We start from the raw sequence: 46,034 nt of genomic DNA, 5'->3' as shown, positions 1-46,034 counted from the left end.
CCCGCTCGTCCGTGAACTGGCCGCGGCCGGCGCCCCCGTGCGGGTGCCGGCCGCGGTGACGTGCAGGGTGCTGGGGATCTCCCGGCAGGCCTACTACCAGTGGTGCGCTGCCCCGGTCTGTCAGCGGGACTTCGACGACGCGCATCTGATCAACGCCGCGCTCGAGATCCATGCCGACGATCCGGCCGATGGGTACCGGTTCATCGCTGACGAACTCGCCCGCCGCGGGTTCACTGCCTCGGAGAACCGGGTGTGGCGGATCTGCTCGATGCAGAAGATCTTCTCGCTGCACGCCAGGAAGAAAGGCCGTTCCCGCCAGGCGGGGCCGCCGGTGCACGACGACCTCGTGCGCCGGGACTTCACCGCCGCCGCGCCGAATACCAAGTGGCTGACCGATATCACCGAGCATCCCACCGGTGAGGGCAAGCTGTACTTGTGTGCGGTCAAGGACTGCTACTCCAACAAGATCGTCGGATACTCCATCGCCTCGCACATGCGGGCCTCACTCGCCGTCAGCGCGCTGCGCAACGCGATCGCGCTGCGCGACCCGCACGACGTCGTGGTCCACTCCGACCGCGGAGCCCAGTTCCGATCGGCGGCCTACCAGCGCCTGCTGCGCGGTCATGGGCTGACCGGGTCGATGGGTCGGGTCGGTGCGTGTGGTGACAATGCTGCGATGGAGTCGTTCTTTTCGTTGCTGCAGAAGAACGTTCTCGATACCCGCCGGTGGCGCACGCGGGAGGAGCTCCGGTTGGCGATCGTGTCCTGGATCGAGACGAAGTATCACCGCAAACGCCGCCAACGCGCCCTGGGCAAGCTCACCCCGGTCGAGTTTGAGACCATCTACACGGCCACGTCAGCGGCCTGAGAAACAGTCAGCTCCGGTGTCAACCGAAGTCTGGGCAGACCCTACTGCCATGGCAGCCTCTTGCGAATCACGCCGTCCAGCACCGCGGCCGCGACGAAGATCCACAGCAGCTTGACCTCCCAGCCACCGGCGTGCTCGAACGTGCCGTCCACCAGCACGAACACGACCACCCCCACAACGCAGGCGGCCGTCAGGACACGCAGCCACAGGCCCGCGGCGCCCAGCCGGGCACGCAACGACCACGCGCCGGCGAGCACGATCACACCGAGCAGGACCGGCAGAACATAGGTTCGAGGATCGGCTCGTAGCCCACCGAACTCGGTCGTCCAGAACCGGAAGAGCCCTTCTCCCCATATGTCTCGGTGCACCCGGTTAGCTGCGCGAGCGCCGAAGGGAGCCCGCCTGCGAGCGTGATCATGCCGAAATACAGCACCGGTGCCGCACCGAGCACGAGGACGTCGACGACCGTACGGCGCCACCACCGGGTGTTCATGGGCCGCTGCGCCGGGTGAAAGAACAGGATTAGCAGCGCGACCGGCACGGAAAACATGAAGCTCTGTTTGACGATGACCGCGAATCCCAGGCAGAACAGACCGAGCCGGCGGCGCCACCGGGACCCCGACCGCAGGCCGGTGTCGAGAAGCCACCAGCCGACCGCGATCAAGAAGACACCGTCCACGGTGTGCCACGCCATCGTCGGATACGCGTTGAGGCTGATCAGCGCTGCGGCGAAGACCAGGCACAGCCGGAGCGGGCCCCAGCCCAGCGGAGACGTCCCGGTCAGCAACGCCACCAGAGCGAAAGTGGCGATGGTGAGCTGCACCATCATCACCCAGCTGGAACCGATCATCAGCGGCGCCGGTACCAAGTAGTCGACCAGGTGCAGGTACGCCGAACCGAACGGCCTCGGGCCCAGAACGTCGATCTGCGGGAGCTCGCCATGCAGGCTCCGCCAACTCTGCGCCAGGATCAAACCCTGATCACTAGGGTTGAACCCGAACCGGCCGATCCTGGCGACGACGGCGGCGCTCAGCAGGCAGATCCCACTGACCAGCACGATCGCGCGTGGCCACCGCTTCCGCGCGACCGGACGGGACCCGCCGTGCCGCTCACTTCGACAACATCGGTCACCAATGAGACCTCCATGATCGAGATCGACCGACAGCGCTGTTCTCATACTCGACCGGTCGCTGCATGCCACAGACGTGTGGCGGTGTCGCCCGCCATCTAAGTCGACACCCCAATTCCACCACTAGTCTGCCGCGTTCCTCTTTCGAGTGAAATGATGGAACACCAACCCAACCGGCCGCAGCGCGTGATCTGGCGGCGTGTCGTGGGCATGAAGAGGGCCACCGCGTGATCGACTTCAAGGTGTGTTGGAACTCAAAGAAGACACGGTGGCCGCGTAATGGACAGTAGCCGATGATCGCCTGGCCCTACTGGCGGCAGGCAGCGACTGCCGCACTTCTATCGCCGGGACGCCGACGTGGCGCGCGACGACCTCCGCTCTCATGTGCTGGACAACCTCGGTGACCCGGGCGCGACCGTGGCGGCCGATGAGGCGGGTTTCCGAAGAAGGGAAGCAAATCCGCCGTTGCGCAGCGGCAGTAGTGCGGTCACTGCCGGGCGGATCGAGAACTGCCGGCTCGGAGTGTTCTTGACCCGTGTCTCGGTCAACGGGCTGGCATTGATTGACCGCGAACTCTACCTCCCGGCGTCGTGGACCGGCGATCGGGAACGCCGCGCGGAAGCCGGTTACGACTTCGAGTGGTTCACCGCCAATGAGGCCTACGACGACAACTCCAGCCTGCGCGACTGGGGCGAACTGACCGGACTCAACTAGCAAACCCTCCGAGCCGGCTTACTACATCTGCCACAGCGCCTATCCCATGCCTGTCACCGAACTCGTCCGCGTCGCCGGTATCCCGGTGGGCGATTGAATGCTCGCCGCCGCGTTCCTCGCCTTCGCCACCCACGCCATTGCGGAGCAGCTAGTACCCTTATCCTGCAACGAAATCAGAAGACTCTGGTCTACCTTCACCGACCCCGCCCACCCTGAAGCACACTAACAGCGACAACGCACCAAACATCGGCATCCCCGACATGCACACATGGCGGACCAGTGTGGCGCAAGCCGATCCGGCACGGAACGACTGCGCCACCGAGCCGTCCTGTGACGGAGCCGTCCACGGGTTGGGCGGTGCACGGGCCCGCTCTCAAGGTCTCGGCCTCGACAATCATCAACTGCGCGTCGAACTCGAAGCAGCCGGCGACCTGTTCGAGCGGATCGATCAGTACGCTCCAGCCCTGGCAATCGTCGAGGTCCCGCTGACAGACTTCGACGAATTCCCTGTCATCCGCGAACTCCGACGTTCGCGTGGCTTCCTGCCGGGGCCCCGTGCACGCCCCGTCTTAACGCGAGTTGGCTCGATCTGGCATCGCGGCATGGCTACCTAAGGGGGCACTCAAATTGATCGAACCTGCTCGTCACCAGCCACCGGCAGTCGACTTGCAAAATTGCTAAACTGCTTAGATGCTTGAGGTAGGTCGTGCCCCGGTCGCCGCAAAGGAGAGTTCGTGTGAGTCTCGATCGGCCGTCGTCGGAGACTGATCCCCAGCGGGTGGCCGTGGTGTCCGACGGAAGTGCGTTACCGCTGGGTGCCGATGTGAGTGCCGTGCTGGGCACGGACGCGACGTTGATCGGCGGCCTGGTCGGCGCGGCGGCGGTTCCCAGGGTGATCCTCGCCGATACTCCCGAGGGTCTCGCGGCCGGGGTGCGCGCGTTGCCTGCCGACGTCGGTGCGGTGTTGCTGGCCCATGTCGATGCACGCCGGGCTCACCGTGTCACGCATGAGCTGCAGGTCCAGGAAGTCCGTCCCACGGTGTCGGAGCACGACGTCAACGCCGTGGTGCTTGCTGCGGTTGCGCTGAAGTCGATGGCTTTCGACGGTCGGCGGCCGCGGCACTGCCGGGTGGTGCTGGCCGGTGCGGCGGAGTTGCCGATGCTGCCGGCGATCCTGACGGCCGGCGGCGTCGGTGACCTCTCCACGTGGAATCCGTCGGACTCCGCGGTTATTCCGCCGCACACCGTGCTGGACGGCGCGGACCTGGTGATCGACCTGGTCGGTGAGCCGTCACCGGCCCTGGGTTACCGCAGCGCCGGGCTTTCCGCGATCACCCGTGAGGACGCGCACGTCGCGCCGTTCGTCAGCGCCGGTCTGCTGCGCGCGGCCACGCTCTCCGCGGGACTGAACTTCGACGCCGAGGTGTTCGCCGCGTGCGCGCGGGAGCTGGCACCGTCCCTGCCGCGCGATCGGCCGATCGCGCGAGGGCAGGGTTTGAGGTTGACCGAGTTGGTCTCCGACATCGCGACAGGGGTGCACCGCAACCGACGCCGTCGTTGACGGGTCGTGCGCTCCGGCGCTTCACCCGGCAAGGTGCGTCGTCAAGTTCGTCACCATTGCCGCCCAGCAGTCGGGGCGGGCGGCTTTCACCGGGAATGTGCTGGCCGGAGGACGTCCACGGCAGCCTGGGCGACGCGGCTGACGAGGTCGGGATCGGACAGTTCCGGGAGCGCGCGGTCGACCGGCACCATGGTGGCCAGCGCCTGAGCACACGCGCGGTGCACCTCGACATGGCGGGCCGGATCGCCGGCCCATCCCGGGGTCGGCACATCCCACAGCGCCCGCAGCAGCCCAGGCAACGCCAGCAGGTGCGCGACGGGGTCGCGGGGTCTCCCGACCGTCTTCGGCACTGCGTCGCCGAAGGCTGGGTGGATCGCGTCCGCGGCGCCTGCCAGATCGATCACGATGCTGGTGTTGCGGGCGATGCCGGATAGCGGGTATCCGAGTGCGTCGGCCCTCGTCAAGGAGGCGATATCGCCGACGCCGGCCGCCATCAGCAGCAGGGGAAGCAGGGGGACGGTGTCCGCACCGGCCACGACCACCCGGGCGTCGAACGGCGCGATTTCGGCCCGGCGCAACGCCGCCAGTACCTGTGTGGCGAGGGCGATGCCGTGGGTGTCTTCTTCGGTGACGACCGGGATCCTCTCGCTGCGCCCCAGGTCGCTTTGGACGGTGCGGGCGCGCACGGGATCGGTCCGGGCCAGGAACACCGCCGTCGCGCCGGTCGGCAATGCCCGTACGGCCGCGGCGAGTTCCCCGGCGTCGCGAGCGGTGACCGCGACCGGGAACGGGTTCAGGAACGTGTGCGCTTGCAGCAACCGGACATCGACGCCGAGCGCGTCGAACACGTCACCCGGATCGTTGCCCTCGGTTGCGGAAAGGCCGCTCCCGTCGCTGACGATGGCCAGCCCGGCCGCGCCTGCCGATCGTCTCACGGCGAGTTCTCGAGGGCGGCGCGATCCTCGTCCAAGGCCGCACCGACCGCAGGCTGCACGAGCGCCGCGGTATCAACGTCGTGACGCGCGGCCAGCTCGAGCAGTTCCGCCAACCGGACCCGGTGGAGGTACGCCTCGTACGGATGCCCCGCCGCCGTGGCCGCGATGGTGGCGTCCTGCGCCTCCCCGATCCCCCGACGCAACTCGCTCGCGAACTCACTCATCAGCCCCGGCCTCCCGCCCAGCCCGTTCGAGACCTATAGAACCTACCATGTTCACAGTTAAGGAATTACGCAACTCCTGCACTCGGGTCGTGGGCCCCACTCCAGGACACGGATCCGCGCGTGGCGCTCGAGCGGGCGGGGCTGTCGACTCGCCCTCGCCAGCCGGACCCGGCCCGAGTCAGGCGCGACAACGGTGATGTCCGCGCCCGGGTGGGCGTGCTCGGCGAGCAGCGGCCGGGCCCGCAGATGGTCGGCCGGGCCGTCGAAGAACCTTCGGATCTGCGCGGTGCGCAGGTGGAACCGCGAGCGGGGCAGGACGGAGGACCGCAGTTCACACGGCCCCGCCGGCAGTGGTCGTCAGGACGTGTTCTGCCGGGTGCGGAACAACTGGGTGACCGAGTCGGTCACCCGATGGGTCAGCGCCCGGGCCTTCCCGTGCGACACCGGCCAACCGGCGCCGGCAGCGGCTAGCGCCAGCGCTGCAGTGTGGTAGGTCTCGACGTCAAACCACGCACCGGCCGAGGTGCGCAGGGCGGCCCGCAGCAACCCGGCAGCGGCGCACGGCGCCGTGTACGCGTCGCCGCGGGTGATCACGATCATCCCGAGGTCGTGCTCGGCCGCGGCCCAGCCGGGAAGGCCACCGACCAGGTCGAGCACCGCGTGCGCGCCGGACACCACGTTCCGCAGGGGGAGCCTCCCGGCATCGGCCGGATTCCAGAGGGTGAGGTCCGCGAAGCCCGCGGCGACCAGCAGCGGGGCCAGGATCGGCAGCTCCCGGGCACCGGCGAGGACGACGCGACCGCACTGGAGGCCCCCTGACCGCCGGCCGTGTCCGGTCACCGCGCCCAGCAGCGCCGCGGTGAGGGCGATCGCGGTCGCGTCCTGGTCGGTCACCACCGGCCGCGCGCCCCCGGCGCGCAACTCCTTCTGGGCCGCGCGGGTCCGGCCAGGGTCGGCGTGGGTCAGCAGGACCGCCCCGGCATCCGGGGGCAACGCACGAACACCGGCGACGAGCTGGGCCGCGTCCGTGGCGTCGAGGGTCACTGGGCGTACCGGGACCTGCGCGAGCCCGCCGAGGTGTCTCGCGAATTCCTGCACGATCAGGTCGACGGCCACGCCGCTGCCGCGCAGGGCGCTGCCGTCGGAGACCACCGCGGCCCACCCGGACTCCTCACCGGTGCCCGGCTCGTGCTTGCCACTCGTCATCGGGTCAGTCCTGATACGGCCGGTTCACCAGCACGGCGGGGTCGACCCAGCCGGTCGTGTCCACGTCGTGGCGGTCGATGCGCAACTCGACTCCCCGGTCCAGTCCCGCGTCCCGCGCGGCCGTCAGAGCATCCAGGGCGCTGGCGCAGGCGAATCCACCCCTTCCATTTGACCGATCCATGTTCTCGATAGTTAATGAAGTTTGCAAGTCATGGTCGTTGCCGGCGTAGGAGAAGTTGAAGCTCTTGTTGATCAGGCGGGAACCACGTCCGCCACCGCGCTGCAACACCGTAGGCGTCGGCGTGCCGGGGCGAGGCCACCTGCCGGGCACCGTAGCGGCCGGCGTCGTACACCCGCCCGAACGCCGAGCCGATCTCCACCTCGCAACCGTTGCCCGACCCGGCGGCCACATGCCGGACCGCCCGGCCTGGGGGATCTTGGGCCACGAACTCAGCACACCGTGCTTCCTGACGTGTGATCGCGAACGTGCGGCGACTCACCCGCCCCGCAAGCCGCGCGTCCGCGGAGCGAGTTCTGCGGACGCCGCCGGCATGCGCAGGTCGTCGAGCAGTTCGACCTGGCCGGTGAGCACGCTGGTCAGGATCTGCCGGGCGACCCGCAGCAGCTCGGCCACGTGCGGGCTGGTCAGTGAGTAGTAGACGGTCGAGCCTTCCTTGCGGGTCACCACCAGGCCGGCGCGGCGGAGCACGGCCAGTTGCTGGGACAGGTTCGCCGGTTCGATCCCCACCTCCCCCAGCATCTCCGCCACCGCGTGCTCCCGCTCGCTCAGCAGCTCCAGCGCCCGGATCCGGACAGGATGCCCCAGCGTCTTGAAAAACTCGGCCTTCGCCTGGTACAGGAGCCTGCTCACAGACGCTCCTCACTCACACTTTCACCGACGATAGGCAGCATCATCAACAGTTGCTAAGATTAGCAACTCTGAAACCTGCTGGCGCAGCGAGTGAACCACAGCGAGGTCGCGATGCCCGGATCACGCGTCGCCGACGTCATGACGAGGACAGTCATCACGGTCGTGGTCGACACCCCGTTCAAGGATCTCGTCGCCACCATGATCGGCCACAGTCTCGACGCCGTCCCGGTGATCGACTCGTACGGCCGCCTTCTCGGTGTCGTCGCGGACGTCGACCTCCTCCCGAAGCTGGAGTTCCACTGCGGCGCCGAACTGCCCCCACTGCTGGGCGGCCTGCGCGCGCGTGCCCGGTGGCGCAAGGCCGCCGCGCTGACTGCGGCCGACGTCATGACCACGCCCACCATCGGCGTCCGCGACGACGCGCCCGTCGAGGACGCGGTGCGCGGGCTGGCCAACGGACAACTCCGCCGGCTCTGCGTCGTCGACGCTGCCGACCGGCTCGTGGGTGTGGTGACCCACCTCGACCTGCTCGGGGTGTTCCTGCGCAGTGACGTCGCCATCGAGGACGACATCGAGCGGCAGGTGATCGGCTCCCCGTGCTCACCGGACACGGTGACGGTGCGGGTCGCCGACGGCGTCGTCACCCTCGATGGGCGGCTGCGGCTGCGCATCATGGTCGAACGGACCGTCCGGCTCACCAGCGCCGTTCCCGGCATCGTGGCCGTACGCAACCACCTCCGCTTCGACGTCGACGACCTGATGATCACCGGCTTCTGACTGCCGGCGCGATCAGCGGACCGGCGAACATCGCGCCCTCTCCGCACGACACCGAGTCCCGCACAGGATGTCGGCCAGGCACAACTCGCCCGTCAGGGCCGAGCACGAGGTGCAGGCGGACATCGATTCGGCTTCCTACGGACCAGCGCACGGAGTCCGGGGACTGACCGGACGAGCAGCACGATCGATCGCTGGGCCACGACGGTCGGCTCGACTCAACCTCAGTCAGCATCCACTTTGCGTGGCCGCCCGCCACCGGCACCCTGACCCGGTCGCGCCGCAGCCCACCGCTCGATTTCCGCCCTCCGACCGAGAGCCCAACCCGGCGTCCGCCCGACAACGACATCCGGCTCCGGAAACGGATGCGACCCAGCATACCGAGAACGCCAGTTCGCCACCGCACGATGCCCGACACCGAACCACGACGCAATCTCCACCATATCGGCATAACGGAAAACCGTGCCCGGCGGCGCGACCGGACCGTCCGAGAACTCCACCCCGCGAAACTAGCAGGAACAACCAAGTACAGCCGGACACGCGACGGGCTTGGCGCGTCGGCCGGATCGAGACCCCTGGCTGTCAACGACCGCAGTGGCGGCAATTTGCCCCCTGCCTGCCTTGATCTTGCACGTGGCGCCTGCGACAGCGCCGCTGCTGCACACGAGGGACAATCCGTTGCGGACGGCGTCGACCGCCGAGAGATCCCGCTGGCCCCGCGGGTCGGATGATTCAGCCGGGGAGTTCTTCGATACTCCGAGGTTCGACGCGTGGCACGGCGTTCATGGCGTGCCTGAAACTGGTGGATGCCTCGTATGCCTGGCGCCGGACACGCATGATCGAGCCGAGCGGACGGTGTGCGGCCAAGGCGTGCCATGGGTTGAAGGACAGCACGTCGTCGGCGTACACGCGGCGTGCCGCACTACCGGCGTCCTGCGGCGGGAAGCTGAGCTTCGCGATCGGCAGGTGCGGCGACTCGGACTCGGGCCACAGCACGGACGCGTCCTCGACGGGCATGGTGGAGATGTCCGTGCACAGCTGCGCCCTGAGCTCGTACTCCGCGGCGTTGTCGCGGAAGAAGTCGACGACGAGCTCTCGCAGCACCCCGTCCCCGTCGCGGTCGATCGGAACGCCGGTCAGCGTGCGGACTGGCTCGGACAGCGGCGCGGCACTGATCTTGGCGAGGTAGTCGCCGTAACGCAGGGCGGCCATCGAGTGGAACGTCTCGCCGAGGATGTGGGTGTTCGGCATGCCGAGTCCAGCTACCGGTGCGGGCTTCGGCAACTGGACCGCGTCAAGCACGTGCCCGGCGGTGCGGGCGACGACACCCGCCACCTTCAGCGCCGCATCCGGTACCTTTGCTTGTTTCTTGGCCAGGCGCATGGCCGCCAAGTACGCCTCGACGTGCCCGAACGGGATGGTCGGCTTGTTGACGAGCAGGAAGTCCTGGTTGCCGGTGTCGTCGTCTGGCAAGGCCCGCGGGCCGGGTACACCGAGAACCTTCACGGCGAACCCTCGCAGGCCGGCGATCTGGTCGCTGCGGATCTCGCCTGCCGCGGTGGACAGCCGCACCATGACGGGGTAGCTGGCCGGCTGGCCGAACAGCCCTTGCCTCAGTACGCCGGGCAGGTCCGGATAGACCGTCAGGTCGCCGCGCAGGACGCCGTGGCTCTTGGCGTGAGCGTCCCGCGTCGCATGCTGGTGCTTGTCGTAGGCCACCGCGTTCAGGGCGTGCAGTTCATCGACGATCTTCGCGACGATCTCGTCCTCGTCCGCGCGACGATGCTCGACTCCCGGGGCATACCTGACGTACGTCTCACGGATTCCCTCCATGGACGCGGCATACGATTGCGAATTCTCGGCACTATGCACCACCGCAGTGCTCCACATTCTCTCCCGGGGTCATCTTGCGCGAGCTGACAACGACCCGGCCGGCCTGCCCGGCGCTGCCGTCGTCAGGGTAGTCAACACCGACCTTGAGCTGGTACGACCTGATTATCTTCCTGGTGAAGCGCGAGACTTCGGTGACAATGACGTCCGATTCGAACGGCTGCATCACCTGCGCGCGGGATATCCAGCCCACATAGCCGGGCTTCACGTTGACCTCGACGTCACTCCCTGTGGAGTACGACTCGTCCCAGGTGTGACTGTAGGATGCCTTCACACTCGCCGTCACAGATGCGAAGATGATGCCAGCGGATTGGGAAAGGGTGAGCGAACCACCGATTGACACCGATGATTTCACCGCGTCATCCCAGCGCATCCGCTTAGATCCAGGCTGATCGACCGAGCAGTTCCAGAGACTACCGGAAACCTGCTTGTAGTCGGTCAGATACGCCTCACCCTTGACCGGATTGCCGTAAGAACATTTCATATTGGGGTAACTGCAACCGTTACCCAGAAGGAAGCCGACCGGAAGCGTACGACTTCCATCCGTGCTCGCGATCAACCGGTCCGCCGGGTCGGCGTCGTTTGCCAGAGCCGGCGAGGCGGTCGCCGTGATCAGCGCCAGCGACGCCAGGGAGAGTACCGCAAAACGCCACGTATGGCGCGTCCTCGAATTCATGGTTCTGTCGTCTCTTTCCAGCCTCGATGGCATGCTTCCAGAATTCCGGATCGAAGGACCCGAAAGAATTCCGACACCTATTCAGCCAATTTACCTGGCTTCACCAGAGCTACCGCACCAGCGGGATCCGCGGGACAGGAATTCAGCTCCGCCTGATTCATTTGACGGGTATAGATGGACGTGTTCCCGGTCACATCCGGGACAGGGGAGCCGATGCTGACCCTGAATTCGTACTTGCCAGTAACCTTGTCGTTCTGCCACTGGTCCTGGTCGATGACGGTGACCGTGCTTTCGAAGCGCTGCATTGGCACCGAACGCGCGATCCACGCAACCTGATGAGCACCGGCCTTGACCGAAGTGGATTCAGACGTGGACCGCGACTCACCCCACGCGGACCCGAAGCTTGCGGCGATTTTGGCACTTACCTTATAGAACACAGCGTTCGCTTCGACCCCAACGCCAACCTCCGTACCGAGGAAATTTGTCTGCCCAACTGTCTCGGACCAGTACACCGACGTACCGGCGGGCTCGTCACCGCAGTTGTAGAGCATGTCGCCGACAGTGCGCTGAGGCCCGCTGTACTGCTCACCCTTGGCAGGCTGGCCTGTCGTGCAGCTGATCTTGTGACCGTACTCGTCACGACCCGATTCGCACTCGGACATCAGTTCCCCCACCGTCCTCCCGTGCTCAGGGTCGAGCTGGTTGTACACCATCTGGTCGGAGCCGTCATTGCCCTGTGCGTGGGCCGGCGATGCGGCCGTTGCGACCAGCCCCAGCGAGGCGAGGGAAAGCGCTGCCGCCGAGCGGCAACCACGGAACATCTTCGGCTTCCGAACCCGCATATTCATGACACTGCCGTCTCTTCCCGGCCTCGACGGCATCCGCATCGAGGGATCTTGATCGAGCGTTGTGCTTCCCGAGGCTGACCAGGCGGCCACCTGGCATAGATCGTGGCCAATGACACACCGCCTGCGGGGTCCCCTGTTCGGAGGAACAAGAGGATGAGATCGGGTCAGTCGAACTGACTCACAGATTCACCTGGTCCAGCGGTTCGATCCGGCATTGGGGTGACGAGAACCTGTCCGGCAGCACGCTGGCGACCTCGACGTGGACCTGATTTCGCGCCGAGCAGCTGCGTGCGCGAGAAGTGTCGCCAAGGGACAGTCGTGTGAGGGAGCTGATGCCGGTCGCCTACTCCTTGCGTACCAACCCGGTGAGTGCGGCGACGGCGAGCGTGGCAAAACCCCAGCCGAGGATTCGCCCGGCCCAGAACATGGCGAGGTAGCCCGCGGCGTCCGGTCGCCAGTTCGCGTCCTGTCCGACGCTGATCAGTGGGATCGTCACGTCGAAGGCGTACATCCACTGGTTGAAGCACGGGTAGTCGGAGGTGCACTGGGCCGCCACCGCGGTGGCCTTGATGTCCTTCGGCACGATCGCGCCCTGGTGTGCCGCGGCGCCGAACGCGGTGGCGCAGACGAGGAACACGGCCGCGAGCAGAACTGCCGCTCGCCATGGCTGGTAGCCGAAGCCGAGAACGAATCCGAACAGCCGGTGCCACATCCGCCGGCCCAAGTTCATCGCGTGGCCGCCATCGCGGCGTCGCGCCCGGCCACGTTCGCGCTGCTTGGCGATCGCGATCCGGCGGGCGGCGTCTTCTTGCCCCTGAGCCCGGTAAACCCGGGCAAGTTGCTCGTACGGCTGTGGGGTGAAGGCGCGGCCGGTAGGCAGCCAGGACAGCCGGTCCTTGACCGTCATGCGTACGTCGATGTGGTCGTATCGCAGCCCGGTCAGGGTGACCGGGCCGGAAGCCACCCACGCTTGGGGTTCGTCGGCGAGATCGCCGATCTGGGCGTGGGAGAAGTCGGCGCCAGGCCTGCGACCTCCCAGTGGTGTCGGTTGCCAATGCACCGTACTGGCGATTCTGGCCCGGCTGAGGTCGACCGAGCCATCGATGCGAGCGTCAGTGAGGACCGCTTCGGCTGCTTTCATACCGCGAGCGTTCACTGCGGGCATGCTGTCCGGCACGCCGGTGACCTTCGCGCCGCCGAGGTGCAGCCAGCCACCTGCCTCGGCGTAGGGAATATGGACACGCCCCTTGAACGTCGTGTCGCTGAGGCCGATCAGGCTGCCTGCCACCAGGCGTTCGGCCTCGAGCGCGGAGATCGTGCCGGGTCGCTCGGTGGGATCGGCCCAGCCCTCGACGATCGAGCCTTGAAGTTCGACGCTGCCCCCGACGGACGCTTCGGACAGCCGCAGTCCGGCGCGGAACAGGTTGTAGGTGAGCCACAGCGAGTGCCGTACCGACAGACCGACCGCCTCCAGGTGCCCGACGCTGCAGACGAACATGCCCAACCCCGGAACCGCGGTCCGGGACAGGTCGACGCCGCCGAACCGGCACTCTTCGAAATGGACGGTGCGGGCGACGGTCACGTCGGCCAGCTGCAGGTCGCCGAGCACGTTCACCCCCATGATGTCCACCCTCGGTCCGGGTAGTTCGCCGTATCCCCCGGCGAGCAGCCCGGCGAGTACGTCGGCCCGCACCCGGCGATCTGCCTGCTGCTGATCATCGGCTGATTCCCACCACGCACCCGAATACCCCAAGTGCCCGTCGACCTGCACCACTTTGCCCTCGCCATGTCCGAGGTCGAACCGTTCACCGCGCAGGGCCGCATTCACCAGGGCACGCTCGACCGGCTCCAGCGTCTCCAACGGCACCACCATGGCCACCTCCACCGAGCCCATCGGCCGAACCGCCAAGATTCGAGACCGCTGATCGAGTGATGGCAGTCCCCCGAACGGGTCACCCTGTGCGACAGCCTGTTCAGCAACATCCAGTCACCTGTGCACGACCGCAATGCACGAACGGACATTGTTTCACACCTGCACGGAACGATCAGGGGCAGTGATCTTTCACCGACCCCGGCCCGCATATGATCACACGTATGACATCTCGCTCTCGACCTGGCATTCCAGGGCATCCCGCTTTCGCCTCGGTTTCGGACTACAACCGCGCCTATCCGGACGCGCCGATGCCCGAGAGCGCCACCGCCCGCTACGTGCTACGCAGCTACACCGCCGCTGGGGCGGGGCTCGTCGACGACCTGAACGCCACCGAAATACCCCACACCCTGGACTTCCTACCCGGTGGCGCCCCGGTACGCAGCGACGCCGACCGGACCGGCACGGTCATCGCGACCTGCTGGGGCAACCCGCCGTACCTCGTCCTCGCCGAGAATGTTTCACTGTGGGAAGCGTGGGCGGCCATCACCGAACGATGGCCCTCCACACTTTCGTCCGCGGTCGACGCATTGCGGCCGTTGTCCGACAGATCTTCCTCCGGCACCGCGTAGCTCGCACCCGCCCGACGATCGCGACACAACCTCGTTTCGGAGTGCACCACCATCTCTGAGGAGACGAGGCCGGCAAGGTGCTTCAAGCCTTGGGCAAAGCCATGGCTTAACTCAACACATTTCGGCGAATACGAGGGTCGCTGCCGCATCTCATTTGCCGTCAGAGTTGCCACCCCAGGAATCACCTTGATCACGTCGTCAAATACGGCGACGAGGAGCTGACCCGGCCACGGCCAGCGCGCTTGCGATGTCAGCCCAATGTCCGTCCAGGCCTCCCGCCCGCAGCGCGTCCCGGAACTGTTCGGCAACCCCGCCGAAGCCAGGCTCGCGTAGCCCGATCTCTCGGACAAGATCGTCAGCCGACTCCACACCATCACTCTGACACAGGACGACGAACAGGTCGAAGAACCGCTCGGCGTCACCACTCTGCAGCCCGGGAGGAACCGCGCAGATCGCAGCGATTGCGTACTTGTCCACGCACTCATGCCTCTCACTAGACCAAACTTGACGCGACGAACCGCAGTGACGCCAGGCACTATCATGATGCGACGAGAACAGCCAAAGAAGAACGGCGCCGAAGCAGTCGCCAACCCCGAGGTCTGCAAGGTGGTACCTGCATGGAGGCAGCGCCGCAGTCCGTCATCTCGACCGTCTGGCCCGCCGGTTTTCGCAGCCCATGGCGTAGCGTACCGCGGCGATCGGGCATTTGCTGCTTCGGTCATCGGCACCGGGGCCGTCCTGTGAGACAGCGAGACAATCGTGCAGGTCGCTGGCCCAGCTGCCACCTCGCCGACCCCAGGCCCCATGCGGGTTCACCTGATAACAGACGCATTCACCCACCGGTCAAGATCTCTCTGACTCGGGAACCGATACGGAGATAATTCCCGCGCGCCAGTCTTTCACAGCCGGGCACACCTCGACCAGACGATCGCGAGCTTTGCGATCGAGACGCCTGCGCCACTCCCGTGCGCGCCGTTCCGGCGGCATATTCATCAAGTCGTCGCCGTACTTCTCGATGTACCGGATCAGATCGATCCGTACGTGGGCAAGTTCCTTGGACCATCCGCTCGCCGTCAGCTGATCGAGTTCCAGCAAGTGAGCCGCGACCTCGTTCGTCGTATTCGCCGAACGCGCGACATGCAGAAAATCATTGAGTTCAACCAATTCGCGGGTCACCCAGCTGCGCATGTGTGCCGAGTGGCGAAGCAGTGTCACCTGATCATCGACCTCCAGCCCCCGCCAGTGCTCGTGACGCGCGCCGTTGTCCAGCTTCCGGAACTTCTCCGACAACCGGCGCTCGATCGTGTCCTGGTCACCGCCGGCGCGCCGCAGCTCCGCTGACGACTCCGCTACCCAGGCACGCTCATGTTCAGGGAGCGCCGACAGATAGCGCAGGAATTCCAGGTCGCCAGTCATGCCACGCAGCCGCCGGCGATGGCGGACAGCCTCTTCCACACAACGCCGACGTGCGGCGACGTCGGATTCGGCGCCGTCACCTCCTGAACCGGCCCCGCGCAGTCGACCTGGGATCTCGGTATCGCGTTCGGCGCAGAGCACCAGGTGGACATCGCAGTCCGTCAACCGCCCGAGCAATCCCTCGCAATGGTGACCAGCCGACGAACACGGTTCGGTTCCTCGTTCGCACATCCAAAGCTGGTTCGGCAACGCACCCGAACGCCCGAGCACGTGGGATTGCGCGATCGGTTCGCCGTCGAACGGCAGCCAGTGGCGGTGATCGTGCCGACACGGTCCGAGACGCAGATTGGGCACCGCCTGTCCCGCCGCCAGGACGTGCGGTGGCGGCGGGTGATCGGCGGCAAACGGGGACGCCGCCGATCTCCGGCCAGGCACCAAAGCAGACACTGTCAGCGACATACCGCGAGGCACGGACGTCCATGGCCGCCGAGCAATGTCCGTTTCGGCGAGGATGTACAGCTTCACAGTACGACCTCTCTCGGCGGCGAACGCGGTCATCGCCCGTAAAGTAATCCTCAGGGTCCAGCCCGGGCCAGAGCCGGCGGGGCAAGAACTCAGGCACTGACCACCGGCCGCTCAGGCAGCCGAGTACCTCCTGGGCCATTCGGGCAACAAACGGTTCCCCTCTGGTCCGTCAAACGATGCCTGCAGCGAAGGTCGTATTCGTCACCGCGCTCCACTTAGCGCCAATAGGTTCCAGCGGAGACGAACCCAGCGAGCAACGCGCAGCCACCCGGCGCCGTCGCTTGTTCTCCGCAGGGCTTCGAGCATGTCTTCGATATTGTCGGCGAAGACCACTTTTCAGACACTGAACTGCGCCAAACCAGCCATGCCGAGCTGCAGTTCACAACAGTTTATTTCTACCGTCATCCAGCACCTGTCCGCCAGTGTCGGGATTCGCAAGGTGCGCCTAAGGGTCAACAACGAGCGTATTTACAATGGGTGACGGACAAGCAGAACATAACGGGCCGCGGACAGCAGCCGATGGGGTTTCTCGTTAGCGCTGGGCGTGAAACGAGTTACCACACAACGAGACGTGGGGCCGCTGGCCGGACTGTATTTGCGAAGATCAAATCCAAATCCGACCGCCGACGTGATCACCCATCGTGCCACGCTCGCCGTGACATGCGAATTGACCCTGTTCGTCGCTTGTGTCTTCGCGGTGAACCCCGCGCCCGGAACCCGCCACGTACTGCACTGGTTCCGCGGCGCCACACCCGCACCGACTGGCCACCACATCAGCGCCGCCACCGCCTGCCGCTACCTGCACGAAGCTGCTCGGCGAACCTCAGGCCAGGCACCCAACTTGTGAACTCGGCTTATCGGCGAGCTGACGGGAAAATTCGGTTGTGAACGCCGGCCAGTTCGCCGGACATCGGGTCTGGCCTCCCATATCGGCCGGAGATCCCGGACCTTCCTGGGCAACCCGGCCAGTTGGCCGCCCTGCTGTGCCGAGCGGTTCGAAGCCGCCACTGGCCACCCGTGCTACTTGGTGATGCTGCCCGGCAGGCTCGACAGCAACACCTACCGCGTGACGTCCTGTCTCTGCAACTCGAGCAGTCAGCGTTGCCAGCGCGACATTCGGCGTGGCGTACGAAATCCGGTAGACGCTCTCGACGATGTGGGCTGCCGACGCGGCCCACGGTAAGGTAAACGCGATCCGCAGCGCGGCCCCGGCCAGGAATGATATCCCCCACACCACGGTCAGCATGCGTTGGCCGCGACGGAACCCCTCGTACTGCGACAGGTCGTTCCACCTGGCAACGCGCTCCACAGAGCCGTCGGTGGCGAAGTTGCGTCCGAAGTAGAACATCAGCGGCCGGGTACCAGGAGTGACCCCAGCAAGACCAGCCCGAAGAGACCCGTCAGAGCGGAGCCCTAGAGCAGCAGCATCTTCGGCGTGTCGAACACAAGCGAGACGACCGTGCACGCCGCGAGCGTGATGAGCGTGATGAGGCTGAGCTCGTCAATGTGCTTGGTTCGCGAGTAACAGATGCCGATCTCCGCAACCGGCCACACCCCGCTGAGCAGCAGTGCGGACACTTCGCCCACCTCGTCTGCCAACACCGCGTAAGTCACGATCGGCAGCACGATGTTGAAAGTGGTGGTGAGGAACCAGTTCAGTCCAGCAGATGACTTCCCGGCCACGCCTACTCCGTAATGCTCCATGTCGCGCCGGACAAAAATAGCCCATTAAAGGGTAGTGGAGACCAGGACTACCGAAATGGATCGACTGCGCACGACGAAGGGCAGCAGAACCTGTCCGCACGGGCAGTCACCAACGCTCTGCCGGGAGACCCGGCGGAGCCTGCAGGCCAGCCGAGCCGGCTCCCTCTTGGTCGGACTGAGAGGAGCTACCCCGCATGAGTGCTGGGTAGCCGATCAAGACAGCAAGACCCGGAGATCCTGCCCGTGCGCCCACGCCACCCGATGAACAGTTCCGACGTGCGGCCGCCGAGGAGCAGACCAACCCGGCACCGAGTCCGTCGAGGCAACCCAAACCGTCCTTTCCGGCTGCGCCGCCACCAATCCCGCCGCGGGCCCGGTCCGGATACAGCGCGCCAACCAGCCGGCGCGTCGACCTCCTCGCCATCTGCGCATAACCCAGTCACGCCGAGGAGCCGCACCGGTTCACATGCCTGAATACCTGCGACAATTTCACCCTTATGGCCGACTACGCAGGCCTCTTGACATGACTGTTATCCACCTGATGACTCCTACTCCAATGAGGCGAACTGCAATCCTTTTGCTTGTCCCAGAGGATGAGAATCCTGATAAGGTTTCGCACCGGCAACGATCACCTCATCTCTGAAAGGGTTTCTCGTTGAAGTTTCAACACAGTAGGTCCTCATTTCGTTCCAGTCGCCTGAAACGCATGGGCGTGCTCAGCTCTGCAACGGCAGTACTCTTGGCGCTGCTCACACCCGGCATCGCCCATGCCGAGACTCTCGATCAGCGACAAGAAGACACTTCGCGAGGGACAGTTGTCGTCAACCAGACGGCCACTAACGCGCAAACCTTCACGTCAGCGATCTCCGGCACACTCAATCGAGTCGACCTCTACCTCCAAAATAACTCATCAACCCACGATGTAATCATGGAGCTCCACAATGTGACCACTGATGGTGCACCCGCCGACTTGTTGTCGACCTACACAGTGCCGATCGGGAACATCCCCGCTTTCCCCGGCGGATGGGTCCCCATCACCGTGAATCAGCCTGTCACGGCCATGGCTCAGTACGCCATCGTTCTCCGCGGACAGGACGCCGGATACGTGCAGTGGGACGGCGCGGATAACAACCCGTACCTCGGCGGCAACAACTGGTATCGCTCACCCACATGGACAAAGGACTTCTTTCTCGACTTGGGATTCAAGACCTACGCCACCGGAGTAGGTGCGCAGACAGACGTGTCCGTTAGCCTCAGCGCCACGACCAACGGGATCCTCTTTCCCACGGTGACCTTCACGGCCACCATGTCCAACACTGGACCTGACCTCGCGGCAAGGACCGTACTTTACCTGCGGCTGCCCGACGACGGGAGCGTCACCCAGGTCAAACTGAGCAATCCGGAATCGTGCACGTCCACCTCCGGATACATCCTCTGCGACGTCGGCGACATTGCTTCCCTCCAGAACAAGTCGGTGAGCTTCCAAGCCAAGATAACCAGCCCCGGAACGCATACCGTTAACGCGACCATCTACAGCCCGAACATCGAAGCGAACCCTGTGAACAACAAGAGCAGCGCCACCTGCTCCGCTGACACCACAACGGCCTTCGTGACCTGCTGATCCGCAGAACGGGGACAGCGGTTTCCGAGGAAGCCGGGGAGACGATCCTGCCCGATCCGCTCCCCGGCTTTCCCGCAAAGACGGTCGGACGCAGCCGACGTTCCTCACTCAGATGCAGATTACGATCTTTCCGCGTGTGCGTCCGCGCTCGGCCCGCGCATGGGCGTCGGCAATTCGCTCCAGGGGGAAGATCTCCTCGATGTGAGGGATGTAGCGGCCGTGCCGACCGAGATCCGCCGCCGCGACGAGGAGGCTCGAGTCGTTCTCCGCGTTGACCACGTGCGTGCCCAGTCGCTGCCCGTTGGCGTGGTCGGCGACGGTCGCGACACGCGCCGGGTCGCCCGTGATCACGACGAGGTCGCCCAGGGAGCCGGAAGCAGCGGTGTCCAGCGCGACGTCGACACCGTTCGGAACGAGAGTGGCGAGACGTTGCTCGAGGCCAGGGCCGTAAGTGGTGGGAATGGCGCCGAGCGACGAGAGGAACTCGTGATTGCGCTCACTCGCTGTCCCGACGACGGTGGCACCTTGAGCCACCGCGATCTCGACTGCCGCGCTGCCCACGCCCCCAGCGGCACCCTCGACCAGAAGGGTGCGGCCCGAGAGGGACCCGAGCGCGTTCAGCCCCCGCATCGCGGTCACGGACGCGAGGCCGGCGCCCGCAGCTTGCTCATCTTTCCACGTGGCGGGGGTGTGGGCCCAGGCCGAGAGGACAACCAGCTCTGCGGTCGCGCCGGTGACACCACACAGCCCGAACACGCGATCGCCGATATTCGCCCCCTGCACGCCGTCACCGATTTCGTCGACCACGCCGGCGGCATCACGCCCGGGAATCGCAGGCAGCGCCACGGGAAGCAGCCGCTGCAGGGCACCGGAGCGCAGTTTCCAGTCGATGGGGTTGACGCTGGTCGCAGCGACGCGGACCCGGATTTCACCGGGGCCGGGGTGCGGCTCGGAGGCCTCCTCGACCACCAGTTTCTCTGTTCCGCCGTATTCGTGAAAGCGGGCTGCACGCATAATGTTCCACCTTACCTTTTCCGATCGAAATAACGGGTGCTCAGCTGGGTCTCGGGTCGCGCATCGTGACGAGGGCCAGACCCACGGCCGCCAACCCCACACCTTGGATCAGCCACAGCGTTTGCGGCGACACCGCATCACCCAACGCGCCGAACGCCAGGAACGCCAGCGGAAAGCCGGCGCAGATGCTTGCTTGCAGGATGGCGAAAAAACGACCCTTGCGTCCGTCCGGTACGACGCGCTGGAACAACGCGACGAACTTGACGTTCGCCACCCCAAGGCACAGCCCGGCCAGCACCAACGCAGTCAGGCACACCACTTCCACGGGGACCAGCCCCGGCAGGCAGAGGCATCCGCCGAAGCCCGCGATGCAGGCCGCCGCGAACCTGGTGGTGCGTCCGGGAACCTTGATGTAGGCCGCGCAGACCGCACCGAGCAGCAGGCCGAGCCACAGGCCGGACTCCATCAGCGCCAACGTCTCCGCGCTGCCGTGCAGCACGACCTGGGTGTAGAGCGGCAGCACCAGCAGCGTCGGCGCGGAGAAGCAGTTGGCCACCGCGAAGCAGGCCAACAGCGGCCAAACCCCGGGTAGCGCGCGAAGGAACTGCCGTAGCCCCTCCGGCCGGTTTTCCGCGTCCGCCGACTTCTTCGGCGCGGGCGACGACCGGAATTTCGCCGCCGCCAGACAGAGCGCGGAGATCGCGTAGCTCGCCGCGTTGATCGCGACTGCGCCCGGAAAACCGACGGTGGCCAGCAGCAACGCGCCGAATGCGGCGCCGGCGAAGTTCGCCACCGACTGGGTCGACGATTCGAATCCGATCGCCCGCTCCACATCGGGCTCGGCGACCAGTTCCGGGGTCGCCTTGGTCAGGCATGGGTCGAAGAACGCCTGGCACGTCGCGACCACCAGGCCGACGACGTACACCGGCCAGACCGGGACGTGCCCGATCCAGGCGAGCCCGGCGACCACCGCGACGGCGAAACCGGCCACGATCTCGGCCCGCAGCATGACTGTCCGGCTGGGCACGGTGTCCAGCACCCGGCCGATCACTCGCACCAGCAGCAGCGCGGGCACCGCGACGAGCACCAGGAAGGCGCCGGCGGCGATGCCGCGCAGGTCGGGGGAAACCTCGCCCAGCAGCCACCAGAGCAGGCCGATCTGGTAGATCCGGGAGCCGCCCTGGCTGAGCACCTGACCGATCCAGACCAGTGCGAAATCCCGGTTGCGCAGCAGGAGCGGTCTCTGTGCCGGGGTGAGCGTGGCGGTCATGCGGCACGCTCACCCCGCAGCCGGACCAGTTTGCCAGTCCTCGGGTTGCACAGCTCGGCGTGCTCGGTCCATTGCACCGTGATCGGGTGCACGACCCCATCCTCCACCGCGTCGGCGATCCGCGGCTGAGCGTCCAGGATCCGCTCGACCACGAGTTCGGCGAACAGCTCGGGGGCTTCGACGACGCCGGCCAGCCGCAGCACCAGCTGATCCTTGCCGTCGTGACGGCACAGCATCACCTGAAGCCCCTCGATCTCGGCGGCCACGTCCACGGTGGACACGATGCCGCGCAGGTCGTGCAGGTAGAGGCTGACCGGACCGAACCGGGCGGCCTCCACGGACCGCCCGCGCAGGCGCAGCGTGCGGCTGTCGAAATCCTCCCATTCGGCGACGTCACCGACCGGGTAGCGAAGGATCGGCATCAACCGGCGCACCAGGTCGGTTACCACCACACGTCCGGGCACACCGGGCTCCTCGATCGGCACATAGGTGACCGGATCCAGGATCTCCACCAGCTTGCTGTCGGTGAACACCCGATGCAACCGGATGTCGGTGCCCTCGACCGGAGCGGCCAGGATGCCCGCGTCCACGCTCGCGTAACCGAGGGAACGCACCTCGGCTTCCGGAAACGCGCCGTTCAGCAGGATGTGCTGGTCGACGTGGCAAGCCTCGCCGCTGACCAGGATCACCCGGATGCCCCGAATCGGCCCGTGGGTGTCCAGCACGTACCGGGCCAACCGGCACAGCGTGGTCGGCGGTCCGGCCACCACAGTCGCCGCGCAGTCGAGAATGGTGCGGACAGCCGACTCGGGAGCGGCGTTGCCCACGATGGGCAGTTGCACCGTGGGAAGGTCGGCAACCTGCAAGGTGTTCAACGTGAAGATGAAGCTGGAGTACAGCTCGCCACCGTAGAACAGGTTGGCCACACGATCGCCGGCGCACAGGCCGGCGGCGACCAGTCCCCTGCCGAACGTGGCACACATCGTCCGCCATTCGGCGTCGCTGTAGCAGGAGATGCGTGGCGTGCTGGTGGTACCTCCGGTCTTGATCACGATGCCGTCGATCTGAGGACCGGTGAGCAACTGGTTGCCGACCACCCGGTCGGAGTTCCAGAACGCGGTGTGATCCAACATCGGCAGCTGCTCGACGCTGGTGATCCGCGCGGGAAGGCCCGCGTAGTGCCAGGCGTAGTAGGGCGAGTAGGTGCGCGCGAACGCAACGAGTTCGGACAGGCTCATCCGGCGTCCTTTCCGGTGCGCAGATCGACGACGGCGCGGAGTTTGCCGCTGCCTTCGGTGCGGGTGAACTCGCTGGCCGGCACGGCGTGCACGGCGAACTTCAGCAGCCGCTCGGCGCGGACCGCGCTGCGCAGTTCCGGGTACTCGGCGAGAAACGCCTTCTCCAGCGTCTCGGTCGACAGCGCCCGGTCCTTCTCGACGAGCACGGCGACCGTGTCGCCGCCCCGGTCAGCGTCCAGCACGACCTGAAGTTCGCCGGCGTAGTCCGCGCACTCCTCCGCGATAGTGACCAGCCGGCGGCAATTCAGGAAGTAGGTGCCGGCACGGAACACATCGCCGAACCGTCCCAGCAGTTCGAAGCGGGTGGTGCGTCGACCACACGGACAGTCGCCGGGAACCCAGCGGCCGAGGTCGCCGATCTCGTAGCGGTCCAGCCGTTGCCCGCGCCTTGTGTGCGACGTGAACACCAGCCGCCCCGTCTCGCCGCGCTCGACCGCCCGATCCTCGTCCATGGCCAGGATCTCGAGCGTCTGCGTTCCGGTGAACAGGTGATGGACCCGGTCCTCGGCGTGCCGGCATTGATAGCCGAGCGGCCCCGCGTCCACGCTGCCGTACACGGCCGACCGGATCACCTGTACGCCGAACTCTTCGGCAAGCCGGCGGCGCTGCCGCCGCGGGAAGTGCTCGCCGCTGAAGAAGATCTTGCGCACGCCCTGGTAGCCGCGCAGCACCTCCGCGCCCTCGGTGAAGATCCGCAGGAGGTAGTTCGGCATGCCGACCAGGGTGTCCACGCCGAGATCGACGATCTGCCGGGCGACCCCGGCGTGATCGTCCGGCGCGGCCATCGGATACTGCACCGCGCCCAACGTCTCCAGAGTGGAAAAGATACTGGTGAAGCCACCGTAGAGCTGGCCGGCGAACAACAGGTTCATCGCGCAGTCGGTGCGTGGGTCGAAACCGGCGGCCAGCAAGCCCTCGGCGCCGGCGCGCGTGTGCTCGTGGTAGTCCGCCCAGCTGAACATGGACAGCTTCGGTTCGCCGGAACTGCCACCGCTGCGGAAGAACACCTCGGCGCGGGACGAACCCTGTTGCAGTGCTTCGAAATCCGCCTTGCCGGTCACCCGGACCGCGGGCACGGCAAGCGGCTCGGCGCCGAGCAGATCGTCAAGACAGGCGTGGGTGGCGAAACGCTCGTCCAGCTGCACGTCCACGCGGCGGGCGTAGCGCGGCAATGCGTAGACACCGTCGTGGGGTTCCCCCGCGTAGCTGTCCAGCATCGCGCCGGGCACGGTCACCCGGTGCACCCCGGCGGTCAGCAGCAACCGGCTCAGTTCCGCGACTTCGGACTGGTCGGCGCCGAGTCCCACGGTCTGCAGGTACTGCCGCATCGGCCGCAGTGCGGTGATGATCTCGGTGCGCGGCAACGGCTTCACCCACACTGTCCGGTGAAGCGGCGAGGCGCACAGCCCGCCCCGGACGTCCGCGAGCACTCGCCAGCCGCCATCCAGCGCGGAATACACGCGGGTCAGGCCGAGGTACTCCTCGAGCTGGGCGACGAGCACGGTGCTGGTGATCTCGGCCCATTCCGCCTGGTTCGGCTCGCCGATCGGCGTGGCCGCCACCTTCTCGGCAAGGACCTCGCCGAACCGTTTGGCCAGGTCCGCCACGGCCTGCGGGTCGTCGGTGTCCAGATAGATCACCTGCGGGCTCGAACACGCCAGCTGGTCGAGCTGGCAGACGTCATGGGCCACCTTCGCCAGCACCTCGGGTCCGGTGCTCGTCAGGTAGGCGAAGGACAGCTTCGGCCCCCAGTCCACCAGCCGCGCTCCGGGGCGCAGCACCGCACGCACACTCTCGAGCGCCTCTTCGCCGCCCCAAGCCGCGACGGCGTCGGCATGTGCGCACATCGCGGCAAGCCAATCGCTCTGGGCGGCCGAGAAATTGAGGACGATCAACCGTCTGGTCAGCGCACCGGTCTGGTCCATCGCGGCGAGCAAAGCGAGCAGTTCCTGGGTGAACCCGCCATCGCCACTGCTCGCCTTGACAATGTTGACGTTGCCGGTGAGCAGGCCCTCCAAGGCGCTGAGCGCTCCGGCGGCAGGCGCGTTGCCCGGTGAGACGTGTGCCACCAGGCCGAGTGGAGCCCATGCCTCGAAGATCGCCTCGCGGAAGTCGAACCGGGCGAGCCGCTCGGGCAGCACGTTGCCGAGCTCGCGCACCAGCTTGCGCTCCAACGTTTCCCGGCGGAAGGCGCCGGCCAGTTCGCCGAGCACCTGCGCGGCCGTCTCCTGATCGAGCCCGGCGGCGCGCAACCGCGCGATCAGCCGTGGGCGAACGGGATGGTCTGCCTGGGCCAGCGCGGCACTGAGCCGTTCTCCGGCGGCCAGCACGGCCAGCGTGTTCATCGGCTCGGCGAGCACGCGCTGTACTCGCTGTTCGATGTCGCCCAGGCGGCCCAGCGCCGCCGCGTCGTCGATCAGTTCGCCCTGCCAGTAGTGCCGCATCGTCACGACCGTCCTTCGAGGAGTTCGGCGGCTGCGATGGCGCAGCTGCGGTTTCGGGTGGTCCCGGCCCTGCCGTGGACCACGAACCAGGGCGTGGGCAGGCCGCAGCCACACTCCTGCGGCGCGTGCAGTGAGGCGAGGTCGCCCATCAGCACGCTCTGCGCGGGAGCCGAAGTGATGTAGGGAGAGACGAACTGCAGGTAGCCGACCTCGCCCAGCGGCAGCGGCTCCAGGTTCCGCACCGACCGGATCAGCACCCGCGACCAGGTGGGCACGTGCAGGTGGTGCCGCGGGCACTCCATGTAGAGCACCGAGTGCTCGACCGCACCGTAGCCGTCCCTGATCCGTTCGTCCGGAATACCGAGCTGCTCGACGATCCGTGCATACAGCTCCTCCTTGCCGATCTGCTTGTCCGCGTTCCCCTTCCAGCCGCCGCCGAACGAGATCAGCGACCGCTCGTTCAGCTGCACCGGACCGATGCCGAGGTCACGCATGCGGTCCAGCGTGAAGGACAGGAACGCGGGGAACCCGAGGATGCGCACCGGCGCACCCTCCTCGGCGAACCGCAGCAACGCGCGCACGCACCCGAACACGTCGAACTCGTGTCCCGATCCGGTGTTGGGCAGGCCGTACTCGACCGAGCGCGCCGGGGCGAAGTCGCACAGATAGTCGTCGGTGAAGGACGTGCCCAGGTTCATGCCGGGGCGTGGTTGATAGCTGTAGAGCAGGTAGTTGACGGGCTCGGTGTCGATCCACCCGTAGTGCTGGAAGATCCGGGCCACCATGCGCTGCCCGTTGCGCAGCGTCCACTCGTCGAAGAACATCTGCGACTTCTGTCCGGTGGTACCCGAAGAAGTCGCGTGCAGAGCGATCTGTTCCTCGGTGACCGAGAGCACCTTGTGTTTCTTGAAGAAGTTGGCGTGCACGAGCGGCTGGTGCGCCAGGTCCGCGATGGACGCGAGTCGTCGGCGGTCCCAGAGCTGCGAGAAGAACGGGGATCGAGCCGCGTGCCAGGTGTTGGACTCGTTCATCGCGAGCACGAACAGCTCGTCGGCCTCCTCGTCCGCGCGATACGGGTCGGCGAGGTCCGCCAGCTGCTGCAACGCCGCCAGCTCGGCCGGATCGGGCACCGTGACCGGTTCAAGGTATTTGCTCACAGGGGAATCACCTGGGTGTCGAGTTGACGCCGTTCCTGCGGATCGCGGAAAAGGCAGAGCCAGTGGAGCGGATTGCCGAGCCGGCCGGGTAACCGGCTCGGGACGGTACGTGATCCAGCTCGCTGTCCGCAGCCGGGGGATCACCGTGACCGTGGCCGGGACGAGATGGCCGGGTAGCCGCTCCCGCAGGAACGAGAGGAGTTCCTCGGGCGCCGGAGCCTCCTCCGCCCCCGTGACGACGTACGCGACCAGGCTCTCCAACCCCAGCACGATGACGGCGTCCACGGCCGGATGGGTGGCGAGTACCGCTCGGATTTCACCGAGATCGACGTGAGATTCCCGGCTCGCGGTCGGCCCGTCCCCGCGGCCGCGAAGCTCCAGCACACTGTCGGCCCGGCGCCGGGCGATGTCTCCGGTGCGAAAGAACCGGCGGGACTTGCCGCCGATGGTGAGGACACCGAACCGGCGGTCGCTCTCCTCGGGGTCGTTCAGATAGCCGGGCGAGCCCCCTCCCCCGGCCACCCACAGCTCGCCTTCCTCGCCCGCGGGCGCCAGGCTGCCGTCTTCACGGCGAACGACGCACACAGTGTCGGGCAGCGGCCGGCCGATGGGCACCGCGCCGGAACCCGAAGGCGCCTCGGTGACGTCATGAGCCGCCGTGACTACGCCTCCCTCGGTGGAGCCGTAGAGGTTGACCAGGTGCTGCGGCCGCCCCCGGCTGAGCACCCGCCGCACCGCGTCCGCCCGCAACGGCTCGCCACCGACCAGCAAGTAGCGCAACCCGGCGAACATTTCCGGCCGTTCCGTGGACAACTCGTGGAACACGCGGGTCGGCAGGAACAAGACCGTGATCCGTTGCCAACGCAGCATCGCTCGGAGGGCCGGACCAGAGCACAGCACGTCCGAGGTGACCGGAACCAGGCAAGCACCGCTGAGCAGCGCCGGCCAGATCTCCAGCACCGAGGTTCCGCTGGACAGCGATGCCGCGTGAAGCACCCGATCGGTCGAGCGGATGTCGAGAAAGCCGTTGCCGAGGAACCCGCTGCCGAGGGACAACTGGATCAGCGTGCGGTGCGGCAGCGCCACTGCCTTCGGGCGACCGTCGCTGCCCGGCGTGAACATCACGGACGCCGGCCCGGCGGGTCGCGACGGCGCGGGACAACCGTCACCAGCCTCCTCACCGGCCGCCGGCAGATCCACGAAATCCACTGCCCCACCACCGACGGTGGTCACGCCGGGCAACCGTACGACCGCTCGTGCTCCGCTGTCCGCGATCAAGGTTGCCTGTTGTTCCAGGGACAACGCCGGATCCAGCGGCACATACCCGAGACCGGCCCGGATTGCGCCGAGCATCGCGACGCAGGCGTCCGGCCCGTGCCGTCCCGCGACGCCGACCAACGCACCCGCGGGAAGTCCGAGCCGACGCAGACCACGACCGACCTGCTCGGCCAGCGCGCCGAGCTCCTCGTAGCGGTAGCTCCGGTCCGATCCGTCGATGGCCTGCCGCCCCGCATGCCGGCGGACCGACGCCGCGAACAACGTGTCCAGGCCGAGCGCGTATCGGTCCTCCGGCATGGCCCGCCCATCGCGGTCCTCCGGTTGCGCAACCACCATTCCTCCGCTCAGTACCCGTTCATGCGACGACCCGCCGCCGGAATTTCGTCCGGCGGCGGGTCCGTGGTGTGCTTCACTCAGAACTGGAAAACCGTGCCGGTGTTCGCGGAAAGCCAGCACGAATTCAGGAAGCTGTGCCGGTAGCTGACGGCGTTGCCACGCCAGATGCCCTGCGCCTCCACCCGGACGGGGTGGAACTCGCCGTTCTGCTCCTTGCACTTGTCAGCGCCGTCCTTGGCGCTGAGGCGATCGAAGTCCGCCTCGACCTTGGCCAGCTCCGCGCACGCCTGGACGGCGTTCGGGTGCGTACCGCCCTCCGGGTCGCACGTCAGCGTCTGGCTGATGGCGGTGCCGTGCTCGTAGGTCTTGGTCAGCGTGAGCGACGCGCCGACCGTGCCCACGGGTTCCGCCTGCGCGGCGACCGGCGCACCGACGGCGATACCGGCCGCCGCCACCGAGGCGAGCATGACTGTGATCTTTCGCATTACGCTCCGTTCACTTCACGAGACAAGCCGGACACTTCCGGCCGGAATCGATCCTGTCGACCGATCGTGTGTCACCCCATCGTCTGATCGGACGATCCGGGGGAGGTTGCACGGCTCCGGCCGACTGTCGGATAGTTCCCGCCATGTTTCGTGGGCCCGGGCTCGACCACCGCACTTACGGGCATGTCGAGTGCAGGTGGCGACGAGGTACGAATGCCCTCGAGCCTGTGCCCGGCGTGCAGTCGGCCGGGGCGCTGGGCGGCTAGCCTTGCCGGGTCGGATCTTGGGTTGCCTCGGGAGAGTTCATGGCCACCGTCGAGGATGGGATACGGACCTGGATCAGCAGGCCGCTGCTGAATCTGCGGCAGCGGCGGCGCGCCGAGCGGGACACGCCCTGGGAAGCGCACTTCGAAGAATTCGTTGGTGAGCTGGGCGTCCATGACGCAGCTCAGCACCCAGTCACCCGGTCCATGAGAGCCCGGCTCGACGCGCTGCCGAATGTCGACGCCCGCGACGACCTCATCGAGAGCGACGAGTTCGAACGGATCGCATACGATCTCAGGGGCCGCGAGGCCGGCGGCAGCTTCGACACGCCGCCCGCGGACCCTGACTGGTACGCCTTCTGCGTCGAAACCTTGCCCGGCTGGAACGGCGAAGAAGACTCCTGGCCCAGCTTCTCCCAGGGGTTCTTGAACCAGGCGCGGCCAAGAGCGTTCGCAGCGGCGACGGCGTTCATCCAACGCGTCTCGGCCATGTCGCCTGCCGGCCGTCGCAGGTACGTCTTCGCCTACCTGAACGCCATACCCGCGCCGGACTTCCTCACCTACAACCACGTGCCCGACGTACCAGTCGTCCCCAGGTACGACATAGACGGCTGGTACGACTTCTGCGTCTCGAATCTGCCCCGCTGGAACGGCGACAACGCATCCTGGCCCGAGTTCACCCGCTCGTTCTTGACCGAGGCCCTGACCAGGGGATTCAACGTCGCCGCTGCGGCCTTCCTCAACGACGCCTCGACGAAACCGGCCGACGGACGCCGCACCTACTTCGCCCAGTGCATCGAAGCCATCCAGACGACGAGAGACTTCACGGCCCGATCCCTGTCCGGTGCGTTCCCCGGGCCTGAGCCCGACGAACGTCACAAGGACGAGTGAAAATAGCCACACTCAGACCCGCCGCCGGAATTTCCAGCGACGGGTCCTCGGCGTGTTCTCTCGTCAGAACTGGAAAATCGAGCCGGTCGTCGCGGAAAGCCAGCACGAATTCGGGAAACTGGCCCGATAGTCGACCGGCTCGTGGCCCCAGATGCCATGCGCTGTCACTTCGACGGGCAGGTACTCGTTGTACGGCCCCTTGCACTGGTCGGCGCCCTCTTTGGAGCCGAGGCTGTCGAAATCCGCCTCGACCCTGGCCAGTTCCTCGCACGCCCGGGCGGCATTCGGGTGCGTACCGCCGGTCGGGCTGCAGGTCAGGGTCTCACTGACGGTCCTACCCGGGACTGGGCCGTATTCGTAGGTCTTGGTCAGCATGAGCGACGCACCGACCGTACCCGCCGGTGCCGCCTGCGCGGCAGCCGGCACCACGAGCGAAATACCGGCGGTCGCCGCCAGCGCCAGCATGACTGTGATTTTTCGCATTTCGCTCCATTGCTTGCTTTACCGGATCAGCCGGACACCCCGGCCGGAATCAAGCATTCCGGCCGGCGGTTTTGGCTGCATCGCCCGATCGGACGACCCACGGGACGTCGCGCAGTCCCTGTGGACGATCAGAAAGTTCCCGGTCGGTTTCACGGTTCTTCCGCATCACGGCAAAGCACGCCGGAGATTACCGGGATTGCGCCCCCTTCCCCAAGCTCGGCCGCACCCGGGGAGTGGTCCCGAGCTTGCCGTATCAGGCGGCGGCGCGGACCGTCTTGAGCTTGACGGAAGCAATGCTCGACGGTGTTGCGGTCCTCGTAGCACTCGGCGATCGGCTCTGCGGCCTTCCTCGCCTGGCATAACCGCGATGATCTCGCGTCAGCGCAGGCAAGCCTCGATCGCCTTTGGCGGACCAAGCCCTTGTTCACCATCACCTGGGCCGGCAGGACGCGGGACCGGCTCAGGTCACGACGCCGAATCACCATGCTGCCCCGGACCGGCCAGCCGGGCAATCGGCATTCGCTCCCCGCTCCCTGCGTCAGCCACGGCGACCCCGTCGGCATGCCACCAGGCGCAGGCCGCATTAGCACCTCGTTGAGCACGACCCGTGATCAACCCGCCGCCTACGAGCTCGCCGCTCAGCGCGTGATCGTGGTCAGCACTGGCCGGTCGTCGCCTCGACCGGCAGCGGTGGTGTCGCCACTATCGGACAACTCGTGTCGTCAGGAAAGGGCCTCGCCGTTGCTGCTCGAGCCGAACGACGAGGCCCAGCCCATCGAAGCCGGTGGCTCGGGGTGTCGAGTACGCCGTACACGATGACGTTGCCGAGGTAGCTGTGCTTCGCCGCATGATTCCCGGCGACACTCCCCGGCCCATCAAGGAGAGTCGGGCGCGCCGCCGTTACCGTCGCCTGAACACGGCGTGTCGCCACCCACCGACCGGAGTCCGACGAGCCGGTCGCTCACGAGATTTGCCCTGTCGGCTGCCTTTTCACCCTCGAGTCGTTCCTTTCGGGCCCTGAATTTCGCCAAGACCTCCACCGGCATCCGACCGATGGCTACCACACTGATGCCGTTTTGGAGCGCCCAGTCCCGCGCCTCCCCGACCTCCCCGTTGCGCCGCCGCGGCGCAGCTCCGGTGCCTCGCGACTTCGACTTGCCGATCCGCCGTCCAGCTGAGACGTAGCGGGCCAGTTCGCGTCGCAACTCCGCCGCCCGCTTGTCGGACAGGTCGATGGTGTATTCAATGCCGTCCAGGCCGAACCGAACCGGCGTCGCCCCCGGTGTTCCGTCGATATCGCACAACACTTCAACGGCCACACGCCGTGCCATGGAATCAATCCTTCTCTGGTAGCCGATTCCTCGTCGCGTCGGCCAGTCCGACAACGGGGTCCCTCTCCGCGCTGGCGACAGCACAGGCAAGTTCACCCATAGCCTCCAGTTTACGATACAACTCTGCGACAATTGACTCGATTTCACTCAACCGCGGAATGTAACCCCTTTCTCGACATTTTACGACCTGGCAGATTTCCGTCGCGACCGTGCGGCGGACAGCTCGACCTCGACGAGCGAGACGCAAAGTTGGCGACCTCCCACCGGACACTCGCGACGCCGACCACGAGGAGACACATCCACCGATTGCTCAATAAGCGTTCGCGCACAGCTGACACAGGGATCGCGATTCGCCGCTTACCGCCAGAAGTACAGCCACCGAATGAGCAGTCAACCCGCCTTGAAGCAAGCTGGGCCATTCGCCCAGCACCTTGCGCTGGCCACTGATCTCCGTGTTTTCTCCGCGCGATCATTGTCGGAACACTCTCCAGAGTTCGATGCCGCGACCCGTGGCGGCTGCGCCACCGCTTTGCTTTGCAGCTTCAAGGAGCCGTAGCATGACAAGGACGCCCAACCACGGCAATACGCGCCCGACGGGCACCGCAGGCAAGCCGGACACCCGCCTGGGTGATGACCAGCAGCGAGCAGGTAGCTCGCAGATGCGCGGTTCGACCAGGTCAACGGCTTCCCGCGGGCGGCATCGGGCCTGCACCGCGTCATGACCATCCCGAACAACACCCGAAACCCGGGCACGAAAGTCTGCCTGCCGACGAGCCATCGTCTGCTCGCCGGCACGGCGCAGTCTGCCCGCAGGTGACCGCCAAGCGCGCCCGCCTGACTGTTCAAGGACTGTTCCAAGGTCTTGGAACAGTCCCCTAAGTAGTGCGACTCCTGCGACTGCGCCCTTCCAGCCTCGGGACTGGCGACGGCACGCCTGCGATGATGGTTCTCTTCGGCGCGTCGTTTGAGCTGGTCAGCGGCCTTCGGGTGACGATTTCGGTGTTGATCACCGTGGTCGCTGCCGGAGGCGTGGATGCGCACTCTGGAGGAAGACGTGGAGGCGTAGGCGCTCCGTGCTCAAGACTGGTCGGCCTCGGCGATCGCGCGACATCTCGGGTGCGACCGCAAGACGATCCACCGCTGTCCGGCCGGCGACGTGGTTCCGGGCAGGCCTCGGCCGGCGGGGCCGGATCCGTTCGAACCGTACCTCGGCTACTTCCGCGCCCGGATGGCCGACGACCCGCACTTGTGGGCGGCGACGCTGCCGGACGAGGTCGCCGAGCACATTGACGTCCGGTCTGTCGGCGCTGACCGGATGTCCTTGGCACCATTCCCAGGGGGTGACCTGCACCGGCGACCCAGGTTCTCTGGTCATCAGCGGCCACGCCGGTCAGTTCGAGTTGCCAGATCGTTTCGCCGGATTCGGTGATGCTGGGATCGGAGCGGACGGTGAAGGCGGTGCGGTCGAGTGTTCCGGGCGACTGTGAAGTGTTCCTCGGCAGGTCGGACACTGGGAAATGCTCGCGGGTCGTTCGGGTTGTAGCAGACGAAAGCGTTTGATGGGTAGGCCCACGCCGCAAGGCAGGCCCCGTGGAAGTAGTGCGGGCAGCGCCCTGCCGGCTGCGCGACCTCGTCGACAGTGAAGGCTTCCCGGCAGATGGTGCACGTGTCGACCTCGGCTTGACCGGCAGTCTTGATGGCGCCGCTGGCGGTGAGGGTCACGCCGACGCCGGGGGGCAGAGCGCCATATGCGGGTGCTCGTCCAAACGGGTAAGTCGGCGCTTCTCGCTCCGGTTGGTTTATCCGAGTTTTCTGCGCCGGTTGATTTGCCGGATTAGCGAGCATCTCGACCTCCTGGCTGATCCAGTCCAAGCCCGCTGCATTGGGGCCTGCGGGCCTGACGTCGCCGCGGAGGTACCACTACACGTGGGCAGTCTCGGCCATTGCACTCCACCATCCCGCTCCCTTCTGCCAGAGGGTCGCTGGGTTGAAACGTCGGGCGTCGGCCGCGACCCCGACGAGATCGGCGATGGCTGTCATGCGCTGGTCCTCCGACTCGTACTCCGTCAAGTAGTCGACCAACGCTGTCACTCCATAACGACCGTCACGGCTACGTCGAGTTTGCTCCAGCGAGGTCGCGGACTTTGCGCCAGAGCCATGGATATCCCGACCCCACCAGCGCCGGCGCGGTCGCGATCCGGCTCGGTCTCGTCGGCGTCCGCCACCTCGGCGACGCCGCCGAGCAGATCATCACCGAACGCCACGCCCGCGCCCCCTACACCGGGATCGGAAACCTCACCGACCGTGTCCAGCGCACCCGCGCCACCGCCGAAGCCCTCGCCACGGCCGGCGCGTTCACCGGGTTCGGGGGCGAGCGCCACCAGGACGTCTGGGCCGCCGGCGCCGCCGCGACCACCCGGCCCGGCCTCGTCCCCGGGCTGGACGCCCCGGCACGTCCCGGGATGACGCGGTTCGAGGTCACCCCGCCCACTTGTGGCCACCGGTGTCTCCCCCGACGCCCACCCCGTGCAATACCTGCGGCAACTGCTCGACGCGCGCGGCGTGATCACCACCGCCGCCCTCGCCCAGGTCGAGGACGGAACACGGGTGTGGGTCGGCGGCGCTGTCGCGACCGCAGGCGAGAGCACCTACCTCAACCTCGAGGACGAAACCGGCATGGCCAACGTCCCGGTGTCGCCGGGGTCGTGGCAGCGCAACCGGGTCGTCGCCCGCGCCAGCACCGCGCTGCTCATCCGCGGCCGGGTCCAGGCCGCCGAGGGCGCGGCCACCCTCATCGCCGACCGGATCGACGCGCGCGACCTGTCGATGGCGACCGCGCCCTCGCGTGACTTCCGGCGACCGCCCGGGCCAGCCCGCCGTCGGCTGCAGGGTCTAAAATCGACTTCATTTTCTCGCTGGACGCTTCGTCTCCGTTTCATTTGTGCGGCGGAGATGAGACTGGCCATCTGGGTGGTTGTCGTGGACACGCCGGAGTAGACCAGTTTCGACACGCCTGACCGGCAACAGGGTCACGCGCGGTGAGACCGTACAAGATCATGTCGATGAAGGACGCGTCAGCCTCACTTTAGAGGCGGTTGCGCCTAGCGCGACCTTCGCAGTTCGAGATGGACGCGCTTGGCGTGCGGGTCGTACCGCTTGCGGTCGGAGAAATGATCCCGGATCTCTTTCTGGCGTTCCGCAGGCAGCGTGCGCACGATCGACACGACCGCGGCCGGTTCGAGCCGAGTAAGGATATCCGCGACTAGGCCGGTGTATCCGATCTCCTCCAGGAAGGCGACGGCGGTCGCGGGTTTCAATTCCCGCGTTACCGGGCCCTGCCACCAACTGCTGCCGGTGCTGGTGTCACTCATTACTGCAATAGCCCGCTGCCGTGTCATAGCCAGCAGGATCGCCGCAGTTCTTCCTGGCGCCCGGCATTCGTTGAGAATCTTGGCAGCCTCCGCAGTCGCCACCCGGTCAAGCAGTTGCGCGGCGAAGTCAGTTGGCAGGCAGGCGACCACGATCGCCGCAGGCCGCCGCCCGTCCCGGTGCCAGGCAATCGCCTCCAGCGCCCGTGCAGCCTGATCGATGCCCATGGTCTGCAGTTCTACCGCGGCGTTCTCAGGGGACGACCTCATCCGGTCCGTCAGCGGCGGGGCCGGGGGCGGGGGCGGGGGCGGCGTTGCAGGCCGCGGCTGGATCCAGACGTTGCCATGGATCTGTTCGACGATCACGGAACTGTCGTAGGCGGCCCTGCCGTTGTTGTCCCGGATGCTCCGTTCGCCGGTCGTGCGAGTCACGTGGATCTGGTTGACGACGCTGTGCAGCTCGGCGGCGAACCGCCGGTCCTCTTCGATGGCAGCTTTGAGGGCGAGCCGGACCCGTTCCTCGGTCAGCGGAGACACCTCGCCACGTTCGGCAGCCTCCAACTGGAACCGCTGGTAAGCGGTGTCGCCGCCGAGCTTGGCGGTGATCGCCTCCTGCAGTCGTTGCTTCACCACGTCGATGCCATGGTCGAATAGACCGTCCGCGGCACCGCCGATCCGGCGCACCTTCCTGGTCGCCCACGCAATCAGGAACCCCATCACGACTTCGACCATGACCCGCCCCTTCGTGGTCCCCCCCCACTCCAGGCTACGCGCGGTAACGTCTCGGCTCCAGCTGGGTGGGAAGCTGACGCAAAGCAAGCGCAGAGCCTGCGGGTGGTCGTGAGTTAGCAGGCCAGACGACGCGGTGGTCACCCGCGCCGTCGCGACATTCTGCTTCGATCTTCCGTCCGCGGAGGTTCCGCGGTGACGCGCATTCGACGACACCCCGCTGCACCGTGTCGCCGGCACGAGCGTGTGCGCCGAACCTCACCTGGTAGTTGACCTGCCGGGTGATAGGTGCGGCTCGCAGTAGCTTGTTCTTCTTCGCCGTGACTTCGGCCATCCTGGGCTGCAGCCGGGAGAGGAACGCCTGGCCCAGCGGCTCCGGGGCGGCACGCTCCTCGTGGCGAGCCGTGACTCCCCCTCCACGCCAGCGCGGTCACGGATCTGCGTAGCCGCGAGCCCCCTTGAACATCCGGCGATCGGCATCACCTGGGACACCATCGTCGTCGTCATCTTCGCGTCAGCCTCGCCTGGCTGCATCGCCGGTCCGAGGTGTTCCCGACCGGGCAGCCGAGGAAATGCCGCAAGTTTGATCCCGATCACGATGGCATCGCCGTGAGACAATCAGGAAAGACCAGGTCACACAAGATCGATACGTCACGCGCGGTGAGGACCTACACGTCGACGTAGGGTCTCACGCCCGATGCCGTAATCTCACCAGCGATGTCATTCGGATGTCGTATACGACAAGATCGTGAGATTCGTCCCGCCTCAATTTGATGTTCGGCCATGTGCGGTGCCGTTGGCGGCGGACTGTGACTACCTGCAAGGTACCGTCGAACTGATCGCGTCCTGATTTTAGCCTTGGGGACACTCGATGTCCCCAAGGCCACCTTCGCGACGCGCTTCTACCGCTCAGTTTCAAGGCAGTATTGCGTCGCGTACTCGGCGCAGTTCCTTGCCCGGCTCAACGCCGAGGTCGCGCACAAGGCGAGTGCTTATTTCTTGGTACACTTTCAGTCCATCAGCCCGTCGGTCGCTGGCATGCAAGGCCCGTATCAGCAGCGCAGCAATCGGTTCGCTGTGCGGATGTTCCTTGGCGAGAGCCAGCAGCTCGGCCACTGCTTTGTCATGGTGGCCCAGCCGTAGCTGCCATTCCAGTTTGCGCACCGACAAGGTCATTCTGCGCTCTTCGAGTCGCAGTCGTTGTCCGTCTGCGAATGGCCCTGTAAGCCCCGCCAACGGCGTGCCCTCGAACAACTCAAGGGCACGCGAGCTGAGTGCGACCGCCGCGGCGATGTCGCCTGCTTGCTCGGCCCCGTCCGCCTCGTCGGCCAGTTCGTCCAATCGCGCCGCGTCCACCCAGACGCCACTGCTGGCGAAGCGGTACCCGCTCCGGTCCCGCACGATCACCGTCGCGACCTGGAGGCACTTGCGCAGCCGGTGCACGTACACCGGCACGACCCGGCCGCCAGTGCCCGGCGGTTCCAGCCCCCACACGTCGTTGACCAGTTCATCCGCACTGACCGCCGTGTCCGGTCGCAGCACCAGAGCGGCCAGCAACGCCTGCTGCCGGATCGGCCCGAGATCCAACCCGATCCCGCTTCTCCGTGCTCGCACCGGACCGAGCAGCGTAAGGCGAAGCTCTGAGCTGGTATCCGGGCGTGCGGTGGACTTCGCCGGACTGCGTGCCGGCTGCTGACGCGTGGCTTCGACCGCGGTTTCGGCGTTGATGCCGTGGTCGAACGCGTAGACGATGGCGTCGGCCCGGTTCCGCAGGTCGAGTTTGGTGAAGATCCGGCTGAGGTGGCTGTTCACCGTGACCTCGGAGATCGCCAGTGCATCCGCGATCTCGGCGTCGGTTTCGCCGCGGCCGAGGGCGCGCAGCACCTCTAGCTCACTGGCCGTCAGTATCGCCCAAGCCGGTTGCGGCCTGGATGCGGCCAAGGCGCCAGCGTGCCCGTAGGAGGCCGGCTGTCCCGTGCTGGATGCGAACTCGGACGGGACAGTTGATGCCGCCCGGTAGGCAGCCAGTACCCGCTTGGTCACCGCGGCATCGAGCCACGCCTCGCCACCGGCGACCACCCGCACGGCGCGGACAAAATCCCGGACCGGTGAGTCTTTGAGGACGTAGCCCACCGCGCCCGCACGTAGCGCACCGGCCAACAGTTCATCGTCGTCGAACGTGGTCAGTGCCAGTACCGGCACGTCGCTGCCGGACTGCCGCAGCCGTCGAGTCGCCTCGATCCCGTCGACGTCCTTCATCCGCAGGTCCATCACGATCACGTCGATCCCGCCCGCGGCGAGCGCGGCGGGAACCTCGGCACCGTCGGCACACTCACCGGCGATGACGAACCCTTCATCACGTCGGAGAACGCGTCGCAGCCCGTTGCGGACGAACTCCTGGTCGTCGACAAGCAGGACACGGATGCCACCCGCCGGCTCCGGCGTCTCTGCCGGCTGAACGCTGCCCAGATCTGCCGAGGCCCGCGGTTCCGCGTGGTCGCCGCCACGTCCCTCCGTGGCTTGCCGCACGGACAACGTTTCAGGTGCGGCGAAACCGGCACCAATGAGTACGTCCGGCGAGACCCCGAGGACACCGGACAACGTGGCCAGCTCGTCAACAGTGATCGACTTCCTGACACCGGACTCGATCTTCGCGATCGTGCCTCTCGTCAACGAACTCGAACCGGCCCGAGCACATTCATCGGCCAGCCGCTGAGCTGACCACCTTCGTTCGCTGCGCAAGCTTTTGACGCGGTCGGCGACCTGCGTCGTGACAGACACCTGGCCGCCGTACTCTCCGTGCTCCATATGCCTATCCTGATCACTTGCTCTGCTCGGACGAAATACGTCCCAGACCGGAGTGATGATCTACTACGCCGTTGGTCGACGGGCCGTCGGACTCGTTTCGGATCTGGTTGAGGCGCGGGCGAGCAGGCAGCCGGTCTCCCAGTTCCGCCATGTGGGTGCTCGCGACGTCTACCAGCAGTGTGCGGATGTCCTCGTTTCCCGGATCTCCCAAGGCCTTCCTGACGATGTCTTCATGCAGACTGGTGAACCGCCACCGCAAGCGCCACCGGCAAAACCACTCGAGCCCGATCCAGGACTGCGCGACCACGAATACCAGTACCGCCAGCACGGCGTCCCCGTGAGTGGCAGCGACAACCGTTCCAGCGGCCATCCCGGTGCAGGAGGAGGCCGCTGCACCCACAGCCCGAACGGAGTACCGACCGTTGGCAGTCCATCGTTCGCGTGAAGAAGGCACCGGCCGCCTCCCCTCGGTCACGCGGCCCACCCATTACATCTTGATGACCAAGTTTGCTCCTTCGCGGAGCAGATGGCAAGGGTGGGCTCCTCACGCTGACCGACGACGCAGGCCTCTGCCGCGCTGGCCAGGTCACCTCCCATGGCGTCGCCCGCAGCTATCGTCGCTCTCGGCGCAGATTGCGCTCTAAAGTGTCGGTTCAGGCTGAAGACTGGTTCTGGCACGCTTTCCGTGATGGACCCCGATATCTGGCCCCTCGGCGTGCGGTCGATCATGCTGTGGGTGCGCTGATCTTGATCTGGTTCGGACTCTGTGGCCGCATCGGGCTTCGCTGCAGGTGAAAGAGGTGTCGACTACGGGCGAGGTCATGCGGATCGTCGCCGAGACTGTCACGCCAACGTCCGCGGTTACACTGTGTGTTCGGTACGGATGTATGGCCCGAAACAAGGTGCCTCGTGAGCGATGACCGCACCGTACGGATCTGGGACACTGCCACCGACGCAGAGACTCGCCTCCGCCGACCTGGATCGAACGGCGTGCATCCCGATCTAAACCGAGGCGAAAACGCTGATTGCCATGGACGCTTACCTCCCGCCATTGGACTCCGCGCGGGTCTGCTCCACTGAACCTTTCCCACGCCGTCGATCGAATATCTGATCGACCCAACGCGCTCCCTACGCTCTGATCCATCCAGCGGACAATAATCACGATTTCGGCGCATGCCGCATAGCGCGGGCTCCGAAGGTCATCAGCGAGCGACCGCAGCCTCGCCTCCCGCGCCCCACCGCTGGCGGTGTTCCGTCCGGAGCGCGCGGCGAATACGGGGACCTCCTGCCGGTCCGCCCGATCGATTCCGGCACGGGTGTTCCGGCGCAGTGTTTGCGCGGGGAATACCTGGCCCGCTACGGCATGACCCGCACCTACAGCCACCGCTACCGGCTGCACGGCGCGCTCTGCGAAACCTGCCGACGGGGCGAAGCCTGCGACCCCAACGAGCGGCACCTCGCCGAATGGGCCCCGCTCGATGTCACCGTCGGGCACCAGCCGGCAGCCGCACCGCAGCAGGGACTCGTGCTCGTCGCCCCTCCCGCCGCGGCCGGGGAGCCCGAGCGCCGTCGAGCTGCAGCTCGACGGCGCTGTCGTCGGTACCGCGACCGTCAACTTCTGCGCGGCATGCCGGACCACGACACTCGACTACGTCCACGTCGTCTCCGCAGCCCGCAGGGACACGCCTGACTACGGGTGGATGGCACCGCTACCCAACGGCGTCGTCGCGCAGGCCTTCCACACTCGCTGACCGTTCCGCGGGCAGCTGGCTGGAGCATTACCTGTCAAGGCCCACGCGTCCGCTCATGCCGACGTGCGGACGGCGCGCCTTTGGCCGCCGGGCTGTTGCGGAGCCTCCTGGACGGCGACGCACGTCACTGCCGGCGGTTAGCCGCGCACGTGCAGGCCGAAACCCGTGCGACCCGCAGGCTCCAGACCGTTCTTCAGATGCAGTGAGGGAATCTCGTAGTCCCCGAAGTTCTGCCGCCGGAACGCTATCGGCTCGGTCGACTCCAGGGTGAGCAGGCGATGCTCCCACGCCTTGGCGACGTCCGGGTAGTCCTCGCCGGTCATCCGGTCGGTCCCGTACAGCACGAACGGCGGCAGCACCTCGATGCCCGGGTAGTAGAGGATACCGTGGTGGATCGGGAACAGCAGGTCGTCGATCGGGCCGTTGATCCCACGAGCGGCGTAATGCGACTCCGGACCGCCGGCGGTCACCGACAGCAGAGCCTTCCTGCCCGCGAGGGTGCCTTCGCCGAAGCGCTCCCCGTACTTGGTGTCGCTGTGCTCGCCGACGCCGTACGCGAAGTGGTAGGTGAACACCCGGTCCACCCACCCTTTGAGGATCGCGGGCATCGCGTACCACCACAAGGGGAACTGGAAGATGATCGTGTCAGCCCACAACAGCTTCTCCTGCTCGGCGAGGACATCCGGGGTGAGGGTTCCGGTGTCGAAGGCACGGCCCGAGTCCAGCGCGACCTTCAGCGGACTCGAGGCACTGGCGCCGTAATCATCGGCGTCCACGACCGCCTTCCAGTTCATCGCGTACAGATCGCTCACCCGTACCTCGTGCCCGGAAGCCTCCAATGTGGACACCGCGAGGTCCTTCAGTGAGCTGTTGAGCGACTTCGGCTCCGGGTGGGCGTAGACGACGAGCGCCTTCATGAGAACTCCTTCGGATCGGGTGCCTCGATCCTCGGTGCCGCGTCGCCCGGCGTTCAGGGGCTCCTCGTCCATCGGACGGAACTTCCTGGTAACGGCAGGACCACCTTCCCGGGTGCCGCCGAGGCCATACTGGGGACATGGACGATCTCGCGGGCTTCCTGCGGACCCGGCGTTCCCGGGTGGACCCGGCCGCCGCCGGCATCGCCGCCGACAGCCGCCGCCGGGTGGAAGGGCTGCGCCGCGAAGAGGTCGCGCATCTGTCGGGAGTCAGCGTCGACTACTACATACGCTTGGAGCAGAGCCGCGCGACCCAGCCCTCCGATCAGGTTCTCGACGCACTCGCCCGCGTCCTCGGCCTCGACGAGACCGAACGCAGGCACCTCTACCGGCTCGCGCGGCAGCGCCGCCGCCGCGCGAAGGTGCCTGGAGGGCGGATCCGACCGGAGTTGCTGCGCGTCCTCGACCTGGTCGCCGACGCACCCGCAATGATCATGGACCACCGATTGGACGTGCTCGCCGGGAACCGCCTCGCCGGCCTCCTCTACGGCCGGCCGATGCCCGGCCTGAACACCGCCCGGCACCTGTTCCTCGATGAGACCGAGCGCGGTCTCTACGCGGACTGGGGCACCTGCACCCTCGACGTCGTCGGGCACCTGCGCCTGGCCGCCGGAAAGTACCCCGAGGACCCCCGCCTGGCTTCGCTCATCGGCGAGTTGGCGATGGGCAGCGAGCGCTTCCGCTGTCTGTGGGCCCGCGCGGACGTCCGCGCCCGCACTCATGGACGCAAGGCGTACCGGCACCCGCTGGTCGGGCTGCTGGAGCTGCACCAGGAGAACTTCACGTTGCCCGATGAATCGGGCATGGAGCTGCTGGTGCTGTCCGCGGTCCCCGGCAGCGCCACCGCGGACGGGTTGCGCTTGCTCGCGGGCCTGGGCGCGGACAGCGGTGACGCACTTCCCTCAGGGAGCCCTCAACTCCGCGGGTAACCCAACGACGCCCACCCGCCACGTCGGCCGGCTCCACCGTGACCACGCAGGGCCGGGTGCGACGGGCGTCGACGTCGGAGTGCACCCACGCCACCGCTGACCAGGGTTAAGCTGCGCACCTCAGCCGGGCAATTTCCGCTGGCTTGCCACCGTCAATCGAGTTGCGCGCTGATTGGAGATGTCCTGTCACCCGCCCCAATATGCTAACCAGGCCTCCAGCGCCGGTCCGGGTGGGTTGAGCCGACGTGCCCGGGCGGCGTTCCCGGCGTCGCCGGGAACGACCTCGGCCAGGACAAGCACATTCGAGCGAGCCTCACCTGCGCCGAACAGTCCTTCGGAGTCGAGCGTGCGCAGGGCAGTCTCCATTACGCGTAGCCGTAGATCGAATTCCGCATCGGACGCGTCGCCGACAAGGTCGAACACCTCCGGCCGAGCAGCGAACAGCCGCCGCACTGGCGCCAGATACTCTTCTCCGACGATTGAAAACGGCGAATCGGGATAGGAGTAACGGACGTCGTCGGGGCTCGAGCGCTCCGCCAGCGCCTCCTGCGACCAAGCCGACAGCGCTGGACCGAACGCCTCCCCGGGCGTGGTCAGCGTGATGTAGTAGAACGTCTGGCCGGGGTTGTCGAGGAACAACTCCGCAACGGAAGCACGGACTGCCTTGGTGAGGGCATCGACCAGATCCTCCTCAGAAGGGATCATGGAAGGTATCCAACCATGCGTCATCGCCCGTCACCACCGACGCGAGGATCTGGTCGGCGGTTTTGGCCCAGACGAACGGTTTGGGGTCGTCGTTCCAGGCGCCGATCCAGGCCTCGACGTCGGCTTCGAGTTCGGTGACGCTGCGGTGGGCTGATCGGCGGCGCTTGCGGTTGGTCAGCTCGGCGAACCAGCGCTCGACCAGGTTGAGCCAGGAGGCGCTGGTCGGGGTGAAGTGCGCGTGGAAGCGTGGATGCTGCAGCAGCCAGTTCTTGATCGCCGGGGTCTTGTGGGTGGCGTAGTTATCGCGGACCAGGTGCAGCTCGAGAGCACCCGGGGTGGCGGCATCGATGGTCTTGAGGAATTTCAGGAATTCCTGATGCCGGTGCCGTCGGTGATGCTGGGCGATCACCGACCCGGTGGCCAGGTTCAGCGCGGCGAACAGGCTCGTCGTGCCGTGGCGCACGTCGTCGTGGGTCATCCGCGCTGGCGTGGTGGGCATGATCGGCAGCGTGGGCGCGGTCCGGTCGATGGCCTGCATCTGCGACTTCTCGTCGACGCACAGCACGATCGCGTTGTCCGGCGGGGCCAGATACAACCCGACCACGTCCCGGGCTTTCTCCACGAACAAGCACTGGTACCGCAACGGCACTCGGGTGGCGTGGTAGATCATCTGGCGTGTGGTCGGCCTCGATCGCGGTGAGTCGCCGTGCTGCTCAGTCCGGAGGGCGAGGCCGTCGGCCGTTCCGCAGCCGAGGTCAAGCACGCGCAGCGGCCCGCTCGGCTCGCGCGCCGTCCGCTCGACGGCGTCCCGCAGCACCCGGTGGGAACTATTCCTCGTACATCGTTCCACCGCGTCCCGGCGCTTCGGCGAGGTGTAGTGGGCCGTCGCGTCGCGGTAGAACGTTGTTTCGGGCACCTCGGTCACGCTGGCTCCTGTCCCCCCGGCCGGTCGCGTCGCCGAATTCGGTCCGCTCGCCGGTGAGTACACCGCGAACGTACTTCATCGTTCCCGGTCCGGTCCTCAGCGCGGCGCCCCGTCGACGAAGGGTGCCAAGTGAGCGTGGTAACTGCTGTCCTCGGGGTTGGTGGGGGAACGGTCCGACGCGATGCCGCCGGATTCCGGAACCCAGATCGACGGCGAGCACTCCGCCGCAGTCGCGTCCGGGCCTTTGCCGTCGATCCGGAAGGTTCCGACGTGGCGGGCCGTCTGCGCCTCGTAAACCTCCACCTGGTAGCGCCCCTGGTAGGTCTCCCGGTGGTAGCCGCCTTCGTAGTCGCAGTTGTTCATCGGCTGGCCCTCCCCGATCAGGGCCGAGCAGCCGACGAGTTGCACCGTGTCCGCCGATGAGTCCGGCATCGGCTCATAGCCGTAGTCGCCGTCCGAGGTGAACACGACCGCCGGATGCGGGGCCGCGCCCTCGTAGGACGCGGCCCGGCCGAATGCGGAACCGCCCTGGCAGATGCGGGCGAGCTGCGCGACTTTCAGCGGCCGCTCGCCCAGCGCGACGTGCGCCGCGATCGGCACTGCGGCGTACCAGGTCGCGGCGGCCGTCGCGATCGCCGTGACGGTCAGGCAGACGACGCGCCGGAGGGTCCAGGGCGGGACCGGCGAGCGCCGCCTGATCGCGGCCTGCAGGTCGCCAGCGCAGCACACGACGTTCGCCTGCAGGCTGCCGGCTTCGGCCCACGTCTGGGTCCGAACCGCGCCGCCCTGCCACGTCACCAGGCCACCGTCGGCGACTGCGACCCAGCGGCGACCACCCGGCAGCGGGCCGACGTGGACGGAGAGGAAGAACAGCCCCACGAGTGCGGACCACAGCAGCATCGGCCACTGCCAGGTCGTGACGTCCACGGTCCGCATGATGATCGTCGCGATCGCAACCGGAACACTGCCGACAGCGACCACGATGCCCAGGCCGAACACCACGGGGCCCGCGCCGTGCCCGCGGTGGATCCGGACGAGCGGCCCTAGCCCGGCGGACTGGGCCGCTTCGGCCAGCTTCCGGCGCCGCTGCCGTGATGCCATCCTCGGCCTCCTCGCACTCCCGGTCGACGTCCGGACCCTACCGCTGATCAGGGGACCGGTCCCCTGATCAGCGGGACAGCGCGGCGACGAGCGCACCCGGGTCCGGAGAGGGCGTGCGCGGTGCCTCGCAGGACGACAGCGGCAGCGCCGGCCCCGGCAAGCTCGGCGATAGGGCGCGGTCGCCGACGCCGGCATGTTCTGCTCGAACTCAGCAAACACGATGACATGCGGCGCCGACCAGCAACCTCGCCACGACCGGGCGGGCACGCAGGCAAGTCCGCGATCAGCTCACAGGCCCGGGCCTCAGCACCGCCAGATGTGGCCAGCAGGTCGTTGACCTTGATGGCCACCACATACGCCGCATCGTGTTCTTGGGTCTGCCCAGGGTCTGGTTGACACCTCACCTGTGAGGCTTCGGCCTCGCCTGGAAGGATGTCATCGTGCCCAAGCCCTACCCCCGCGAGTTCCGTGACGACGTCGTCGCCGTCGCTCGCCGCGGCGAGACCCCGTTGAAGCAGGTCGCCAAAGACTTCGGGATCTCCGAATCGTGCCTGGCCAACTGGCTGCGCGCGGCCGACGTCGAGGACGGCACCCGGCCCGGAGTGACCCGGGAGGAGTCCGCCGAGCTACGCGAGCTGCGTAAACGCAACCGGCTGCTGGAGCAGGAGAACGAGGTCCTGCGCAAGGCCGCGGCCTACCTGGCGCAGGGCAATCTGCCGGGAAAATAGCCTTCCCGCTCGTCCGTGAACTGGCCGCGGCCGGCGCCCCCGTGCGGGTGCCGGCCGCGGTGACGTGCAGGGTGCTGGGGATCTCCCGGCAGGCCTACTACCAGTGGTGCGCTGCCCCGGTCTGTCAGCGGGACTTCGACGACGCGCATCTGATCAACGCCGCGCTCGAGATCCATGCCGACGATCCGGCCGATGGGTACCGGTTCATCGCTGACGAACTCGCCCGCCGCGGGTTCACTGCCTCGGAGAACCGGGTGTGGCGGATCTGCTCGATGCAGAAGATCTTCTCGCTGCACGCCAGG

Annotated in this window: 40 protein-coding genes and 4 pseudogenes; 13 read left to right on the top strand and 31 right to left on the bottom strand. The window is 66.8% G+C overall.

The genetic code is table 11. The features are described 5' to 3' along the window. A partial coding sequence (locus G3I65_RS09750) for an IS3 family transposase (RefSeq protein ID WP_160695799.1) occupies positions 1 to 868 on the top strand: 868 nt, incomplete at its 5' end. 41 nt (positions 869 to 909) lie between these two features. Here G3I65_RS09750 and G3I65_RS57165 read toward each other — a convergent pair. Continuing rightward, the gene (locus G3I65_RS57165; protein WP_239070939.1) at positions 910 to 1,131 is read right to left on the bottom strand and encodes a hypothetical protein; all 222 of its coding nucleotides are present in this window, start codon (positions 1,129 to 1,131) and stop codon (positions 910 to 912) included. After that, a complete protein-coding gene (locus G3I65_RS09745; protein ID WP_239070937.1) occupies positions 1,128 to 1,925 on the bottom strand; it encodes a hypothetical protein in 798 nt (265 codons plus the stop codon). Before G3I65_RS09745 ends, G3I65_RS57165 begins: the two co-directional genes overlap by 4 nt. Before the next feature lie 399 nt (positions 1,926 to 2,324). Between G3I65_RS09745 and G3I65_RS09740 the strand changes: the two genes are divergently transcribed. From G3I65_RS09740 to G3I65_RS09730, 3 genes are all read left to right on the top strand, one after another. Beyond that, positions 2,325 to 2,711 carry a transposase gene (locus G3I65_RS09740; RefSeq protein ID WP_255481892.1) on the top strand — a complete coding sequence of 129 codons (387 nt, stop codon included), beginning with the start codon at positions 2,325 to 2,327 and terminating at the stop codon, positions 2,709 to 2,711. A 281-nt stretch (positions 2,712 to 2,992) separates the two neighbouring features. Continuing rightward, positions 2,993 to 3,325 (top strand): hypothetical protein, encoded by a 333-nt coding sequence (locus G3I65_RS09735; RefSeq protein ID WP_160695797.1) that lies wholly within the window; start codon positions 2,993 to 2,995, stop codon positions 3,323 to 3,325. A 218-nt stretch (positions 3,326 to 3,543) separates the two neighbouring features. Next, positions 3,544 to 4,272 (top strand): hypothetical protein, encoded by a 729-nt coding sequence (locus G3I65_RS09730; RefSeq protein ID WP_160695796.1) that lies wholly within the window; start codon positions 3,544 to 3,546, stop codon positions 4,270 to 4,272. An 86-nt stretch (positions 4,273 to 4,358) separates the two neighbouring features. Here G3I65_RS09730 and G3I65_RS09725 read toward each other — a convergent pair whose 3' ends face one another. The 6 genes and pseudogenes from G3I65_RS09725 to G3I65_RS09700 form a co-directional block, all read right to left on the bottom strand. Beyond that, positions 4,359 to 5,207, bottom strand: a complete 849-nt coding sequence (locus G3I65_RS09725; RefSeq protein ID WP_160695795.1) for a hypothetical protein — start codon at positions 5,205 to 5,207, stop codon at positions 4,359 to 4,361. Then, positions 5,204 to 5,431 (bottom strand): hypothetical protein, encoded by a 228-nt coding sequence (locus G3I65_RS09720; protein WP_239070935.1) that lies wholly within the window; start codon positions 5,429 to 5,431, stop codon positions 5,204 to 5,206. Before G3I65_RS09720 ends, G3I65_RS09725 begins: the two co-directional genes overlap by 4 nt. 156 nt (positions 5,432 to 5,587) lie before the next feature. After that, a pseudogene (locus G3I65_RS57160) lies at positions 5,588 to 5,725 on the bottom strand (ribose-phosphate diphosphokinase); the annotation flags it as partial. Positions 5,726 to 5,788: 63 nt separating this feature from the next. Next, a complete protein-coding gene (locus tag G3I65_RS09715) occupies positions 5,789 to 6,637 on the bottom strand; it encodes a hypothetical protein (protein ID WP_160695794.1) in 849 nt (282 codons plus the stop codon). A 4-nt stretch (positions 6,638 to 6,641) separates the two neighbouring features. Continuing rightward, the gene (locus G3I65_RS09710; protein ID WP_163046660.1) at positions 6,642 to 6,926 is read right to left on the bottom strand and encodes a hypothetical protein; all 285 of its coding nucleotides are present in this window, start codon (positions 6,924 to 6,926) and stop codon (positions 6,642 to 6,644) included. Positions 6,927 to 7,133: 207 nt separating this feature from the next. After that, on the bottom strand, positions 7,134 to 7,508 hold the full coding sequence (locus G3I65_RS09700) for a helix-turn-helix transcriptional regulator (protein WP_160695793.1): 375 nt from the start codon (positions 7,506 to 7,508) through the stop codon (positions 7,134 to 7,136). A 111-nt stretch (positions 7,509 to 7,619) separates the two neighbouring features. Between G3I65_RS09700 and G3I65_RS09695 the strand changes: the two genes are divergently transcribed. Beyond that, positions 7,620 to 8,285 carry a CBS domain-containing protein gene (locus G3I65_RS09695; protein WP_160695792.1) on the top strand — a complete coding sequence of 222 codons (666 nt, stop codon included), beginning with the start codon at positions 7,620 to 7,622 and terminating at the stop codon, positions 8,283 to 8,285. A gap of 729 nt (positions 8,286 to 9,014) precedes the next feature. Here G3I65_RS09695 and G3I65_RS09690 read toward each other — a convergent pair. The 4 genes from G3I65_RS09690 to G3I65_RS09675 all read right to left on the bottom strand — a co-directional run bounded on the left by G3I65_RS09690 (position 9,015) and on the right by G3I65_RS09675 (position 13,590). Further along, positions 9,015 to 10,172: a catalase family protein gene (locus G3I65_RS09690; protein WP_239070932.1), complete on the bottom strand. Its 1,158-nt coding sequence runs from the start codon at positions 10,170 to 10,172 to the stop codon at positions 9,015 to 9,017. Next, positions 10,147 to 10,848 carry a hypothetical protein gene (locus G3I65_RS09685; RefSeq protein ID WP_160695791.1) on the bottom strand — a complete coding sequence of 234 codons (702 nt, stop codon included), beginning with the start codon at positions 10,846 to 10,848 and terminating at the stop codon, positions 10,147 to 10,149. The genes G3I65_RS09690 and G3I65_RS09685 overlap by 26 nt, the downstream gene beginning before the upstream one ends. A gap of 77 nt (positions 10,849 to 10,925) precedes the next feature. Then, positions 10,926 to 11,735, bottom strand: a complete 810-nt coding sequence (locus G3I65_RS09680) for a hypothetical protein (protein ID WP_160695790.1) — start codon at positions 11,733 to 11,735, stop codon at positions 10,926 to 10,928. A gap of 304 nt (positions 11,736 to 12,039) precedes the next feature. Further along, positions 12,040 to 13,590 (bottom strand): hypothetical protein, encoded by a 1,551-nt coding sequence (locus G3I65_RS09675; RefSeq protein ID WP_160695789.1) that lies wholly within the window; start codon positions 13,588 to 13,590, stop codon positions 12,040 to 12,042. A gap of 287 nt (positions 13,591 to 13,877) precedes the next feature. On the opposite strand from G3I65_RS09675, the gene G3I65_RS09670 reads away from it, so the two are divergent. Beyond that, entirely contained in the window at positions 13,878 to 14,198 is a 321-nt protein-coding gene (locus G3I65_RS09670) for a hypothetical protein (protein ID WP_239070930.1), read from the top strand. 198 nt (positions 14,199 to 14,396) lie between these two features. On the opposite strand, the gene G3I65_RS09665 is transcribed toward G3I65_RS09670, so the two are convergent. The 4 genes from G3I65_RS09665 to G3I65_RS09650 form a co-directional block, all read right to left on the bottom strand. Beyond that, on the bottom strand, positions 14,397 to 14,675 hold the full coding sequence (locus G3I65_RS09665; protein ID WP_160695787.1) for a hypothetical protein: 279 nt from the start codon (positions 14,673 to 14,675) through the stop codon (positions 14,397 to 14,399). 366 nt (positions 14,676 to 15,041) lie between these two features. After that, positions 15,042 to 16,172, bottom strand: coding sequence for a hypothetical protein (locus tag G3I65_RS09660; protein WP_160695786.1), 1,131 nt, complete (start codon positions 16,170 to 16,172; stop codon positions 15,042 to 15,044). A gap of 790 nt (positions 16,173 to 16,962) precedes the next feature. Further along, positions 16,963 to 17,487, bottom strand: coding sequence for a hypothetical protein (locus tag G3I65_RS09655; protein ID WP_160695785.1), 525 nt, complete (start codon positions 17,485 to 17,487; stop codon positions 16,963 to 16,965). Between the two features lie 65 nt (positions 17,488 to 17,552). Continuing rightward, positions 17,553 to 17,822: a hypothetical protein gene (locus G3I65_RS09650; protein WP_160695784.1), complete on the bottom strand. Its 270-nt coding sequence runs from the start codon at positions 17,820 to 17,822 to the stop codon at positions 17,553 to 17,555. 727 nt (positions 17,823 to 18,549) lie between these two features. On the opposite strand from G3I65_RS09650, the gene G3I65_RS09645 reads away from it, so the two are divergent. Next, positions 18,550 to 19,464, top strand: coding sequence for a DUF11 domain-containing protein (locus tag G3I65_RS09645; RefSeq protein WP_160695783.1), 915 nt, complete (start codon positions 18,550 to 18,552; stop codon positions 19,462 to 19,464). Positions 19,465 to 19,572: 108 nt separating this feature from the next. On the opposite strand, the gene G3I65_RS09640 is transcribed toward G3I65_RS09645, so the two are convergent. The 6 genes from G3I65_RS09640 to G3I65_RS09615 are packed head-to-tail and all read right to left on the bottom strand — an operon-like array spanning position 19,573 to position 28,746. After that, positions 19,573 to 20,478, bottom strand: coding sequence for an NADP-dependent oxidoreductase (locus tag G3I65_RS09640; RefSeq protein ID WP_160695782.1), 906 nt, complete (start codon positions 20,476 to 20,478; stop codon positions 19,573 to 19,575). A gap of 40 nt (positions 20,479 to 20,518) precedes the next feature. Further along, positions 20,519 to 21,748 (bottom strand): MFS transporter, encoded by a 1,230-nt coding sequence (locus G3I65_RS09635; RefSeq protein ID WP_160695781.1) that lies wholly within the window; start codon positions 21,746 to 21,748, stop codon positions 20,519 to 20,521. Continuing rightward, positions 21,745 to 22,986, bottom strand: a complete 1,242-nt coding sequence (locus tag G3I65_RS09630; protein ID WP_160695780.1) for a phenylacetate--CoA ligase family protein — start codon at positions 22,984 to 22,986, stop codon at positions 21,745 to 21,747. Before G3I65_RS09630 ends, G3I65_RS09635 begins: the two co-directional genes overlap by 4 nt. Next, a complete protein-coding gene (locus tag G3I65_RS09625) occupies positions 22,983 to 25,490 on the bottom strand; it encodes an acyl-CoA reductase (RefSeq protein ID WP_160695800.1) in 2,508 nt (835 codons plus the stop codon). The genes G3I65_RS09630 and G3I65_RS09625 overlap by 4 nt, the downstream gene beginning before the upstream one ends. Before the next feature lie 2 nt (positions 25,491 to 25,492). Continuing rightward, entirely contained in the window at positions 25,493 to 28,381 is a 2,889-nt protein-coding gene (locus tag G3I65_RS09620) for an AMP-binding protein (RefSeq protein ID WP_160695779.1), read from the bottom strand. Further along, a complete protein-coding gene (locus G3I65_RS09615; RefSeq protein WP_160695778.1) occupies positions 28,339 to 28,746 on the bottom strand; it encodes an SSI family serine proteinase inhibitor in 408 nt (135 codons plus the stop codon). The genes G3I65_RS09620 and G3I65_RS09615 overlap by 43 nt, the downstream gene beginning before the upstream one ends. Positions 28,747 to 29,051: 305 nt before the next feature. Here G3I65_RS09615 and G3I65_RS09610 point away from each other — a divergent pair, with 305 nt between their 5' ends. After that, a complete protein-coding gene (locus tag G3I65_RS09610; RefSeq protein ID WP_160695777.1) occupies positions 29,052 to 29,900 on the top strand; it encodes a hypothetical protein in 849 nt (282 codons plus the stop codon). Positions 29,901 to 29,963: 63 nt separating this feature from the next. Here G3I65_RS09610 and G3I65_RS09605 read toward each other — a convergent pair whose 3' ends face one another. Together G3I65_RS09605 and G3I65_RS09600 are read right to left on the bottom strand one after the other, a co-directional pair. After that, on the bottom strand, positions 29,964 to 30,365 hold the full coding sequence (locus G3I65_RS09605; protein WP_160695776.1) for an SSI family serine proteinase inhibitor: 402 nt from the start codon (positions 30,363 to 30,365) through the stop codon (positions 29,964 to 29,966). Between the two features lie 893 nt (positions 30,366 to 31,258). Beyond that, entirely contained in the window at positions 31,259 to 31,714 is a 456-nt protein-coding gene (locus tag G3I65_RS09600; protein WP_160695775.1) for an Lsr2 family protein, read from the bottom strand. 2,144 nt (positions 31,715 to 33,858) lie between these two features. Between G3I65_RS09600 and G3I65_RS58750 the strand changes: the two are divergent. Continuing rightward, a pseudogene (locus tag G3I65_RS58750) lies at positions 33,859 to 34,038 on the top strand (hypothetical protein); the annotation flags it as partial. Between the two features lie 169 nt (positions 34,039 to 34,207). Then, positions 34,208 to 34,711, top strand: coding sequence for a hypothetical protein (locus G3I65_RS58745; RefSeq protein WP_309235355.1), 504 nt, complete (start codon positions 34,208 to 34,210; stop codon positions 34,709 to 34,711). Positions 34,712 to 34,815: 104 nt separating this feature from the next. Here the strand turns inward: G3I65_RS58745 and G3I65_RS09585 are convergent, their stop codons facing one another. From G3I65_RS09585 to G3I65_RS09575, 3 genes are all read right to left on the bottom strand, one after another. Beyond that, on the bottom strand, positions 34,816 to 35,814 hold the full coding sequence (locus tag G3I65_RS09585; protein WP_160695773.1) for a hypothetical protein: 999 nt from the start codon (positions 35,812 to 35,814) through the stop codon (positions 34,816 to 34,818). 912 nt (positions 35,815 to 36,726) lie between these two features. Then, on the bottom strand, positions 36,727 to 38,619 hold the full coding sequence (locus G3I65_RS09580; protein WP_160695772.1) for a BTAD domain-containing putative transcriptional regulator: 1,893 nt from the start codon (positions 38,617 to 38,619) through the stop codon (positions 36,727 to 36,729). A 13-nt stretch (positions 38,620 to 38,632) separates the two neighbouring features. Further along, complete coding sequence (locus tag G3I65_RS09575; RefSeq protein ID WP_160695771.1) at positions 38,633 to 38,947, bottom strand: hypothetical protein; 315 nt, start codon at positions 38,945 to 38,947, stop codon at positions 38,633 to 38,635. Positions 38,948 to 39,952: 1,005 nt separating this feature from the next. Between G3I65_RS09575 and G3I65_RS09570 the strand changes: the two genes are divergently transcribed. Further along, a complete protein-coding gene (locus G3I65_RS09570; RefSeq protein ID WP_160695770.1) occupies positions 39,953 to 40,309 on the top strand; it encodes a hypothetical protein in 357 nt (118 codons plus the stop codon). Positions 40,310 to 40,507: 198 nt separating this feature from the next. Here G3I65_RS09570 and G3I65_RS09565 read toward each other — a convergent pair whose 3' ends face one another. Beyond that, positions 40,508 to 41,287, bottom strand: a complete 780-nt coding sequence (locus tag G3I65_RS09565) for an NAD(P)H-dependent oxidoreductase (protein ID WP_160695769.1) — start codon at positions 41,285 to 41,287, stop codon at positions 40,508 to 40,510. Between the two features lie 137 nt (positions 41,288 to 41,424). Between G3I65_RS09565 and G3I65_RS09560 the strand changes: the two genes are divergently transcribed. Beyond that, a complete protein-coding gene (locus tag G3I65_RS09560) occupies positions 41,425 to 42,273 on the top strand; it encodes a helix-turn-helix transcriptional regulator (protein ID WP_160695768.1) in 849 nt (282 codons plus the stop codon). Positions 42,274 to 42,459: 186 nt separating this feature from the next. Here the strand turns inward: G3I65_RS09560 and G3I65_RS09555 are convergent, their stop codons facing one another. From G3I65_RS09555 to G3I65_RS09545, 3 genes and pseudogenes are all read right to left on the bottom strand, one after another. Beyond that, complete coding sequence (locus tag G3I65_RS09555; protein ID WP_160695767.1) at positions 42,460 to 42,978, bottom strand: DUF4303 domain-containing protein; 519 nt, start codon at positions 42,976 to 42,978, stop codon at positions 42,460 to 42,462. After that, positions 42,965 to 43,606: pseudogene (locus tag G3I65_RS09550) on the bottom strand (IS630 family transposase); the annotation flags it as partial. The pseudogene G3I65_RS09550 and the gene G3I65_RS09555, both read right to left, overlap by 14 nt. 393 nt (positions 43,607 to 43,999) lie before the next feature. After that, entirely contained in the window at positions 44,000 to 45,004 is a 1,005-nt protein-coding gene (locus G3I65_RS09545; RefSeq protein ID WP_160695766.1) for a hypothetical protein, read from the bottom strand. Between the two features lie 440 nt (positions 45,005 to 45,444). On the opposite strand from G3I65_RS09545, the pseudogene G3I65_RS57155 reads away from it, so the two are divergent. Further along, a pseudogene (locus G3I65_RS57155) lies at positions 45,445 to 46,034 on the top strand (transposase); the annotation flags it as partial.

The organism is Amycolatopsis sp. SID8362 (assembly GCF_010550475.1).
GTDB classification, from domain to species: domain Bacteria; phylum Actinomycetota; class Actinomycetes; order Mycobacteriales; family Pseudonocardiaceae; genus Amycolatopsis; species Amycolatopsis eburnea.
This window is presented reverse-complemented; position numbering and strand designations above follow the sequence as displayed.

What these genes read in the sequence shown, in the direction of transcription:
- G3I65_RS09685 (WP_160695791.1), bottom strand. Translation starts at nt 10,848, where the DNA reads ATGAATTCGAGGACGCGCCATACGTGGCGTTTTGCGGTACTCTCCCTG.
- G3I65_RS09640 (WP_160695782.1), bottom strand. Translation starts at nt 20,478, where the DNA reads ATGCGTGCAGCCCGCTTTCACGAATACGGCGGAACAGAGAAACTGGTG.
- G3I65_RS09545 (WP_160695766.1), bottom strand. Translation starts at nt 45,004, where the DNA reads ATGGCATCACGGCAGCGGCGCCGGAAGCTGGCCGAAGCGGCCCAGTCC.
- G3I65_RS09655 (WP_160695785.1), bottom strand. Translation starts at nt 17,487, where the DNA reads ATGTTCTACTTCGGACGCAACTTCGCCACCGACGGCTCTGTGGAGCGC.
- G3I65_RS09635 (WP_160695781.1), bottom strand. Translation starts at nt 21,748, where the DNA reads ATGACCGCCACGCTCACCCCGGCACAGAGACCGCTCCTGCTGCGCAAC.
- G3I65_RS09670 (WP_239070930.1), top strand. Translation starts at nt 13,878, where the DNA reads ATGCCCGAGAGCGCCACCGCCCGCTACGTGCTACGCAGCTACACCGCC.
- G3I65_RS09600 (WP_160695775.1), bottom strand. Translation starts at nt 31,714, where the DNA reads ATGGCACGGCGTGTGGCCGTTGAAGTGTTGTGCGATATCGACGGAACA.
- G3I65_RS09565 (WP_160695769.1), bottom strand. Translation starts at nt 41,287, where the DNA reads ATGAAGGCGCTCGTCGTCTACGCCCACCCGGAGCCGAAGTCGCTCAAC.
- G3I65_RS09625 (WP_160695800.1), bottom strand. Translation starts at nt 25,490, where the DNA reads ATGCGGCACTACTGGCAGGGCGAACTGATCGACGACGCGGCGGCGCTG.
- G3I65_RS09720 (WP_239070935.1), bottom strand. Translation starts at nt 5,431, where the DNA reads ATGAGTGAGTTCGCGAGCGAGTTGCGTCGGGGGATCGGGGAGGCGCAG.
- G3I65_RS09715 (WP_160695794.1), bottom strand. Translation starts at nt 6,637, where the DNA reads ATGACGAGTGGCAAGCACGAGCCGGGCACCGGTGAGGAGTCCGGGTGG.
- G3I65_RS09660 (WP_160695786.1), bottom strand. Translation starts at nt 16,172, where the DNA reads ATGACCGCGTTCGCCGCCGAGAGAGGTCGTACTGTGAAGCTGTACATC.
- G3I65_RS09580 (WP_160695772.1), bottom strand. Translation starts at nt 38,619, where the DNA reads ATGGAGCACGGAGAGTACGGCGGCCAGGTGTCTGTCACGACGCAGGTC.
- G3I65_RS09585 (WP_160695773.1), bottom strand. Translation starts at nt 35,814, where the DNA reads ATGGTCGAAGTCGTGATGGGGTTCCTGATTGCGTGGGCGACCAGGAAG.
- G3I65_RS09695 (WP_160695792.1), top strand. Translation starts at nt 7,620, where the DNA reads ATGCCCGGATCACGCGTCGCCGACGTCATGACGAGGACAGTCATCACG.
- G3I65_RS09630 (WP_160695780.1), bottom strand. Translation starts at nt 22,986, where the DNA reads ATGAGCCTGTCCGAACTCGTTGCGTTCGCGCGCACCTACTCGCCCTAC.
- G3I65_RS09605 (WP_160695776.1), bottom strand. Translation starts at nt 30,365, where the DNA reads ATGCTGGCGCTGGCGGCGACCGCCGGTATTTCGCTCGTGGTGCCGGCT.
- G3I65_RS09680 (WP_160695790.1), bottom strand. Translation starts at nt 11,735, where the DNA reads ATGCGGATGCCGTCGAGGCCGGGAAGAGACGGCAGTGTCATGAATATG.
- G3I65_RS09615 (WP_160695778.1), bottom strand. Translation starts at nt 28,746, where the DNA reads ATGCGAAAGATCACAGTCATGCTCGCCTCGGTGGCGGCGGCCGGTATC.
- G3I65_RS09645 (WP_160695783.1), top strand. Translation starts at nt 18,550, where the DNA reads ATGGGCGTGCTCAGCTCTGCAACGGCAGTACTCTTGGCGCTGCTCACA.
- G3I65_RS09690 (WP_239070932.1), bottom strand. Translation starts at nt 10,172, where the DNA reads ATGTGGAGCACTGCGGTGGTGCATAGTGCCGAGAATTCGCAATCGTAT.
- G3I65_RS09610 (WP_160695777.1), top strand. Translation starts at nt 29,052, where the DNA reads ATGGCCACCGTCGAGGATGGGATACGGACCTGGATCAGCAGGCCGCTG.
- G3I65_RS09675 (WP_160695789.1), bottom strand. Translation starts at nt 13,590, where the DNA reads ATGGGCTCGGTGGAGGTGGCCATGGTGGTGCCGTTGGAGACGCTGGAG.
- G3I65_RS09560 (WP_160695768.1), top strand. Translation starts at nt 41,425, where the DNA reads ATGGACGATCTCGCGGGCTTCCTGCGGACCCGGCGTTCCCGGGTGGAC.
- G3I65_RS09555 (WP_160695767.1), bottom strand. Translation starts at nt 42,978, where the DNA reads ATGATCCCTTCTGAGGAGGATCTGGTCGATGCCCTCACCAAGGCAGTC.